The following is a 57,671-nucleotide window of genomic DNA, read 5'->3' as shown; positions in this document are numbered from 1 at the left end:
CGTGGTGCGACAACTGCGAGGCCGAAGCAGCGTCCGTGGAGCAGGCCTACGCGGCGTTCAAGGACAAGGGTGTGCAGTTCGTCGGCATCGACACCCGTGACAACACCGCGCAGGCCCAGGCGTTCGTCAAGGCCAAGCAGATCGGCTATCCGAGCCTGGTCGACGACGGCAACGAGACCCTGCTGGCCAAGCTGGCCGGCATCACCTCGCTGCAGTTCATACCGTCGACCCTCATCATCGACAAGAACGGCGATCTGGCGTGGCGAGCGCTGCGCGGCGTGGACTACAACGACCTGTCCGCAGCGCTCGGCCCGGTCATCGCCGAGTAGCGAAGGCCCCGTCGAGCAGCGCCAGCAGCCGCTCCCAGTGCCGGGCCAGCCCGGCGGCGTCGAAGGCCGAGGTGTCGGACATCGTGAAGCCGTGGACCGTGCCCGGGTAGATCTCCGAGGTGTAGCGGACCCCTGAGGCGTCCAGCACCTGGTTCAGTTCGCTGACGGCCTCGGGCCGCATGTCGGTCTCGGCGTGGCCGATGTGCACGTCGGCGGTGATCGCCGGGACCACCGCGCGGTGCACGCTGTCGGGCCCGTCGCTGACCAGCTTGCCGGGGTGGAACGCGGCGACCGCCGCCACCTGGTCGGCATGGGCCGCGGCGGTACGCAGCGCCAGGCCGCCGCCCATGCAGTAGCCCATGGCCGCCACCGGCCCAGGGGCCACCTCGGGACGGCTGGTGAGGAACTCCAGGTAGGCGGCGGCATCACGCAGCACACGCTCCGGGGTCTGCGCCTGCACCAGCGGCATCAGCTGCGCGACCGCCTCCTGGCGCACCTCCCGGGTCACGAACTCGGGAAGCTCGACCAGCGGCGCCGCGCCGTCGCGGTAGAACACGTTCGGCACGAGGACGTAGTACCCGTGCTCAGCCAGCTCCCGCGCCTTGCGCTCCAGCTCCGGCCGGATACCGAAGATGTCCATGTAGAACAGCACGCCAGGATGCCGCTCGCCGTCGTCGGGGAACGCGGCGAAGGCGTCGGCCTGGCCGTCGGGGGTGGGGATCTGCAGTTTCGCGGTGGGCACGTTCTCTCCTGCGGTCGGTCGCCATTGCTCGCCGGATGCCGGATCTCACCGAGGCGAGCCTGCTCCATGCTGCCGGTCCGCCCCGAACTCCGCCACCACACCGAACACGGCCTTGAGCTCCCACCCGAGTTCCGCGTACTCCCCCCGCGCCACACCCGGTGGCAGAACCCTGACGATCCCGAAGCTCGCCGCGTCGAAGTCGCGCTCCGGCTCGCGGTCCCGGTCGCCGAGCGTCGGCAGGTCCCAGCGCGCGAAGGTGTAGACGAACGCCGCGTCGACGCCGGCCGCCTCGTAGATGCCGAGCATCTCGCCGACGTAGCCCGCCTGCTCGTGCTCGTCGCGGACGGTCCCCTCCGCGATCCGCACCGGCCGCGCGTCCTGGCCCCACTCGATGACCGCGTCGCCGCGCGAGGCCAGAGCGGCCGCGCCCCGGAAGGCCCCGCAGCCGAACTCGGTGACGGCGAACGGCTTACCCTGCGCGACCTGGGCCCGCAGCGCCTCGGGGAACATGGCGGCGTTGGTGGCGTCCCGGTATCCGCCGTCGGTGGCGATCAGGTCGAAGGGCGTCCAGTCCACGGCCTCGAACGGGACCGAGGCGTACCCGACGGTGCCGTGGAACCGGGCCCGCACCTCAGCCAGCACGCGTGCCAGGAACGCGTTGAGCTCGGCGCCGAGCTGCGGCAGCAGAGCCCGGAAGCGCGCGGGATCCCCCAAGACCGCCGCCCGCTCCTGGAACGTCGCCCCGGGCAGGAACCCGTCGGTGAACAGCGTGATCTCCGAACCGGTGAGGAAGACGACGCGCGCCCCGGCCTGCCGCAGCCGCTCGGCGCGCTCGGCCGCGTCGAGCAGGAACGCGAACAGCTCCGCCTGCGTCAGACCGTTGGTGAACGGGCAGTACCAGACCTCCAGCCCGGCCTCGGCCGCCGCCCGCGCGGCGATCTCCAGCCGGTCGGCGACCCCGCCGGTGATCCGGACAGTTCGACCCGCATCACCACGCGCCGCGGCGTCGGCCGCCCCACCTCGACGAACCCCGCGTCCTCGAACATCGCCCGGGTCCCGACGTGCGCCTCGCCCCACGGCACCGGCTCGCCGGGCTCGGTGACCATCGGGTACGCCTCCAGCGCCGTGGCGCCGCGCTCCCGGGCGAAGGGCACCGTGGCCCGGGCCAGCTCCCCCGCGATGCCCTGGTTGCGATGGCCGGGCCGGGTGTGGAAGCACGTCACGGCCCAGACCCCCGCGTCGTCCTTGTCCTCGGCGCGCCCCGGCCACACCACCGGGCTGCGGCGCAGCGCGCCGAAAGCGGTGCGCGGCTCGACCGCGACCCAGCCGACCGCCTCGCCGTCGCGGTAGGCGACCAGGCCGCTGGTGTCGCGGGCCTCCGGGTCGCCGCAGGAGGTCTGCGCGCGCAGCCGGAAGGCCCGTTCCTCGTCCGAGGCGTTCTTCCAATCGCTGCCGGGGCTCTTGAAGCGCTGGCAGTAGCACCGGCGACCGTGGCAGTTGGCGGACCCGAGCAGCCCTTGCAGGTCCGGCCATTCGGCCTGGTTCGCCGGGACGATCACGACGTCTTCGCCTCCAGGATCTGCGGGATCGCGTTCCGCAAATATAGACGCGCGCCCGGCTTGTAGTAGTGGACTCCGTCCCAGCGGTAGGAGCGGCTGGCGGCGATCGTCGGGTCCTGGCAGAACTGCGCGGGCGGGTACACGGCGCGGACGTGGTGCGACGGGTCCTGCGCGTAGGCCGCCAGCAGGGAGTTGACGTGCGCGACCCGCGAATCGTCCCCGCGCTCGGGCCACTGGCCGCCGGCGCTGCCGCCGGTGGTCACGGGGCGGTAGCAGGGCAGCAGCGCGAGGTCGAGCTGCGGCAAGCCGGTTGCCTCCAGGGTGCTGACAGCCGCGGCCAGCCGGCTGTCGAAGTACGCGTCCCAGCCGGCGCTCCCGAACGGCAGCGCGGTACCGTCCACCTGCTCGTCGAACAGGTCCCAGGCGCCGACCATCATCAGCGCGGCGTCGGCGTGGTCGCGCCGCACCCGGGAGGCCCACTTGGCCGCCGTGTCCCCGCACTCGGCGTCCAGGTCGCGGCGGTCGCCGGCGCTGCTGGTGATGCGGCCGCCGAGGAAGTCGCAGCCCTCGGTGGTGTCGTCCAGGAGCCGGAGGTACTCGGCGGTGTCCGGCGGCCGGTTGAGGTACAGGGTCATGCCCTGCGAGTCGCCGATCAGGGCCACGCGTGGCGGGTGCGCCGGAGGCGGCGGCATCACGGTCGGGTAGGAGGGGGCGTCGCCGACCACGGCCGTGTGCGGCTCGGGCTGCGGGGCCGCGCCCGGGTCGCCGTGCGTCCCGTCGAGGGCGGCGGCCGGGCGGTTGTCGACCGCGACGGCGCGGGCGTCGGCCGGGTGCGCGGCAGCGGTCGAGACCAGCGTGTCGGTGAGCATGGCCGCCGCCGCGAGCACGGCCAGCGCCGATCCGGCGGTGGCCAGCGGAAGGCCGAGTTCGCGGCGGTCGAAGGCCTCGCGGGCGCGGGTCGCGGCCCGGCCCAGGGCGCCGTGGCGGATCGGCGTCTCGATGTAGCGGTAGGTCAGGTCGGCGAAGACCACGGAGAGCAGCACCCGCACCAGCAGCACGGTCTGCGGCGGCCAGGCGACGTCGGCGCCGGGCCGGGTGACGTCGAAGATCGGCCAGTGCCACAGGTAGAGCGCGTAGGACCGCTCCCCGAGCCACACGAACAACCTGCCGGACAGCAGCCCGGACACCGCCGTACCGGCGACCAGGGTCCTGATGAGCACGGCGGACGCGACCGCCACCGCGATCAGCCCGACCGGATACAGCCCGGACTCGGTTGCCGGGACCGCGACGAAGGCCCACAGGATCCCGGCCAGCGCCAAAAAGGACGCGGACTCGATGGCGATGCGGCGCGCCTTCTGCTCCGTCGGACGCTCGCGCGGCTTCTCGCGGGCGATCTGCAGCAGCGCGGCCATGACGCCGATCAGCAATTCGAAGGCCCGGGTGTCTGTCCCGTAGTAGATACGGGAGGGATCCCGCCACGGCGAGTAGAGCAACACCGTCAGGCCGACCGAGCAAGCGGCCAGCAACGTGGCCCAGCCGACAGCACGCCCCAGGGCCCTGAGGCGCTCGACCCGCTCGCCGGGGCCCGACGACCGGCCGAGCGCGACCAGCAGGAACACCGGCCAGACGACGTAGAACTGCTCCTCCACGGCCAGCGACCACAGGTGCAGCAGCAAGCTCGGCCGGCCGGTGCCGCCGAAGTAGGACTGCCCCTTGGCGACGAACCACCAGTTGGTCACATAGAACACCGAGGCCGTGGCGTCGCTGCGCAGACCCGCCGCCTCCCCAGGGAGCCGCAGGACCACGTAGGCACAGACCCCGGCCAGCACGACGAACAACGCCGGCAGCAGGCGGCGCGCGCGGCGGTGGTAGAACCGGCGCAGGGCCACGGCGCCGGTCGCGAGGTATTCGCGGGCCAGCAGGCCGGTGATGAGGTAGCCGGACAGGACGAAGAAGACGTCCACGCCGAGGAAGCCGCCTCGGAAGCGGGACAGGCCGGCGTGGTACAGGAGCACTGCGGCGACGGCCAGAGTGCGCAGGCCGTCGAGGGCGGGGATGTGGGTGGAGCGCGCCGGTTCTGCTTCCCGTTCTGCTTCCGGTTCTACTTCCGGCTCTTGCTCCGTCGCCTGCTTCTCGATCCCGGCGATCGTCCTCAGCTCGGCGGCGACCTCATCGGGGCGCACCGGACCCCCGGCGCGCCTGGACGCGTTGCCGAACACCGGCAACTCGACGAAACGATGACGCGGAAGCGGCCGCGCCCCCTCATCAGGCTCCATAGGTCCCCTTATGCACCCGCTGGCCGGAGGCTTTAACGCGGCGCGGGGGGGCTGCGGAGCTGAATCACCCGTCCAGCGGAGGACGCGGCTTTAAGTGCACTTATCCGAGATTCACTTCTTCGTGGAACCTGCTCAACAGCGTTTGATAGCGCTGATCCGCGCCGGGGACCTCGGCGTAGTGCGCCGCGTGATGCGTCTCAGCCCACGTATACAGCGGGTGATCACGTTCCCCGGCCGCATGGACGGCGGCCAGGGTGCCGCGTCCACGGTGGATGACGTGGCCCTCGGCGGTGAAGGGGAACGCGGCCATCGGGACGCCCTGCCGCGCGGCCGAGGTCAGCAGGTCGAACGAGGGGTCGCCGCCGTCGACGAACGGCCCGACCGAGGCCTGCCAGACCACTGCCGGGTCGATGAGCAGGGAGAACAGACCGAAACGGCTGTCGGCGTGCCACTGGTCGTTCTGCGGCTCGCCGACCAGGGCAGCGCCGTGCTCGCGCGCCGTGGCGACGGCGGCGGACAGCGCGTCGGGGCGGGTGGCCACGACATCGGAGTCCAGCACCCAGACCCACTCCGGATGAGGCCCCGGCCGGGCGGCGAGGTGGGCGATGCCCTGGTTGAGGCCGGGACCGTGCTGGCGGTTGTCGTCGTTGGCGAGCAGGGTGCACACCCCGGCGCGCGCCGCCTCGGCGAGGTACCGCGCCGATCCGTCGCGCGAGCCGTTGTCCACGACCACGATCTCCAGATCCGGCCAGGCCACGATGTTGCGCAGCGACCAGAGCAGGAAGGCGGTCAGTTCGCGGGTGTTGTACGAGACCGTCACGACCGCGACGCGGCCGGCGGCGACGTCCGGGTCCCGCGGCCACCACACCAGTTCATCCGTCACCCGCAGCAGCCTGGCACGCCGCCGGCGGCGCGTCAGCTCAATTCCCGGCGCAGCTGGCGCAGCGTCCAGCCCCGGCCGGCGGGGTCAAGGCTCTGCGTCGCGGCCGTGAACAGCTCCGCGGCACGCCGGTAGGACAGGCGTCCGCGGCCGGTCACGGCGCACCGGTCGCGCGCGGGGGTGTCCGCCGGCGCGCGCCGGTCGGTGAGGAACAGGGGTCCGGAGGGGCGGCCCGCGGCGAGGATCGCCAGCAGGCCTCCGGTCGCGGCCCGCCAGTGCAGGGGTTCGCCGGGCAGGCGGGGGTGGGTGCGGCGGCGGTTCGGGTCGAGGTCGTGGACGTCGAGGGCGAGGATGCGCTCGATGCCGCCGCCGCTGTCGTAGACCGCGTGCCACAGTGCCTGCTCGCGCAGCGGTACGGGCAGGCGCAGGACGGCGCGGGCCTGCTCGTCGGTCAGCGGCTCGACGCCCGGGGCGGTCGCGGCGCGCCGGCGGATCGCGGCCGTGGAGTCGCAGGCGACCCACTCGCGCGCCCGCCACCAGGACAGGGCGCTGCGCAGGATCGCCAGTTCGCGGTTCGCGGTGCGGGCCCCGACCGCCGCTTCGCGGGCTGCGAACCCGGCTTCCAGGCGCGCCGGCGCGGAGACGCTGTCGAGCAGCCCGAGCGGGACCACCGGCGCCGGCGCGCCGCGGCGGGCCGGGCCGACCGGCGATGCGCGGTCGACCAGCATCCAGGCCCAGGTGGTCAGCGCGATCCGGTACACGCGCTGGGAGGCCGCGCTCAGGCCCGCCGAGGCCAGGAAGCGCTCGACCGCGACCGCGTATTCAACCGGTGGTGCGAGTTCCGGAGTTACCGCAGTAAACATGTTCCTGCCCCCTCCCTCTGACCCCTTTCCAGGAAGTGTAATACGGCAGATGAACGACGGTGTTTACTGCGGTAGAAGTCCGCCCTTATAACCTTTAGGCAAAGAGACTCAACTTTGACGCAGAAAACTCTTGAGCCGCCGATCGCGGACCGGTCACGCTCCGCAGGTGTCTCGAATGTTCTCCGCGCTCGCGGACAAGGATTTCCGCTGGTTCTTCACCGGCTACCTGACCTCCAAGCTCGGCAGCGCCATGGCCCCGGTGGCCATCGCGTTCGCCGTGCTGCACACCGGCGTGGGGCCGGGCGGGCTGGGGTGGGTGATGGCCGCGCGCATCGTGCCGGTGGTGCTGCTCCTGCTGCTCGGCGGGGTGTTCGCCGACCGGCTCGGCGGGCGGCCGGTGATGATCGCCTCGGACCTGCTGCGCTGCGGGGCGCAGGCCGCGTTCGGCTTGCTGGTGCTCACCGGGCACGCCACGCTGACCGCGATGATCGCGGTGTCGGTGCTGTCCGGCGTCGGCGAGGGCGTATTCAGCCCGTCGCTGCAGGCGCTGATCCCCCGGCTGATCCCGGCCGGCCGGCGCGGCGACGCCAACGCGCTGCTCAGCGTGGCGGTGTCCAGCGCGGGGGTGGCGGGTCCGGCGCTCGGCGGGATGATCGCGGCGGTCCTCGGCGGGGCCGCGGGGCCGGCGTCGGTGTTGTTCTTCGACAGCGCGAGCTACGCGGTGAGCATCGTGGTGCTGCTGCGGCTGGCGCACGTGCCGCAGCCCGAGCCCGGCGAGCGGTCCACGATCATCAGGGACCTGCGGGAGGGCTGGGACGAGTTCCGCTCCCGGACCTGGCTGTGGCTCACGACGGTGCAGTTCGGGTTCTTCAACGCGCTGGTGTGGGCGCCGTACCTGGTGCTGGGGCCGGTGGTGGCCGAGCACCGGCTGGCCGGGGCCGGGGCCTGGGGGCTGGTGCTGGCCGCGAACAGCGCCGGGTCGATCCTGGGCGGGCTGGCGCTGCTGGGACGCAGGCCAAGGCGGCCGTTCCTGATCTCGGTGGTCGCCACGTTCGGGTACGTGTTCACCCCGGCGCTGCTGGCCAGCAGCCTGTCGCTGCCGTTCGTGTGCGCCGCGGCGGCGGTCACCGGCGTCGGCGGCGCGGTCGGGTCGGCACTGGACACCACGGTGCTGCAACAGCGCGTGCCGGTCGAGGTGCTGGGGCGGATCACGGCGTACCAGACGCTGGGCGCGTTCGCGCTCGGGCCGCTCGGCCTGGTGATCGCAGGGCCCTTGGGGTCGGCGTTCGGGGTGGGGGCGTTCCTGGCGTTCGGGGCGGTGTTCCAGTTCACGACGGTCGCGCTGATGCTCGCTTTGCCCGCTGTGCGGCGTCTTGACATGGAAGATACGGACTTGTCGGAAGCCTCCGCTACGGTGATCGAAACAGTGATCGAACCTTCGCCCTCGAACTCGCCCTAGCCCCAGCCCTAGCCCTCACCCTCTCCCTCTCCCTCACCCTCACCGTCAGGAGGCTGACCATGACCGCCGCTGAAGCCGCCGCCGCCGCTCGCACCGCCGCCACCACCGCCGAAGGCTGGACCCGGCACCCCGACCAGGTCCGCCGCCGAGCCGGCCGTGCGATCTGGGACGCGGCCGAGACCGAACCGGACCCGCTGGCCGCCATCGACACCGCACGCCACCTGGCCGCCGACCTCGTGGACCGCCTGGCGCGCACCGCCCCCGAAGGCGACCATCTGGCCACCTGCCTGGCCCACGCCCGAGGCCCCGACCCGGGCCTGGCGGCGGACCTGGCCCTGGCCCGCCACGGCCGCCGCTGCCTGACCGACCGCGAAGGCGCCGGCACCACCTTCGGCGGCCTGCTGGTCCTCGGCGCCCTCACCGGGGCCCCGATCGCCCTGCTGCTGCGCAGCTGCCGCGATCCCTGCCACGCCGCCCCCGGCCACGAGTCGACCTTGCGCGGCTGGGTCCTGCGCGAGCGCCGCGCGCACCCTCTGAGCCGAGGCGCGGTCCGGACCATCGCGCACGGCGGCCGCCGACCGCATCCCGCGCTGCCGCAGCACCCGGAGGAGGGAACAAACTATGAAAAGGCGTACTCGCTCTATGCGTCGGGGGAAGAAGGCTGATGCGAGGAGGTGGCTTTGGTGGCGATGGCCGATCCGGACCCGGATGGGAACGGGAACGGGAACGAGGACGGGCAGGACGGCTACGCCCGCGCCGACGACGCGCGGGCCGCCGTCTTCCGCGACCGCCTCGCCGACCGCCTCGTGGCCGAGGGCGCCGTCACCACGCCCGAGGTCGCGGCCGCCGTGCGGGCCGTGCCGCGCCACGTCTTCACGCCGGGGCTGTCGCTGGAGCAGGCGTACGCGAACCAGGTCGTGTTCGTGAAGCGTGACCGGTCCGGAGTGCCGACAAGCTCGGTGAGCGCGCCGGACATCCAGGCGATCATGCTGGAGCAGGCCTCCATCCAGCCCGGGATGCGGCTGCTGGAGATCGGGTCGGGCGGGTACAACGCCGCGCTCATGGCCGAGCTGGCAGGGCCCGACGGCGAGGTGACCACCATCGACATCGATCCGGCGGTCACCGAGCGTGCTCGGCGCTGCCTGGACGAGGCCGGCTATGCCGACGTGCGCGTGGTGACCGCCGATGCGGAGGACGGGGTCGCCGCCGGTGCGCCGTACGACCGCATCGTGGTGACGGTCGAGGCCTGGGATCTGCCGTCGGCCTGGATCGGGCAGCTGACGCCGCGCGGGCGCGTCGTCGTGCCGCTGCTGCTGCACGGCATGACCCGCTCCATCGCCTTCGACCGCGAGGACGACCACCTGGTCAGCCGTTCCACGCAGCTGTGCGGGTTCGTGAAGATGCAGGGCACCGGCAGCCACGCCGAGGAAGGACTCGCGCTCAACGACGGCGACCTCGTCGTCGACGCCGACGACCTGCGCGCCATCCCCGACGCCGCGCGGATCGAGGCGCACCTGCGGACGCCGCGTGCCGAGCAGTGGTCCGGGATCCGGGTGTGGCGCTGGGAGCCGTGGGACACCTTGCCGCTGTGGCTGGCCACTGCCTTCCCGGGGTACTGCCAGCTCACCGTCGTGGTCCCCGGCGCCCCGGCCGTTCCCGGCCCGCCGGGCGCTCCGGGCACCGAGCCGCTCGAGCCGGCGCTGGCCGTCGCCACCCCGGCGGTCGCCACGGCCACCGGCTTCGCGCACCTCATCGCGCGCCCCAGCCCCGACGGCCGGATCGAACTCGGGGCGCACGCCTTCGGGCCGGACGCCGACGCGCTGGCCGCGGAGCTGGCGGCCGGCATCACCGCGTGGAACGACGACCAGCGGCTGGGCCCAGGCCCCGTGATCACCGCCTGGCCGATCGACGCCCCGGTGCCGCAGGCCGACCTGCTCGTCGCCAGGAAGCATGTCCGGCTGGCCGTGAACTGGCCGCCTGCATCGATGTGAGGCAAATCGGGTAAGGGCAAGACGTCGCTGCAGTGCACAGCACCGGCGGGGAGGAAGACCGTCCCATGCGACCCACGACCCGATCTCAGACCAGAGTCCGCGCCATCGCGTTGCTCTGCTGCGCCACGACCCTCAGCCTCGCGGCCACCGCATGCGGCACCAGCCACAAGAAGCCCGCGGCCTCGCCGACCGGCATGCAGCCTGTCTCCGCGCCAGACACCACCTCGCCCAGCACGGCCGGCGCCGTCTCGCCCCTCACCGGCCTGCCGGGAGCGGCCGGGAATATCCTGGCCGTCAAGATCGACAACATCGTCTACGCGCGCCCGCAGACCGGCCTGGCCTCCGCCGGCGTCGTCTACGCGATCGAGGTCGAGGGCGGCCTGTCCCGCTTCCTGGCCGTGTTCGACTCCAACCACCTCCCGGCCGGCGGCAAGATCGGGCCGGTGCGCAGCGCCCGCGAGAGCGACCTGCCGATCCTGGAGCAGTACGGCAAGGTCGACTTCGCCTACTCCGGCGCCCTCAGCGTGTTCCTGCCGGTGCTGGCCTCGGCGAACGTCTTCAACACCAGCCCCGACCAGGACGGCGCCGCCTACTCACGCGACAACTCCCGCATCGCGCCCTACAACGAGTACCTGAACCCGTCCAAGATCCTCGCCGACTTCCCGAACACCGCGACCGCCAAGGACATCGGATTCCACTTCGGCCCCGCCCCGGCCGGCGGCGTCCCGACGACAACGGCGACCGCCCGCATGCCCTCGGCATCCTTCACCTTCACCTGGAACGCGGCCAAGGGCGAGTACATGATCGCCATGGACGGCAAAGCCGCCTCCCCCACCGACGGCGGCCCCCTCGGCGCCCCCACCATCGTGCTGCAGAAGGTCGCCGAAACCACCTCGCCCCGCGGCTTCCACGACGTCCCCGACCAGCTCTCCCCCTACGCCCCGACCGTCGGCACGGGCCAAGCCGTGGTCCTGCGCGACGGCGACTCCTACACCGGCACCTGGTCACGCCCCACCGACGCCGACCCGACGAACTTCACGTTCGGCGGCCAACCGATGACCTTCCACCCCGGCCAGGTGTGGATCGTACTCACGCCGCAGTAGCCGGCGGCGGCAAGCGCGCTACAGCCCACGCACATAGGCGACGATCGCGTCGGCGTAGGCCGCCGGACGCCGGACGCCAGTACGGCGAGAAGTCGATGACCGCCGGCACGCGGCCTGGTGCGGTCAGCACGTTGCCGGTCAGCACGTTGCCGCTGAGATCGCCGTGGATCACCTGGTTGACCGCATGGACCGGTCTGAGCAGCGATTGCAGAGCATGAAAGAGGTCTGCGACGGGTGCGAGCGGTTCGACGCGCGCCTCGCCCCACGCCACCCGGTCACCGACCGCCCAGCGATGAGCCCGCCGATCAAGGAGCGATGGCCGCGGCACCCGGAAGCCCTCACCCTCGACACGGTCGAGCACCCGCGCGCACCATGCTGCCGTCTCGACGTCGTCGACCGGCTTCAGCACCGCATCGCCGACCAGGACGCTGCGCCCCTCGCCGCCCGGCAGCACGACCGGAGTGCCCGTCAGCCCGAACGCCTCCAGCACGGCGCCATCCGGTACGCCGTCCGCAGCAGCAAGTCCGTCACACCGGCATGCTGCACGTCCGGCACCGGTCCCGGCACCCCGTTTTCCTCTGCGGCCTCAGTCCACGAACCCCGACTTCCGCCACCGCTTCAGCGTCGGACCGCCCATCAGCCCGAGCTCCTCGAAGAACGGCACCACCTTCGCCGCCGCCCGCCGCTTCACCTCCAGGTGGTGCGGGTTCCGCTTGGCCATCAGCCGCGCGGCCTCCGGATCGGCGATGCCGACCCGCCGGTAGACGGCCGGGTTCACCATGAACTCGCCGACCACCACCGCGCTCTCCGCGGCGACCAGCCGCGCGTGCTCGCGCTCCAGCCGCCCGGCCCGCGGCAGCCGCCGGGCCAGCGCCTCGCGGGCGTAGCTGACGTGCCGCGTCTCCTCGATCACATGGATCTTCGACACCTGCCGCACCAGCGGCTGCACGCGCTCGTCCCGGATCATCTCGCGCTGCATCACATCGACGATCTCCTCGCCCATGAGCGTGCCGACCCACATCGGCGCCCCCTGCAACAGCACCGGGACATAGCGCCCCAGCGTGTTGAGATACCCGGGCCGGCCGTACGGCCGCGCGCCGACCGTCTCGATCATCCGGATGAACATCAGCGAGTGCCGACACTCGTCCCCGACCTCGGTGTACGCATACTGCACGTGCCGGGACTCGGGCCGGTGCCGCTCATAGGCCATCTTCAGCAGCATGCGCATGAGGATGGTCTCGAACCAGATCCCCATCGACATGATGTTGACGATCTCCTGCTTGCTCAGCTCGATCCGCTGCTCGGGCGTCATCCGCTCCCACAACGGCGTGCCGTACAACGAGACGTGCTCAGGCACCGCATAGAACAAGTCGGAAGGCTGCGGCTGCTCCCAGTCGACCTCGTGCACCGGGTCGAAGGAGTGCTTGGCGGACGCGTCCAGCAGCCTGGCCGCCACCTGCTCACGGTCGAGCGTCCCGCGCGCCATGGCCATCCCCCCTCGCCTGTCGTGTTACCGGCGGTAACCTCAAGGCAAGGATGCCCCCTATTGGACTGCACGTCAAGAGTGGGCATCGGGCGGCGGCGGACCTGCGACAGTGCCTCTGAGCTGCGAATTCCGCGCACTCGGCTCAGAGGCACGAACGCACCGGATCACCGGCGGCCGGCGACCAGACTGACGAGGAACTGGCCGCCGCCCGCGTCGATGCCGACGGTCACCGGCAGCCCCGGCACCAGACGGGAGAACCGGTCCACCAGCCAATCCGCCGCGTCCTGCGCGTCCTGCTTGGTCGGACAGCGGCCCACCACTTCGCGGCCTCCCTTGCGCACCAGCCTGTCGGCGACGGCGATCAGCGGTGCGGGCTCGACCACGTACAGGCTGTCCGGCCAGGGGATGACCACCTGGACCGCGCCCTTGCGGGTGTTGCATCCGCGGTGCGCGAGGCGCTCGGTGACCTTGGCCTTCCGGTCGGCGGTCCGGCTGTCGACGCTGGGTCCCCGCGGATCGTTCACCGACATGTCGGGGTCGACGGGCTCGTCGCACACCCAGCACCGCCAGCCGTCGCGTTCGGCCACGTCATCGAGGAGAGTCATCCGGGCAGACTAGCTTGCCCGGGCCGCCGCTCACTGCTCGCGCTGTGTACTGGCAAGCCGTGGTACTGGCAAGCCGTGGCACTGACAAGCCGTGCGAGGATCGGACACCATGGAATCGGACACCATGGAAATCGACCTGGACGCCGCGTTGTCCTTCGTCACCACCCATGCCCGGGTCATCGAGCGGCGGCGCCTGCACCACCTGCTCGACGGGGGCTCGTCGGCGGGCCTGCTGGCCGCCCTCGACGCGTATCGGAACCCTGACGGGGGCTACGGCTGGGGGCTCGAACCCGACCAGCGGTCGTCGACGAGCCAGCCGGTCGCCGCCATGCACGCGTTGGAAGTGCTTGCCGCGATCGGCGACGACAGCGACCGGGCGCCGGGGATCTGCGACTGGCTCGGGGAGCACTCCCTGCCCGATGGTGGAACGCCGTTCGGACTTCCGTACTCCGACACTTCGACCTACTCCCCCGCCGCCGCTCTGGCATGGCGGGGTTACGCGACCGTGCACGCGATCGCGACGCTTCGAGGCGCCACGCTGTGAGGCCTCGGCGGATCGCCGCGACTTCCCGAACTCCGCCCCGCGGCCGCGCCCGGCTGGCATGCTGGGCCGCTGAAGTGAGCCGCCCAACGAGGGAGTGATCGTGGTCCACCGACACGACGACAACGACGCGGTGATAGACCCGGCCTACACCAAGCGCCTCGGATGCGTGAACGTGCCGAAGAACAAGCTGCCCGACCAGGAGACGTCGCCCCAGGCCGTCTACCGCATGATCCATGACGAGCTGCTGCTGGACGGGAGCTCGCGGCTGAACATGGCCACGTTCGTGACCACGTGGATGGATCCCGAGGCCGAGAAGCTGATGGCCGAGACCTTCGACAAGAACATGATCGACAAGGACGAGTACCCGCAGACGGCCGAGATCGAGCGGCGGTGCGTCAACATCGTCGCGAACCTCTTCCACGCGCCCTCGGCCGGCGACGCGATCGGCGTGTCGACCATCGGGTCCTCCGAGGCGGTCATGCTCGGGGGCCTGGCGATGAAGTGGAAGTGGCGGCAGCGGCGGGCGGCGGCCGGGCTCGCCGCGGACCGGCCGAACCTGGTGATGGGCTCCAACGTGCAGGTCGTGTGGGAGAAGTTCTGCCGGTACTGGGACGTCGAGCCGCGCTACGTGCCGGTGGCGCACGACCGGTTCACCGTCGACGCCGACGAGACCATGACGTACGTGGACGAGAACACCATCGGCGTGGTGCCGATCCTGGGCACCACGCACACCGGCGAGTTCGAACCGATCAAGGACATCCACGACAAGGTCGTGGCCTACAACGCCGAGCACGGCACCGACATCGCGATCCACGTGGACGCCGCCTCGGGCGGATTCGTCGCGCCCTTCCTGCACCCGAACCTGCAGTGGGACTTCCGGCTGCCGCAGGTGAAGTCGATCAACGTCTCGGGCCACAAGTACGGCCTGACCTACCCCGGCATCGGCTTCGTGGTCTGGCGCTCGGCCGAGGACCTGCCGCAGGACCTGATCTTCCACGTCAACTACCTGGGCGGCGACATGCCGACCTTCACCCTGAACTTCTCCCGCCCGGGCAACCAGATCGTGGGCCAGTACTACAACTTCATCCGGCTCGGCCGCGAGGGCTACACCAAGGTCATGGAGGGCCTGCGGGACACCGCGCGCTTCCTGGCCGACGGCATCGCGCGCCTGGACGCCTTCGAGGTGATCAGCGACGGCACCGACATCCCGGTCCTGGCCTTCAAGCTCGCCGACCCCAGCCGCTTCACCGTCTTCCACGTCTCCGACGAGCTGCGCCGCGACGGCTGGCAGGTCCCGGCCTACACCATGCCGCCGAACGCCGAGGACGTCGCCGTCCTGCGCATCGTGGTGCGCGAGGGCTTCAGCCTGGACCTGGCCGAGTCGCTGCTGGCCGCGCTGGGCCGGGCCGTGACCCGCCTGACCACGACCACGCCCGCGCACGACGCCGGCTCGGGGTTCGCGCACACCTGATCGCAGAACGCTGCGCATGACGTGTTGGGGTCGGCCGGCCCCAACACGTCTTGTAGCCACGACTTGAAGCCACGACTTGAAGCTACGACGCCGGAGCCTGCCCCAGCGTCGGGTCCAGGGCCCCGAGCAGCGACCCCACCGCGCCCTCGCCCCACCTGTTCATGATCGCGCCGGCCTGCTTGCCGTGCGCCGAGAGCCGCACGACGTTCCCCGCCGGAGACCTTCGCCGGGTCCTGGGCGGAGACCGCACCACTTGATCGATCACCCCGCCGCTATCCCCGACCGCAGCACCTCCTCCAGCGGCGTCGCCTTGAGTCCGAACTCCGTCTCGATGCGACTGGAGTCCACGACGAAGGTGTGGTGCGACATGTGTGCCGTCTCCTCGAACTCGGCCCACAGCGGTGAGGTCAGCGAGAGCAGCGCGATGTCGCGGTCGGTCAGCGTCTCCAGGCGCGGCGCGGGCGCGTCGGCCACCTCGGCCAGGACCGTGGCCACCTCGCGCGCTGTGGCGTTGGTGACCGGGGCGTGCCAGGGGCGGCCGAAGGCGCGCTCGTCTCCGGCCAGCGTGACCAGGGCGCGCGCCGCGTCCTCGATGGCGGTGAAGCCGGTCCGCGTGTCCAGTGCGGCCGGTGTCAGGGCGAGCTGGCCGGCGAGGACCCGGGGCTGGATGGTGAAGGTGAACGAGGAGAACGCGCCGGCGCCGAGGAACTGCCCCGCGCGTACCTCGGTCACCCGTACGCGGCCGGCGGTGTGCGACTCCAGGGCGTCCTGCCACATCTGAGCCCTGGTAAGGCCTTTCGGGCCTGTGGCGAGCAACGGCAGGTCCTCGGTGACCGGGCCGTCCACGGGTCCGTAGCCGTAGAGGTTGCCCAGCATCACGTAGTCCGCGCCGCTGCGCTCGGCGGCGGCGAGGATCGCCCCGAACAGCGGCGGAAGTGCCTGCGGCCAGGTGTGATAGGCGGCCATCGCGCAGTTGAACACGGTCTCGGCGCCTTGGCAGAGCTCTGCGAGCGCCTCGGCGTCGGTCGCGTCGAGGGCGACCGGCTCGACCAGTTCGTGCCCGGCGCCGGTGCCGCGGCGGCTGACCAGCCGTACGCGGTCGCCCTTCTCGGCGAGCAGTTTGGCGGTGGCCAGTGCGGTGGCGCCGGCGCCGACAATGACGTGGAAGGGCATGGCTGTACTCCGGGAAGTCGTGATGGATGTCGCCCGCGGGAACACGCGGATGCGTGCGGGGCGCTGCATTCACTGTGCGCGCCGGGCATCAGGGCGCGGCAGTGCCACGGCGGCCACGTACCCGGAGGATCCGGCCATGAGCAACACCTTGCAGCCCGCACAGCCCCCGCACCGCGTCGTGTTCGTCGTGGTGCCGCCGGTCATGGCTCATGACCTGTCGGTGGCCCAGGCGGTGCTGGGCGATGTCCGAACAGCCGGGGCAGCCGGGGCGGCCGGGCAGGGCGCCTACGACCTGCGAGTGACCACGCCCGATCCGGGCCTGGTCGAGACCGTCGCGGGGCCGGAGCTCGTGATCCGCGACGGGCTTGAGCACGTGGAGGCGGCCGACACGGTCTTCGTCATCGGCGGCGGTGCCCGGCCGGACGTCGACGACCGTACGACCTCCGTGCTGCGGACGGCCGCGACGGCGGGCAAGCGCATCGTCGGCTGCTGCACCGGCGTATTCGTCCTGGCTCGCGCCGGCCTGCTCGACGGACGGCGCGCCACCACGCACTGGCACGTGCTCGACCAACTAGCGCGCGACTACCCGCGGGTCACGGTCGAGCGCAAGGCCCTGTACGTCGAGGACGGCGCGGTACTCACCTCCGCCGGAGCCGCCGCCGTCATCGAGGTGTGCCTGCACCTGATCCGCTCCGACCACGGCGCCGCGGCCGCCGCCGCGGCGGGCGATCTGGCCGTCGCGGGCCCGGCGCGATCGGCCGATCACCCGCAGCCGGCTGCTGCCGCCTTGACCGCCTCGACCACCTCGGCCGCCTCGCGCTCGAAGCCGCGCACGGACCGAACCCTGGCCGCCACCAGAGCCTGGGCCCACGAGCGTCTGAGCGTGCCGATGGCTCTGGCAGACCTGGCCGCACACGCCAAAGTCAGCGAACGCACGCTGACCCGCCGCTTCCACACCGAGACCGGTCTCAGCCCTCTGCAATGGCTGCTGCGCCAGCGCATCGACCGGGCCCGGCAGCTGTTGGAGACCACGGACCTGACCATGGACCGCGTCGCCGAGCACAGCGGGCTGGGGAGCCCGGACTCACTGCGGCATCACTTCGTGGCACACGTCGGTGAGACTCCAAGCTCGTATCGGACGCGATGGCGCGCGCCGGCCGGGCTCTGAGCAGATACTTCCGCGCAGACTACTTCCGCTTGGCGCGAACGCCCTCCTCGATCCGCCGCCCGATCTCGGCGTCCACGTTCCGCCAATACTCATAGGCGCGCTCGAGAACCGGATCGCTGACGCCGTCCAACAGATGCCCGACGGTGTTGTCGACCAGGCGGTCGCGCGCGGCGTCGTCCAGGACCTCGCGGACCATTGTTCCGGCCTGGCCCCAGTCGTCGTCCTCGGCGTGCAGCGTGTAGGCGGCGCGCACCATCTCGCCGTCCACGGGCCAGCCCGCGGGTTCCGGTGAGCGGGCGGGGTCGGCCTGCGGGCCGCCCTTGGAGTTCGGCGCGTACACCGGGTCGGTGGCGTAGTGGTAGCGCATGCGGCCGGCCGTGTTGTAGTTGTGCGGCGGGGTGAGGGGGGCGTTGACCGGCAGCTGGCTGTAGTTGACGCCGATGCGGGCGCGGTGGGCGTCGGCGTAGGAGAACATGCGGGCCAGCAGCATCTTGTCCGGGCTCGGCCCGATGCCGGGGATCAGGTTGTTGGGCTGGACCGCCAGCTGCTCGATCTGCGAGTGGTAGTCGACGGGGTTGCGGTCCAGGGTCATCCGGCCGACCTCGATGAGCGGGAAGTCGCTGTGCGGCCACACCTTCGTCAGGTCGAAGGGGTTGAAGCGGTAGCCGGGGGCCTCGGTGTATGGCATGACCTGGACCTTCAGCGTCCACGACGGGTTCTCGCCGTGCTCGATGGCGGTCCACAGGTCGCGCACGTGGTAGTCGCTGTCCGAACCGGCCAGCGCGTCGGCGTCGGCCTGGGTCAGGAACTCCACGCCCTGGTCGGTGAGGAAGTGGTACTTGACCCAGGACTTCTCGCCGGAGGCGCTGATCCACATGTAGGTGTGGCTCGAATACCCGTTCATGTGCCGCCAGGAGCGCGGGATGCCGCGGTCCCCCATCAGCCAGGTGACCTGGTGCGCCGACTCCGGGGACAGGGTCCAGAAGTCCCACTGCATGTCGTGGTCGCGCAGGTTGTTGTCGGCGCGGCGCTTCTGGGAGCGGATGAAGTGCTGGAACTTCAACGGGTCGCGCATGAAGAAGACCGGGGTGTTGTTCCCGACCATGTCGTAGATGCCGTCGGCGGTGTAGAACTTCAGCGCGAAGCCTCGCGGGTCACGCCAGGTGTCCGGGCTGCCGTGCTCGCCGGCGACGGTGGAGAACCGGGCCACCATGTCGGTGGTGGTGCCCGGCTGGAACACCACGGCCTTGGTGTAGGCGCTGACGTCGCCGGTGACCACGAAGTGGCCGAAGGCGCCGCCGCCCTTGGCGTGCGGCTGGCGCTCGGGGACCCGTTCCCGGTTGAAGTTGGCCATCTGCTCGATCAGGTAGTTGTCGTGCAGCAGGATGGGGCCGTCCGGGCCGGCGGTGAGCGAGTGCTCGTCACTGGCGACCGGGGTCCCCGAATCGGTGGTCGTCGGGTTGGGCTGCGCGCCTGTCATCGTCGTCCTCTCCTCGCGAACCGGGCCGAGTCCCACCCTTATGTACGCGATGACATCCGGCAAACGGAGTGAAAAGGAGAATTCACCGGCCCCAGGGCTCGACCTCGGTCTGCACCTGCTCCCCGGTCGCCGACGCCCGGTCGATGGCCAGGGAGAGCAGATGGTCCTGACACGCCTCGGCCAGCGGATAGGGCGCCGGACCCTCGCCGCGCACCCAGGACGCGGTCGCGGTCAGCAGCGTCGCGATCGCGATCTCCTCGTCCATCAGCCGCAGCCCGGCGAACGGGTTGTGCCACACCACCTCCCCGTCGAAGGACAGGTGCTCGGTGTCGTGGCCGTCCAGGTTGAGGTCGTGCCCGAGCTGCGAGCGCACCAGCGACGAGCGCAGGACGGTGCGCGGTCCGCCCCAGCGCACGACCGTGTCGTCGGCGATCTCCCCGAGGCTGCCGCGGATCAGGATCCGGCGCAGGCGCAGGCGGTTGTGCCACTGGTTGTCAGTGAAGTCGTACAGACCCGACCGGCCGTCGCCGAAGTCGAGCGTGGCCAGGGTGGTCGTGGCCTCCTTCGGCGTCTCGTCGTCGGTCCAGCCCGCGCGCGTCAGCGGATCGACGAGCGGCGCGGCGAAGGCCGAGGCCCGGACCCGCACCGGCCCGAACCCGGCGTCCAGCAGGCCCCTGATCATCGAGACGGCGTGATAGCCGTGCGTGGAGGAGACCTGGACGGAGCTCGCCCGGCCGATCACACCCCGCCGCACCAGCTCACGCCGCGCCGCATGCCCGGGCAGCAGCAGGTACTGCTCGGCCACCTGCACCAACTGCCGGCCCCCGACCTCGGCCCACAGCGCCCGCAGCCCCTCGGCGTCCGGCGCGGGCGGCGTCTCGGCCAGGACCGGGACCCCGGCGCCCACGACGGCGGCGGTGACCTCCGGCGTCGCCGGCCACGGCACGGAGACGACGACGAAGTCAGGGTGCTGCTTCGCGATGAGCTCGGCCGGCGAGAGATACACGGGCACACCCCACCGCCGCGCGACCTCCTGCGCACTGCCGGCCCGCCGCACCGCCGCGCCGACCAGCACAAGCCGCTCGGGCAGGAGCGCGGCCAGGCGCGCGAAGAAGTCCGCGCGCCAGCCCGCTCCGATGATGCCGATGGTGACCGGGGTGGCAGGGGTGGTCGGGCTGCCCGCCGCGACCGAGCCGCCCGAGCCGCCCGGAGCGCTCACGCCGCGTCCAGCCGAGCGAACTCCTCCGCCGAGAGCACCAGGTCCGCCGCCTCGACCGAGTCGCGGATGGTCTCCGGCCGCGAGGAGCCCGGGATCGGGATCACCACCGGCGCCTTGGCCAGCATCCAGGCCAGGCACGCCTGCTGGGGGCTCACCCCGTGCGCCGCGCCGACCTCGGCGAACACGCCGAAGCGCGAGCCGAGCTCCCCGGCGTGCGAGATGCCGCCGAGCGGGCTCCAGGGCAGGAAGGCCAGGCCCAGCACGGCGCACAGCTCCAACTCCGGCTCGCTGCTGCGGAAGCGCGGCGAGAACTGGTTCTGCACGCTCACCAAGCGGCCGTCCAGGATCTCGTTGGCCTGGTGGATCTGCTGGGTGCCGGCGTTGGAGATGCCCGCCTGCTGGATCTTGCCCTCGTCCAGCAGGTCGCGGATGGCGCCGATGGAGTCCGCGTAGGGGACCTTCGGGTCGGGGCGGTGGAACTGGTACAGGCCGACGGCCTCGACGCCGAGCCGCTTCAGCGAGGCCTCACAGGCCTGCTTCAGGTGCTCCGGCGAGCCGTCGACGGTCCAGGTGCCGTCGCCCGGGCGCAGGTGGCCGCCCTTGGTCGCCACCAGGACGCCGGAGGTGTCGCCGCCGTAGGAGGCCAGGGCGCGGGCGATGAGGCTCTCGTTGTGCCCGACCTCGTCGGCGAAGGTGTGGTAGGCGTCCGCGGTGTCGATGAGGGTGACGCCGGCTTCCAGGGCGGCGTGGATGGTGGCGATGGAACGCTGCTCGTCCGGGCGGCCCTCGATGGACATCGGCATGCCGCCGAGCCCGATGGCGCCCACGGTCGTCTCGCCGATGCGTCGCGTCTGCATGGGTGTTCCTCTCCGCGTCGTGCAATCTGCTTCCACTTAAGCCTCCCCACTGGGAATTCACGCTGTCCAACACGAGTTCCCGATGTCATTGAGCACCGCCGCTGATGAATGGGGCCGGACGTGGAACTGCGCCAACTCGAGCACTTCGTGGCGGTCGCCGAGGACTGTCACTTCACCCGCGCCGCCAAGCGGCTGCACATCGCGCAGTCCGGCCTGTCGGCGTCGATCCGGTCGCTGGAGCGCGAACTCGGCGCGCCGCTGTTCCTGCGCAGTACACGCCAGGTACGACTGACGCCGGAGGGACAGGCGCTGCTGACGGAGGCCCGCAAGACGCTCTCGGCCAGCGACGCGGCCAAGGACGCGGTCGCCGCCGTGCGCGGCCTGCTGCGCGGCACGCTGGCGATCGGCTCGCTGCAGTGCCTGCACGCGATCCACGTCCCGGCGCTGCTGGCCGGCTTCCTGCGCTCCCACCCGGGGCTGGAGGTGAGCCTGCGCCACGGCGGCTCGGGCCACCTGACCGACCTGGTCCGCAGCGGCCACCTGGACATCGCCTTCGTCGGACGGCCCCGGCACGCGCCCGAAGAGGTCGTGCTGGTCGCCCTGGACGACGAGCCGCTGGTCCTGGCCTGCGCCCTGGACCACCGCTTCGCGTCCTGCGACGAGGTCAAGCCGCAGGACCTGGCCGAGGAGCGCTTCGTGGACTTCACCAGCGACTGGGGCACCCGCGACCTGGCCGACCAGGTCCTGGCCGAGGCCGGGGTGGAGCGCCGGGTCGCGCTGGAGGCCTCGGACGTGCACTCGCTGCTGGACCTGGTCTCCTACGGCCTCGGCGTGGCCCTGGTCCCGCAGTCCTTCACGGTGAAGACCGACCGCGTGCGCTTCCTGCCGCTGGCCGGCGACGTCCCGCGCTGGCAGACCGTGGCGGTGGCCGCCGACCCGGTCGGCGCGGCGGCCGCGGCGCTGCTGCGAGAGATTGCGGCGGTACGGCGGCCTACTCCGGCCAGCTGCTGTTCTTGATGATGCCGACGAAATCCGCGCGCACGAACGAGGGGTCGAAGTGCGCCAGGACGTCGTCGTTCATCGTTCCGAAGGTGGTGTCGGGGCGGTCGGCCATGCCGTCGTGGAACGCCCGCAGGATCCGGTTCTTGAAGTCCGGGCGCGGGTGGGCGGCGACCACGGCGTCCCGCTGCTCGTCGGTGATCTCCGCCAGGTCCAGGCCGAGTACGTCGGTCTCGACGCCGAGCGTCACCACCGCGACCTCGGGCTCCAGCTTGAGCGGCACCTCCGGCGTGGTGTGCAGGGCGATGGCCAGCCAGACGGCGCGCGCCTCGACCGCCGAACGGCCGTGGTCGAGAAGGAAGCCGCGCGCGGCGTCGGCGCCGTCGATCTCGAAGCGCTGGTCTTTGGTCGCGTAGGCCGCGGTCAGGCCGAGGTCGTGGAAGAGCCCGCCGACGTAGGCGAGTTCGGGGTCGACACGCAGGCCCCGCGCTGCGGCCTTCAGGGAGCCCCACAGGAAGACGCGGCGGGAGTGGTCGAACAGCGTGTCGTCGGCGGCTTCGCGGACCAGCTCGGTGGCCTCCTGGACGAGTCGGGTGTCGGGGATGGTGATCCCGGCGATGATCTCCGGCATGATTCCTCCTGGTAGCGGTTCTTTTCTCGACCGCTTCCAGTCTTGGTTCCGCACGACGGATCGGACCCCGCGCTGTGGGACAGCCATCCCACAAATCCGGACAGGGCGCCGGCCCCGGGTCAGCCGGTACTCCCGAACCGGTGGCGATAGCCGGCGGGACTGATCCCCAGCCGAGCCACGAAGGTGCGCCGCATCGTCTCCGCGCTCCCGAATCCGGCTTCGCGCGCACTCTGCTCCACACTGTGTCCGCCGTCCAGCAACGACTTGGCGTGGTCCAGGCGCACCTGTTCGACGAAGCGCGCCGGGGTGGTCCCGAGCTCGGCGGTGAACAGGCGTGTGAGCTGCCGCGTGCTGACTCCCACCCGCCCCGACAGCGCCGCCGCGCTGTGATCCAGCGCCGGTTCGGCCGCGATCAGGTCGACGAGCCCGCGCAGTGCGACCGTCCGCGGCGGCCGGACCCGCAGCGGCGCAGAGAACTGCGATTGCCCGCCGGTCCGCTGCATGTACACGACCAGATCGCGGGCCACGGCGCGGGCCAGATCCGCGCCATGGTCACGTTCCACCAGCGCCAGACTCAGGTCGATCCCGGCAGAGACCCCCGCCGAGGTGAACACCTGGCCGTCCTCGACGAACAAGGCGTCCGGCTCCACCCGGACCTTCGGATAGACGCGCGCCAGCAGGTCCGCGTGCTGCCAATGGGTCGTGGCGCGCCGGCCGTCGAGCAGCCCCGCCGCGGCCAGGACGAAGGAGCCGGTGCAGATCGACACCAGGCGGTTCGCACGCGGATGCAAGCCGCGCACCGCATCGATCAGATCGGCCGGGATCGGCTCGGTCACGAGGTCGTCGCCGCCGGCGACCACGACCGTGTCGGGCGCCGTGACCTCGGCGGCCTGGCCGTCGACGGGCAGGCGCATGCCGACCGATGTGCTGACCGCCTCGCCCGAGGGCGACACGTAGCGGATCGCGTAGCGGGCGCCGGCACGGTCGGCCGTGGCGAACACCTCGGCGGGGCCGGCGACGTCGAGCATCTTCACTCCGTCGAACACGACGATCACGACCTGCCGCCCGGGTGCGTCCATGGCCTCATTCTAGAAACGATCACCCCGGTCCCATACTCGACGGTAACAATCTGCCCCCACCCTCTTGCCACGGCGTGAGCGGTCTGCCATTTTCACGGAACGAGGGACGCGACGCGGCCGATCGGTCCCGGCAAGGAACAACCACCTGTCGGGTTCTTGAGAGGTCACAGCATGAGCAGGCTTCATCGGGCGCGTACTCGTCTTCGTGCCCTGATTATGGGCGCAATCCTGGTCCCGGTACTGGCCGCCACCACCACCGTGGTCGGCGCCGCCGGGGCGCACGCGGCCACGCCGGGCGGGTCGCCCTGGGTCGTCTCCGTCGGCGACAGCTACATCTCCGGCGAGGCCGGACGATGGGCCGGCAACACCGACAACGACAGCTCGGAGATCGACGCGCTCGGCCCGACGGCGTACTACGACAACGCCGGCCACACCGCCGAGACCATCGCGCGCTGCCACCGCTCGCAGTCCGCCGAGATCTACATCGGCGGCGGCGTGAACGGGCTGAACCTGGCGTGCAGCGGCGCGGAGACCGGGACGTACACCGACAGCGGGAACTTCAAGCCGGGGCTGGACTTCTACAACTCCGGCGGCAACCAGGGCCAGGCCCTGATGCTGCAGAACTTCGCGGCCACGCACAAGGTCACCATGGTCGCGGTCTCGATCGGCGGGAACGACTTCAACTTCTCCTCGATCGTCACCACCTGCGTCGAGGACTTCCTGACCACGCCCTCGTGGTGGCCCTCGTACTGCAGCCAGGACTCCTCGGTGACGGGCAACTTCTCGGCGTCCAACATCGCCACCGTCACCTCGCACATCGCCCAGGCGCTGCGCAACGTCCACCAGGCCATGGCCAACGACGGCTACGCCGACGGCGACTACTCGATCCTGGTGCAGAACTACCCCTCGCCGATCCCGACCTCCTCCGGCTTCCGCTACTCCCAGTCCGGCTACACCCGCCAGTCCACCGGCGGCTGCGGCTTCTGGAACACCGACGCCAACTGGGCCGACGGCACCGCCCTGCCGGCCATCTCCGGCGCGGTGTCCAGCGCGGTCGCGCAGAGCGGCCTGGGCAACATCAAGCAGCTCGACATCTCCTCGGCCTTCAACGGCCGCCGCCTGTGTGAGAACACTGTCGGCCTGTTGGAGGAAGAGGGCCTGAACTCCTGGACCAACTCCGGCGCCGTGGACAAAACCGAGTGGGTCAACCAGATCCGCACCGTCAGCACCATCGGCAGCAGCCCGTACTACATCCAGGAATCGCTGCACCCGAACTACTGGGGCGAGCTGGCGCTGCGCAGCTGCGTGCGCCAGGCGTACAACAGCGGCGCGGTGCGCGGCGGGAGCTGCACGATCGCCGGGACCGGGCTCGACGCCAACGGCGACCCGGTGATGGCGCTGCACTAGGAGACGCAGCGTCCTGACCCGGGCCGACGATAGTCCGGCCGACGATGTCGTGCTGCCGCGGCGGCACGACATTGTCGGCTTCGTTTGGGCACTCTGGATCGATGACCGATGTTCTGATCAGAGAAATCCGGACCGGCGACGGGGCGGCGGTTGCCATCGTCTGGCGCGAGATGGGCGAGTACTTCGCGGCCCTGAACCCGCACATGTTCCGAGTACCGTCCGAAGAGGGTCTGGCTGACTGGTTCGAAGACGGCCATGTCGAGTTCGGCGACCGCCAGGACATGCTGATACTGCTCGCAGAGGTCGACGGCGTCGTGGCCGGCGCCGTCTCGGCGACGCTGCTCGAACCGATCGAGACCGCTGAGCGGCAGGTGCAAAGCGACTTCTCCCGCCGGCGGCTGCACATCGACAGCCTCGGCGTCGTGGCAGCACACCGGCGCGACGGTGTCGGAACCGCGCTGATGCAGGCTGCGGAAGAGTGGGGGCGCGAGCGCGGTGCGGAAGTGGTGCTTCTGGAGACCGAGCTCAACAACCCTTTGTCTATGCCCTTTTACAAGGAGCGCATGGGCATGAGCCCTGAGTTCGTCACCTTCCGCAAGGAGATCGTTCCTCAGGGCTGAGCCCGACGACCGGGCTACCCGGGCTACCCCGGCTCCCCGATCCGCGCCAGATCCCGCAGCCACGCCTGGGCCGTGCCGTCCGACGGCGCGCGCCAGTCGCCGCGCGGCGACAGCGAGCCGCCGGCCAGCACCTTCGGGCCGTTCGGCATGGCCGAGCGCTTGAACTGCGCGAAGGCGAAGTAGCGGCGCAGGAAGTACTCCAGCCAGTGGCGGATCTGGTCCAGGTCGTAGGCCACGCGCTTGGCCGGCGGGAAGTTCGGGGGCCACACGCCGGCTTCGGCGTCGTGCCAGGCGTGCCAGGCCAGGAAGGCGATCTTGGAGGGGCGGAAGCCGTGGCGCAGGATGTGGAAGAGCGTGAAGTCGTGCAGCGCGTAGGGGCCGATCTTGTCCTCGGTGGACTGGAGCTCCTCGCCGGGGACCAGCTCCGGGCTGATCTCGGTGTCCAGGATCGCCAGCAACGTCTCGTCGGTCTGCTCGTCGAACTGGCCGCTGCCGACCACCCAGCGGATCAGGTGCTGGATCAGGGTCTTGGGGACGCCGGAGTTCACGTTGTAGTGGCTCATCTGGTCCCCGACGCCGTACGTGCACCAGCCCAGCGCCAGCTCCGACAGGTCGCCGGTGCCCAGCACGATGCCGCCGCGCTGGTTGGCCAGCCGGAACAGGTAGTCGGTGCGCAGGCCCGCCTGGACGTTCTCGAAGGTGACGTCGTACACCGGCTCGCCGTCGCCGAACGGGTGCCCCATCTCCTGCAGCATCAGCCGCGCGGTCGAGGTGATGTCCAGCTCGGCGGCGGTGACGCCCAGCGATGCCATCAGTTTGTGGGCGTTGCCCTTGGTGTGCTCGCCGGTGGCGAAGCCGGGCATCGTGTACGCCAGGATGTCGGTGCGCGGGCGGCCGGCGCGGTCCATGGCGCGGGCGGCGACGATCAGCGCGTGCGTGGAGTCCAGCCCGCCGGAGACGCCGATCACCACCTTCGGCCCGCCGATCGCGGCCAGGCGCTGCTGCAGGGCCGTGACCTGGATGTTGTAGGCCTCGTAGCAGTCCAGGGCGAGCCGGTCGGCGTCGGCGGGGACGAACGGGAACCGCTCGACCTTGCGGCGCAGCCCCAGGTCGGTGCCCGGCGGGTCGAGCAGGAAGTCGACCCGGCGGAAGTCCCCGGTGGTCCCGGCGTTGGCGCGCCGGTTGTCGTCGAAGGTCCCCATCCGGGCCCGCTCCTGCCGCAGCAGGTCCAGGTCCACGTCGGCCACGGCGAGGGAGTCCCCGAGCGGGAAGCGCTCGGTCTCGGCCAGCAGCGCGCCGTTCTCGTAGATCATGGTCTGCCCGTCCCACGACAGGTCGGTGCTCGACTCGCCGAGCCCGGCCGCGGCGTAGACGTAGGCGGCCAGGCAGCGCGCGGAGGCCGAGCGGCACAGCAGTTTGCGATCCTCGGCGCGGCCCACGGTGATCGGGCTGCCCGACAGGTTGACCAGCACCGTGGCCCCGGCCAGCGCGGCCTGCGCGCTCGGCGGGACCGGGACCCACATGTCCTCGCAGATCTCCGCGTGCAGCACCAGCCCCGGCACGTCCTCGGCCTCGAAGAGCAAATCCACGCCGAACGGCACGGCCTGGCCGGCCACCCGGATGCTCCCGCCGCGTTCGTCCTCGCCGGAGGCGATCTGCCGCCGCTCGTAGAACTCGCGGTAGTTCGGCGGGTAGGACTTCGGGACGACGCCGAGGATCCGGCCGCGGTGCACGACCACCGCGCAGTTGTAGATCCGGTGGCGATAGCGCAGCGGCGCGCCGAACACCAGCACCGGCAGCAGCTCGGCCGAGGCGGCCGCGATCTCGGCCACCGCCTGCTCGACCTCGTCGAGCACCGGGTCCTGCAACAGCAGGTCCTCGATCGAATAGCCGGTCAGGCACAGCTCCGGGAAGACCGCGACGGCGACCCCGTCCTCGGAGCATCGGCGCGCCAGACGCAGGACCGCCTGGGCGTTGGCCCGCGGGTCGGCGATGACCGTGTGGCCCGTGCAGGCGGCGACGCGCGCGAACCCGTGCTGGTAGATGGACCAGAAGTTCAATGGACGACATCCCTGAGTGCTGCGGACGGATCAAGAGAAGATTACGCGCACCTCAGTTGTGAGGGACGACTACGACCGGGCAATCGGCGTGCATCAGCAGCGTCTCGGCGATCGGGCCGACCCGCGTCCCGCGCCGGCCGCCCGCGCGCCGCCGGACTCCGACCACGATGAGGTCGGCGTAGGTCGTCGCGGCGGTGAGGAACGTCGCCGGCGAGCCCTCGACGAGCTCGTGGTCCGCCACGACGCCGGGATACCGGTCCGGCCAGGGCGCCAGCAGCTGCTCCAGCGCCTGCTCCGCACGGCCCGCCTGGCCGGCGTCGCGGGCGAACATCCGCGACCAGTGGTTCTCCATCGCGCTGACCGCCTTGAGCCGGGCGCCGCGGGCCGCGGCCTCGGCGAAGGCGACGTCGAGCAGTTCCTCGGCGTCGGCCCCGACGGTCACCGCCGCCAGCACCGTCCCCCGGGTCCGATGCTCCGGGCCGCGCACGACCATGGCCGGGCACGCGGCGCGGGCGACCGTGCGCAGCGCGGCGGAGCCGGGGCGCAGGCCGCCGCCGAACCCGGCGGGCCCACGGAACCCGCCGAACCTGCCGAGCCCGCCGAGGCCGCGTTGGCCCAGGACCAGCAGATCCGCCCCGGACGCCTCCTCGACCAGCGCGGCCGGGGCGGGACCGGCGATGCTGCGGGCCCGCACTCGCAGACCGGGGTGGCGGCGGCTGACCCGGCCGGCGCCTTCCTCGGCGACGTGGTGCGCGGTGTTCCGCGCATGGACGACGGTGAGCGGGACCTCGCGCCGAGCAGCCTCGGCGGCCGCCTCCTCGAGCACCCGCTCACCCGGCGAACTCTGGTCGTAGCCGACGACGACGCCGGATTCCATGGCTTGCGCCTCCCTACCTCGGGTCCGCACCGCCATACCCCGTTGATCGACGACTATGAGTCCGATCCGAGCCCGATCCGAGCCCGATCATCACGGCAAGACCGGAGAAATTGCCGGAACGCCCGGCACGGCGAAGGATGGGAAGTGCCTACGGGACGCGAGAGGAAGCCGGGCACGACGCCGCGCCACGGGAGGTGGCACCCAGGCTGCGGCGCGGGCATCGGCGATGCGCCGGGCGGCCACGTCTGGAGCGCGGGATCCTCGTCACCCGCCGAGGACTCGGCGGAGGGAGCGTTTCGTAGGTCTGTGTGGGGGGCTTTCCTCACCGCGCGGGCACGGACAGCAGCCGCGCGGGATTGGCGATCAGCATCTTGTCGACGGCCTCGGTGCTGACTCCGGCCTTGTGGAGCTGCTGGAGGAACACGCGTCCGAGGTAGCCGTAGCCGTACCGGCCGTGGGTCGCGGGATTGAGCCACATCTGGCCGCCGGTCAGGTCCATGGACAGCACGATCTGGTCGGCGTACCCCTCGGCGACGAGCATGGCCAGACGGTGGGCCCGGGTGGAGTCGGACTGCTTGATCGCGGTCTTGGAGAAGGGGCCGTCGGGCTGCTGGTCGGGCTGTTGGTCGGGCAGCGGCGGGCGCCGGACGTCCCAGTACTGCTTGCCGATGGAGTCGAAGCCGATGGTGACGCCGCGGTCCAGGACGCGGCGGACATAGTCCAGGTCGGGGTGGTTGTCCATGTGGCCGATGACCACGCGGTCCAGGGGGACCTCTTCCTCCTCCAGCAGGTCGATCTGCTCCAGGGCCATGGTGCCGTGGGTGGTATGCGTGCTGATCGCCAGGCCGGTCAGGTGGTGCGCACGGGCCGCCGCGCGCAGGCCGCGTTCCTCGTGTTCGGTGATGCGGCCCTCGCTGGTCGGCTGCTCGCCGAGGATGCCGGCGCGCACGCCGGTGCCGGCACTGGCGCCGCTGTCGATGTCGGTGCTGGTGCCGGTGCTGGTCCCGGTGCCGATGTCGGTGCCGATCCCGTTCGCGGCGTCGGCGACGAAGCGGCGGACGAGATCGTCGATGCCGGCCTGCTTGACCCAGTCGGGGCTGAATTCCTCGCGGTAGGTGGCCGTGCCCGAGACGATGTGCAGCCCGGTGGCCTCGGCGATGCGCGGCAGAAGCGCGGCGTTGGCGCCATATGCATCGCGGCCCGCGTCGCCGTAGGGGCTCAGGTCGACGACCGTGCCGAAGCCCAGCTCGCGCAGGCCGCTCAGGGCTTTGGCCGCGGCTTCGACCTGGGTGTCCTCGAACGCGACGTCGAACCCGGCGGCGCCCCCGTCCCGGCCGAGCGTCCCCGGTCCCACGAGCAGCGCGAGAAGGTGCTCGTGGGCGAGGACGCGGCCGAGCGCGCCGGGGTCGACGTCGCCTCGTACCGTGCGGCACACCGCCTGGCTCTGTTCCATGGCACCCAGGCTAGGAGCCGATCGTTTCGGCGGGCGCCGAAGCTTCCGTGTCGCTACCTCGCCGCCACCACGCTGATCCCGGCCCTCCCGGCAGCCGAAGCCGCCGGGAGGCGCTGATAGCCGCAAAGCCCTGAATCCTGAAAGCCGACCTCAGCCGCCCATCGCCTCCGCGCTGATCTGCTCGAACTGGGCGCCCATCGCCTCGGCGAGGGCCTGGGCGCCGGACAGGGGGCGGACCATGACCATGAAGTCGTCGATGCGGCCGTCCTCGTCGAAGTGCAGGAAGTCGCAGCCGTTGACCTGCTTGCCGTTCACGGTCGCGGTGAAGACCAGGGCGTGGTCGCGGCCGTCGGCGCCGGCGATCTCGCGCACGTACTGGAAGTCCTCGAAGACCCGCAGCACGCCGCGCAGGATCGCCGCGGTGATGGCCTTGCCCGGGTACGGCTTGAAGGCGACGGGGCTGGTGAACACGACGTTCTCGGCGAGCATCGCCTCGATCGCGGCCGTGTCGCGGGCCTCCACCGCTGCGCGGAACGGGTGCATCGGCGCTCCTGAGTGTGCGAGCTGAGCTACTGCTCAGTAGGGTTCGGTTGGGACCGACAATAGCCCAGCCCGCCCGCCTCAGTCCTGGATCAGGTCGAACGTCTCCCACCCCCCGATCGCCGTCCGGTTCGCGATCAGCGCCGAGGCGCCGGCGTTCTCCGCGGTGACGATGTCCCCGTCGGCATGGGCCCGCAGGCTGACCGTCCCGCCGACGTTGTCGATCAGGTCGAACGACTCCCACGGCCCGATCGCCGTCCGGTTGGCGATCAACGGCGCGGCGCCGGCGTTGTCGGCCGTCACGATGTCGCCGTTCGCATGCGCCCGCAGGCTCACGCTGCCGTCCGGATTGCTGATCAGGTCGAACGACTCCCACGGCCCCACCGCCGTCCGGTTGGCGATCAGCGGCGCGGCGCCCGCGTTGTCCGCCGTCACGATCATGCCGTTGGCATGCGCCCGGAAGCTGACGACCGGAGTCGCCGCCGGAGCACCGAACAGCGCCAGGTTCACCGCGTTCGCGATCGCCTGCAGCCCGGCCTCGTTCGGGTGCAGGTGGTCGCCGCTGTCGTACGCCGGGAGGTAGGTGCTCGGGTTCGCCGGGTCGTGCGCAGCGGCGTCCTGGTCGATCACCCCGTCGCAGCCGTTGCCCGAACTGCGCACCCAGGCGTTGAAAGCCTCCCGCGCCGTCTCCCCCTGCTGCGTCCAGTACGAAGCACCCTGATACGGCGTCAGCGTCGAGCACAGGAACTTCACCCCGTGCTGGTGCGCCAGCGAGGCCAGCTGCTGGGCACCGGCGATGAGCTGGCCGGACGTCGGCGGCGGACTGGTCGAGCCCAGATCGTTGATGGGATCGTCGGAGAAGATCACCCACTGCACCCCGGGCTGCGCCAGCACATCCCGCGCGAACCGGTTGAGCGCACTCTGCCCGGCCCCGTCGACCAGCAGCCGGTTGCCGCTGATCCCCTGGTTCAGCACCCCGATCTGGTGCCCGGTCTGGGCCAGACGCACCGCCAGGTCGTTCGGCCAGCGCCGGTTGGAGTCCGCCGAGGACGCGACCCCGTCGGTGATCGACGCCCCGAGCGTCACCACAGCACCCTGCGACGCCGGGTTCTGCACATCGAGGTTGGTCAGGAAGTAGTAGCTCCCGGTCGTCTGCGGACTGGCCAGGCCGCCGCTCCCGCTGACGTCACCGGCCGCGACGTAGGTGGTCGCCGTCCCCTGCTGGTGATACGTCGAGGGCCCGGTCCCGGCCGGCAGGTAGATGCTGACCGCGACATCCGACAACGCCGACACCGAGAACGCGATCGGATCACTGATCGCCACGGCACCGGCCGGGACGCTCATCGAGGCCTGACCCCCGAACGTGACCACCCGGTCGGTCCCGGCGACGATCGACGACCCGGACGAGCGCACCGCGATGTGCACATCGGCGATCGCCAACGCCTGCCCGCCGAACACATTCGAGATCTGCAACCGCGCCGACGTCCCGCCGATGCTGGTGTGCACGATCTGGCGCAGCGTCTGCTGGTTGAAGGAGGCGCCGCCGCTTTGCGGAGACACCGCCCACGTCCCGGTCCACGATCCGGTCAGGACCGGAGCCGGCGATGCACTCGCAGCGGGCATCAGGGATGTCACCAATGCGGTGAGTAGTGCGACGACGGCCGAGGCGACTCGAGTTCTCATGAATCCCCCTCAGTCATGAATGAGATCGAAGGATTCCCAAGGCCCGACCGCCGTCCGATTGGCGATCAGCGGCGAGGCCCCGGCGTTGTCGGCGGTCACTATGTCGCCGTTGGCATGAGCCCGCAGGCTGACACTGCCGTCGGAGTTGTTGATGAGATCGAACTCCTCCCAGGGCCCGATCGCCGTGCGATTGGCGATCAGAGCCGAAGCTCCCGCGTTGTCGGCGGTCACGATGTCGCCATTCGCATGCGCCCGCAGGCTCACGCTGCCGTCGGAATTGCTGATCAGATCGAACGTCTCCCACGTCCCCACCGACGTTCGATTGGCGATCAGCGCCGACGCTCCCGCGTTGTCAGCGGTCACGATGTCGCCATTGGCATGAGCCCGCAGGCTGATAGCCGAACCACCACTTGCGGCACCGGACGTCGCCAGCCCGAACACGTGGATCGCCGGCGTCCCGGACGTCAACGGCCCGCCGCCCGGCAGCGTGACCGAGGCGACCGACTTGCCGGCCGTCAGCGCCACCGGCACGGAGAAGATGTTGCCGGACCCGCTGTACGTCGTGTTCCCCTGCCGGTTCTGGTACGCCGAACTCACCGCCAGCGCTCCCCCGCTCGGCGGGGTCGTGGAGAACCAGTCCGGCGCCGTCAGGCTGTAACTCTGGGTACTGCCATCGGTGTAGGTGACGGTCCCCGAACCGGTGGCCGGGCCGTAGCTGGCCGACACCAGGAACCCGAGCGTGCCGGACCCGGACAGGCTGATCGTCTGCCCCTCGGCCACCGTGTTGTCGTTGCTGCCCGCGGCCGCGTTCGGGAAGGTGAACGTCACGCCCGAGGACGCGACCGAGGCGCCGGGAGCGGCGTGCGCGGTGGTCAGCGCGGTCTCGGAGAAGCTGGCGCCGCCGCCGTCGAAGCTGCCCGGCGCGGTGTCGGTGTCGGCGGTGATGCCGACGTTGTTGAACGAGGCGGCCAGGTTCGGGAAGGACACCGCCGGGTCGAGCCCGATCTGCACCTTGCCCAGATGCTTGGCGGCGGTCGCCTTGGAACCGGTGACCTGCGCGTACGGCAGCGAGGTGGTCGGCGCCGAGGGCTGCTCGACCAGGTAGGTCGAGCCGGCCGACACCGGCACGCTCAGCGTCCCGTTGGTGGTCGCGGCCACGACCACGGCGCCGGTCGAGCCGTTGACCACCTCGGCCTGCTTGCCGGGCCAGGGGTTGCGCACGGTCAGGGTCTGCGTGCTGCCGGCCTGGATCGCCGCGGTGGCCAGGGTGCCGCCCTCGACCTGCACGTCGACCTTGCTGCCGCCCTGGATCGCGACCGTGCCGGAGCCGTCCCAGCCCGAAGGCCAGGCCGGGGCGAAGCGCAGCGTCCCGTCGTAGTCCTGCACCAGTGCCTCGTCCACGGCGGTCGCGACCGTCGAGGACTGCTCGATGTAGGGCTCGTCGCCGGTGTTGCCGTTGAACAGGTTCGCCAGGCCGCTGATATAGGCCTGGTAGTTCTGCGTGACGGTGTTCAGGTCGGCGGCGACCTCGCTGCCCAGACCCAGACGCGCGGCCTGGACCGCGTCGAAGTTCCAGTCCGGATTGGTCTTGTTGACCCGGTCGGTGTAGGTGCGCTGGGCCAGCGCGGTCAGGTTGTCGCCGTTGACGACCGTGTTGTCGCCGATCAGGCCGTAGGGCCAGACCGGTTCCAGACCGATGTTCTCGCCGTTCTGCGGCTTGGCCGAGGGCTGGTAGGAGTCGGCGATGATGTCAGCGCCCTGAGCGTCGACGTTCGCCGCGGCGGAGGCCGAGGTCGGCTGCGGGTTCAGCAGCTGGGTCTTGCCCGAGTCGGTCCGCGCGTACGGCTCGATCTGCCCGAGCGCCGTGTTCAGCTGCGAGACCAGGGACGGGTCGGAGTTCAGCTGCGTCGCGGCCTTCACGGTCGCGCCGAACAGCGCCTGATCGGCGGCCAGGTCGGTGGTCGGATCGGTGACCGCCCACTGCGTCTCGTGGGCGTTCGCCGTGGCGTGCAGGAAGTTGTCCGAGCCGGCACTCTGGTAGGCCAGCAGGAACGTCGCAGTCTGCTTCAGGATCGGGTAGTACTTCTGCAGGAAGCTGACATTGCCGGTGTCCTGGTACTGCTGCCACACCCACAGCGCGATCTCCGCGCCGCTGGTCAGCGTCAGCGCGTTGTAGCTCGGGCTGGAGGCCTGCGCGCAGGAGGCGTTCTGCGTGTTGTTGCCGCCGTTGTAGAAGCCGTTGCCGTTGAAACGCATGGTCTCCGGCACGCAGGCACCGGGCTTGCCGCCCATCTGCGCGCTCGTCCACGACTCGATGTTCGGCAGATCATTGAGATACATGTCGAAGATCGGCGTGTTCAGCGCGAAGTTGCCGGAACTGATGTTCGCCGCGAGCTGTCCGCGCAGGTTCCACAGCCAGTACCCGGCCGGGTACCAGTCCTGCTTGTCCTGGCTGAAGTTGAACAGGTCCGCGACGCCGGCCTGGCTGCCGGGATATTGGCCGGCGTGCATGGTGGCGGCCTCGAAGTAGAGGTAGAGCGTGCGGAGGTTCTCCATGTACTGCGCGCTGCCGTCGGAGGAGTTCATCTCGATCAGGCCGCTGTTGTGCCAGTAGTTGTTCCACCACGAGGCCTGCGTGGCCAGCAGCGAGGACGAGCTCGCCGTGGCGTCACCGCCGATGACGCTGTTCGCGGTCGCCGTCGGGTCACCGCCGGTCCACTGCGGCGAGGCGACCACGACCCGGAACGATCCGTCGGTGTTGGGCTTGAAGCCCACCTGGACCTGCGTGGAGTTCACCACCGAGGCCGTGACGTTCTGCCCGGCGGCGGTGACAGCGGCCATCGCCCCGAAGGTCTGCCCGGAGTTGCCGGTCTGCGAGTTGTCCACCCACGTCTGCGCCAGGCTCGCGACCGCGCCGGAGGCGGCAGTGGACGGCGAGCGCCCGCTCCACAGGCTCAGCGTCGCAGTCTGCTGCGTCGCAGAGTTGGCCCCGGTCACGTCGACGACGAGTTCGTCCTTGCCCGCGGGCACCCACGCCTTGAGCGTCATCCCGCCGCCGGACTCGGTAAGCACCCCGTTGTACAGGTCGAGCGAGCCGGTGAAGTTGGAGGCGGAGGTCATCGCGGTGAGCCCGGGAATGGTCAGCTGTCCGGGCGAGAGCCGGTTCGGCATGGTGTCGCTGCGGTTGAGCTGCGCGGTGAAACCGTTGGCGGCCCATTCGGCCACGCCGAGCGAGCCGTTGCCCAGCGGCAGTGACTGGGTGTTCGCGGTGTTGGGCTGGCCGAGGACGACGTCGGAGCGCGAGACGACTCCGCCGGCGTCGAGTTGGAACGCGCCGTTCTGCCACGCGGTGGTGGCGGCGGCCGCGGCCGCCGGCGGGGCCAGGCCGCCGGCGAGGAAGGCCGGAGTGGCGACGAGGACGGCCGCCACGGCGACGGACAGACGGGGTCGGAGGTTTCGGCGGGGATACATCTTGAGACTGCACACGGGTGCTCCCTGGATGCGGCGTGTGAGGGCGCCGTCACGGCGAAGACATCGGAGGTGTTGTAGCGCACGATGACGCCGACGTCCAGGTGTCCGGGGAGTTGCGCAACTTTTTGCTACGTCAAGCTCATGTTTTTTCGAGAACTGATCAGATGGTTACGGAGCAGCTCCGGCAGCACGCACCGCGATTGGCACCGGTAACACCCACTAGATCCATACTTAGTCTTTACTCTTGAGGTCATTGCCATGAGAACCCTGATGTTGTTTTAGTGTTACGCATAAGTCAAGCGTCCCGCACAGGCGTTCCGCCGCCGATTGTCTGGTTGCCGGCGCCCGGGCCCAGTCATCGGATGTATCCACCATGAGAATCAGGGCAATGTCCTTCCTGGCAGCCTGCGCGCTGGCCGCGACCGCCTGGGCCGGCACCGCCTCGGCGGCCCCGGCAGCGACATCCACCCCCGCATCGACACCGGCCGCACAAGCCGCGGCGGCAGGTCCGATGTGGGCCACGCAGCTGCAGTTCGACAACAACGGGACCGCGTGGTCGCAGGCCAGTTTCGCGGCGCTGAAGGCGAAAGGCCTGACGACGGCCGAGATCGACATGCCGTGGGGCACGATCGAGCCGTCGCAGGGCAGCTTCAGCTTCACCGAGCTCGACCAGGAACTGGCCAACGCCTCCGCCGCCGGGATCAAGCTGATCCCGATCTTCTGGTACTCCGGCTGGGGCGGCAGCCCGGCGTCCTGGGTCACCGGCCGCGAGGTCGACAGCACCGGGGCGAGCAGTCCGGCGCCGGTCTGGTGGGATCCGGTGTATCAGCCCGCGTACTTCGACTACGTCACCAAGACCGTCGCGCACATAGCCGGGAACGCCGGTTACGGCGGCAGCATCCTGGACTACGGATTCCTCGACGCGCAGTGGGACATCAACGGCGGCGCCTCGGGGTGGGCGCAGGCCGATCTCAACGAGTTCCACACCACCTACCTGCCGAACACCTACGGCACCATCGCGGCGTTCAACAGCGAGTATCAGACCTCTTACGCGAACTTCGCCGCCGTGCCGGCCGCCGCCATCGGCCAGCCACTGTGGGGCGTCTACCAAGCTTTCCGGGCCTGGAGCGTGCAGGACACCTACGGCCGGCTCACCGCAGCGGTCCGTGCCGTCACCGCCTCGACGCCGCTGTACTACTACTTCGGCGGGCATTTCGGGAACGCGGTGAACTACGCCAACATCCCCGACATCTTCTTCAGCCTGGCCAAGCAGTACACGGCCACGGTGATCGTCGATGCCGCGCAGTCCCCCGGCCTGGCCCTGACCTTCGGCGCCCTGGCACGCGCCTACGGCGTTCCACTGGCGCAGGAGTGGACCGCACCGAGCGACAGCACGCAGCTGTCCGCGCAGGCGGTGCAGTGGCTGTCGAACTACGCCATGGGCCTGCCCGAAGGCGGCGGCGAGGACTTCTTCATCCACGACGGGACCCAGAAGGACGTCGTGGGCTGGCCGATCTACACCTCCTGGGTGCCGACGTTGCAGACCATCACCGGCTCCTATCCCCAACAGCCGGTGGCCGTCTACATGGACTTCTCCCAGGCCTACGGCAACACCTCCGGCGGCGCCGTGAACGCCATGGAGGACGCGATCAGCAGCCTGTGGGACGGCTACCAGGCCGGGTTCGCCGTCGTCACCAGCCAGGAGATCGCGAACGGGACGGTGAAGCTGTCGTCGTACAAGGCGGTGCTGCCGATGAACGGCACTGATGCGAACATCAGCGCCTACCAGGCGGCTGGCGGCACCGTACTGAGCAACGGATCCCAGCTCGCTTCCTACGCACCGGCCTACGCCACGCTGGCCAACAGCGGCGTGCTCCAGGTCGTTCCGGCCGTCGCCGCGAGCGGTACCAGCGCGACGGTGACGCTGGCGGATGTCACCTCCGGAACCGCCTACAACGCCGCGCTCACCTTCCACTTCGCCGGCCTCGGGATGACGGCCGGGAGCTACCACGTCGTCGACGCCGGCGGGAACCCGGTGCCGCAGGCGGCGGTCAGCGGCGGGATCTGCACGGCTCCGAACATCTCGGCCGCGCAGCTCGTGCAGTGGAACATCGTGGCCGGAGCCGCACCGGCGGGTACTCCGGTCCCGGCCGCATGCGGTGGCAGCAGCGGTACTCCGGTGATCAGCCTGCGGGCCCACGCCAACGGCGACATCGTCACGGCCGACAACGCCGGCGCCTCGCCGCTGATCGCCAACCGCACCGCGATCGGGACCTGGGAATCCTTCGACCTCCTCACCAACTCCGACGGCAGCGTGAGCTTCCGGGCTCATGCCAACGGCGACATCGTGACGGCCGACAACGCCGGCGCGTCGTCGCTGATCGCGAACCGCACCGCGATCGGACCGTGGGAGGAGTTCGACCTCATCCACAACTCCGACGGCAGTGTGAGCTTCCGAGCTCACGCCAACGGCGACATCGTGACGGCCGAGAACGCCGGGGCCGCCCCGTTGATCGCCAACCGCACCGCCATCGGTCCCTGGGAGGAGTTCGACCTGATCAACGACTAGCCGCAGAACCCTCCAGAACCCTCGCGCGTCTGTCCCCGCTCCATCCCCCGCCACCGAGCTCGGAGTCGAGTCGATGAGACGAACCACCCCCCACCGCCGCAAGCTGCTGGCCGCAGGATCGGCCGTCGTTCTGGCCTGCGGCTTTGCGGCCTCCGTGACCAGCGTCGCGGCCGCCCCTAGAAGTGTTGCCGCGACACCGGCGGCCAGCAGCACACCGATCTACCTGAACACCAGCTACCCGTTCCAGGCCCGCGCCGCGGACCTGGTCTCCCGTATGACGCTGGCGGAGAAGGCGGCGCAGCTGAACACCACCAGCGCACCGGCGATCCCGCGTCTGGGCGTGCAGCAGTACACGTATCAGGCCGAGGCCCAGCACGGCATCAACTATCTGGGCGCCGACCAGAACAGCGGCAGCGCCGCGGGCAACCCGCCGGTGGCGACCAGCTTCCCGACGAACTTCGCCTCCTCGATGTCCTGGGATCCGGCACTGGTCTACCAGGAGACGACGGCGATCTCCGACGAGGCGCGCGGCCTGGTGGACAAGTCGCTGTTCGGCACCGGCCAGAACAACCTCGGGCCCGCGGCGAGCGACTACGGCTCGCTGACGTTCTGGGCTCCGACGGTCAACCTGGACCGGGATCCGCGCTGGGGCCGCACGGACGAGGCGTTCGGTGAGGACCCGTACCTGGTCGGGCAGATGGCCGGGGCGTTCGTCAACGGCTTCCAGGGCAACTCGATGACCGGCCAGTCGCTGAACGGCTATCTCAAGGCCGGCGCGACCGCCAAGCACTACGCCCTGAACAACGTCGAGCAGGACCGGACCGGCATCTCCTCCAACGTCAGCGACACCGACCTGCGCGACTACTACACCAAGCAGTTCGCCTCGCTGATCGAGAACGCGCATGTGGCGGGTCTGATGACCTCCTACAACGCGATCAACGGCACGCCCTCGGTCGCCGACACCTACACGGCCAACCAGCTGGCGCAACGCACCTACGGCTTCAACGGCTACGTCACCTCCGACTGCGGCGCGGTCGGCACGACGTACCAGAACTTCCCCTCCGGGCACGCCTGGGCCCCGCCGGGCTGGAGCACCGACGGCGGCGGCTCGAACGCGATCTGGACCAACACCGCCTCCGGCGCGAAGATCTCCGGCGCGGCCGGCGGCGAGGCGTACTCGCTGCGCGCCGGCACCCAGGTCAACTGTGGCGGCGACGAGTTCTCGCTGCAGAACATCCAGGCCGCGATCAACGCCGGGATCCTGTCGGAGGGCGTCATCGACGCCGACCTGACCAAGCTGTTCACGATCCGCATGCAGACCGGCGAGTTCGACCCGGCTTCGCAGGTCCCTTACACCAGCATCACCAAGGCGCAGATCCAGAGCCCGGCGCACCAGGCGCTGGCCACGCAGGTCGCCGACAACTCGCTGGTGCTGCTGAAGAACGGCAACGTCTCCGGGACCGGCGCGCCGCTGCTGCCGGCGAACGCGAGCAAGCTGAACAACGTGGTGATCCTCGGCGACATGGCGAACACCGTGACGCTCGGCGACTACTCCGGGGCGCCCTCGCTCCAGGTGAACGCCGTGCAGGGCCTGACCACCGCGATCAAGGCGGCGAATCCGAACGCGAACATCTTGTTCGACGCAGCCAGCACGTCCAGCACCGCGACTTCGGCCGCGACGCTCAGCACCGCGACACAGACCGCCATCAAGAACGCCGACCTGGTCGTCATGTTCGTCGGCACCAACCAGAACAACGCCCAGGAGGGCAACGACCGGACCACGCTGAACATGCCGGGCAACTACGACTCGCTGATCACGCAGACCACGGCGCTGGGCAACCCGAAGACCGCGCTGGTCGTGCAGTCCGACGGCCCGGTGAAGATCAGCGACGTGGACGGCACCATCCCGGCGGTCGTGTTCAGCGGCTACAACGGGGAGAGCCAGGGCACTGCCTTGGCCGACGTGCTGCTGGGCAGGCAGAACCCGAGCGGGCACCTGAACTTCACCTGGTACGCCGACGACTCGCAGCTCCCTGCGATGAGCAACTACGGCCTGACCCCCGGCGACACCAGCGGTCTGGGCCGGACCTACCAGTACTTCACCGGCACCCCGACCTACCCGTTCGGCTACGGCCTGAGCTACTCGAACTTCTCCTATTCCGCCGCGACCGTCGACAACGCGAGCCCCAACGCCGACGGCACGGTCAACGTCAGCTTCACCGTCACCAACTCCGGCAGCACCGCCGGCGCGACCGTGGCCCAGTTGTACGCCGCGACCCAGTTCACGGTCTCCGGCGTGCAGCTGCCGAACAAGCGGCTGGTGGGCTTCCAGAAGACGGGTGTCCTGAACCCCGGCGCCGCACAGAAGATCACCATCCCGGTGAAGATCAGTGACCTGTCTTTCTGGGACGCCACGAACATGAAGTCCGTGGTCTATGACGGCACCTACGGTTTGCAGGTCGGCGCCAGCGCCTCCGACATCCGTTCGACGGTGAACGTGGCGGTGTCCGGCACCATCACGTCGAAGGTGCAGTACGTGACCGTGCAGCCGGAGAGCGTGGTCTACAACGCCGGCTCGACGATCGACCTCACCGGCAAGAACCAGTGGATCAAGGACGACACCACCGGCGTCGGCTCGGTGTCGCAGGGCCGGAACATGAGCGTCACCGCCGACAACGTCATCGAGGCCGTCGACAACGACCAGTCGTTCGTGAACCTGGCTGGCGCCTCGGTCGGCTACAGCAGCAGCGACCCGACGGTCGCCACGGTCAGCAGCACCGGTCAGGTGCACGCGGTCGGCGACGGGACGGCGCTGATCAGCGTCACGGTCAACGGCGTCACCGGCACCGCGCCGATCGTGGTGCGGCACACGCTGAGCCTGGCGGCGCCGGCGCTGATCACGGCCGGCGGCACCGGCACCGCGACCACGACGTTCGTCAACGGCGGCACCGCCGCGGAGACCAACGTCGCCGTCTCGCTGAGCCTGCCCTCCGGCTGGAGCGCGCAGGCCACCACGCCTTCGACGTTCGCCAGCGTCGCGGGCGGGCAGTCGGTACAGACCACGTGGAAGGTGAGCGCGCCCTCGGGCACGGCGCCGGGGCCCTACTCACTGTCCGCGCAAGCAACGGTCAACGGCACCGGCCCCTACAGCGACTCCGGCACGATGAACATCGCCTACGCCTCACTGAACGCCGCGTTCAACAACATCGGCATCACCGACGACAGCAGCACGGCGGCCGGGAACCTGGACGGCGGCGGGACGAGCTACTCCTCGCAGGCACTGTCCACGGCCGCGGGCATCACTCCCGGGGCGACGCTCACCCACGACGGCGCCACCATCCCTTGGCCGAACGTGGCCGCCGGAACGAACGACGACATCGTGGCCTCGGGACAAACCATCCCGGTATCAGGCTCCGGCACCACTTTGTCCATCATCGGGACGTCGACCTACGGGTCGTCCTCCGGCAGCGGGACCATCATCTACACCGATGGCAGTACCCAGAGTTACAGCCTGGGCTTCGCCGACTGGTGGTCGACCTCCGCCGCTCAGGGCACTGACTTCATCGCGAACCCGACCTACATCAACGGCGGAAGCGGCAAGATCACCCAGGCCGTGAACCTGTCCTACGCGGCCATCCCGTTGCAGGCCGGCAAGACGGTGCAGGACGTGGTGCTGCCCACCGTGAGTGCCGGCGCGGTCCGCAGCTCGGTCTCGATGCACATCTTCGACGTGTCGGTGTCGGGCTCATCCTCAAACTCCGTCATCAGCCTCCGTGCTCACGCCAACAGCGACATCGTCACCGCCGACAACGCCGGCGCCGCGCCACTCATCGCCAACCGCACCGCCATCGGCCCCTGGGAGCAGTTCGACCTCATCACCAACGCCGACGGCAGCGTCAGCTTCCGCGCTCACGCCAACGGCGACATCGTCACCGCCGACAACGCCGGCGCCGCACCGCTGATCGCCAACCGCACCGCCATCGGCCCCTGGGAGGAGTTCGACCTCATCCACAACTCCGACGGCAGCGTCAGCTTCCGGGCCCACGCCAACGGCGACATCGTCACCGCCGACAACGCCGGCGCCGCGCCACTGATCGCCAACCGCACCGCCATCGGCCCCTGGGAGGAGTTCGACCTGATCCACGACTGAGCCGGGGACTGATTCAAATCTCGGCGGCGCGGTGGCCGTAGCATGTGTGCCACCCAGAACTATCCGAGGAGTGCATCGTCGCCGCGCCGCCGAACCTGCGAGAAGAGGGCCGCCTGCGAGTCCTCCAGGTCCTGCTCGCCAGCAGCACCACCAGTCGCCCGGAACTGGTCCGGCTCACCGGGCTGTCCCGGGCGACGGTGTCCGTGCTGGTCTCCGATCTGATCGCGGCCGGGCTGGTCGTCGAGGAGATCGGAGCGAACGGCGCCCACGGCTCCGAGGCGGAGATCCGCTCGATGGGCCGCCCCGCACTGCCACTGGCACTCAACCGCTCGGTCGCCTACGCCATCGGCGCGGACATCGGACACGCACACGTGCGGGTCGCCCTGTGCGACGTGCACGGCACCCCGGTATGGGAGACCAGCGAGGCCAAGGAAGTCGACCGCGCCCCCCACGAAACCCTCGACCTCGCCGCAGACCTCGTACGCCGCGCCATGACCGAGAACGGCGTCCCCCGCGAACGCGTCCTGGGCCTCGGCGTCGGCATCGCAGCCCCCGTCGACGCCGACGGCGCCCTGTCCGCCGAGGGCATCATGCCCGGCTGGACCGGCATCCGCCCCGGCCCCGAACTGGAACACCGCACGGGCCTGCCCACCGAGATGACGAACGACGCCAACGCCGGCGCCCTGGCCGAGCACATGTACGGAGCCGGCCGCGACGTCGAGGACATGGTCTACATCCGCCTCTCAGCAGGAATCGGCGCAGGCGTCATCGCCGCCGGCGCCCTCCAACTCGGAGCCGGCGGCCTGGCCGGCGAAATCGGCCACCTCCCCGCCGTCCGCGACGGCCTGGTCTGCCGCTGCGGCAACCGAGGCTGCCTGGAGACCATAGCCAGCCCAGTCGCCCTGGCCAGACTGCTACAGGACAGCTGGGGCGAACCAGTGGCACCGTCGGACCTCCCGGCACTCCTCGCCGCCGGCACCCCGGGCATGGCGCGAGTCGTGGAGGACACCGGCGAAGCAGTCGGCCGAGCCCTGGCGGCATTGGTGACCCTGCTGAACCCGCGCCTGATCGTCGTCGGCGGCGACCTGGCAGCCATCGGCGAGCCCTTGTTCGAACCACTACGGCGCGGCATAGCACGCTCCGCACTACCGTCGGCCGCACGCCAAGTCGCGGTGGTGGCGGGCCGCCTCGGCTCCAGCGCCGAGGTACGCGGGGCGGCGGCGCGGGTGCTGGCGCGGGCGGCGCAGACGCTGGCGGTTATGAGCGGGGCGGAGACGGCGGAGGTGTGATGGTGCGGTTTGTCCGTGGTTTTAAAGGCTATTTTTACGGCTTCGCGTACGGTTTACGGGATCCGCAGGGGACGCAGTTCGGTGGTGTGCCGGGGGCTGCGCTGGCGGCCGGCGGTGATGGCTGGACACGACCGCGCACCGGTCCGAGTCACTGCGCATACGTTTGGTCTGGCGGGCGGCGGCCGCGTTTGGTGGGCGCCTGAAGTCAAAGGCAGGGGCCTCCGGCCGGGGCCTCGGCTCTGAGGGATCACCAGACCCCGCGCAGGTGGCGGTCCGAGTGTTGGTCGCCACTGTCTCGGTTCCCTCGTCGCTGTCGTCGCCGTAAACGGAACCATCCCGGCCTGGCGGTATCAAGTCGGATCATACGCTGCTGTGGTGCGGTTTCGTCCGACTTGACACCGTCAGTCCGGAATGGTTGGCAGAGCCCGCCGACAGCGACGAGGGAACCGAGACAACCCCACCTGTATGGGAAACAGGATCCACGTGTCACACCGTGCTCACGCAAGCAGGACAGTCGCGGCCGACCACCGTGTGACAGGTGGATCCCGCACACCATAGAGGGGTCTTTGTTCCGGGTCCCCCGCCGCGTCGGCGGGCGTAGCCAAGCTGGCCGGGCCGGTGGTGTCAAGTCGGACGAAAACGGACCACAGCAACGTGTGATCCGACTTGATACCACCGGACCGGCCTGCTTCCTTCAGGCGACGACGCGGCGGGGGACCCGGAACACTGGCGACCACAAGCAGCACCGCCACCGGACAACGCGGCGCGCCCACGCACGAAAAGCAAGGCGACCAGTCCCGGACCGGCGGCAAACGGCAGGCCCGCAGCCCCACCCCCCGCTGTAGAGGCCCGCCGGAGGCCCTGCCCTTGACCTTGACCTTGACCTTGACCTTGACTTCAGGCACCCACCAAACGCGGCCGCCGCCCGCCAGACCAAACGCGTGCGCAGTGACTCGGACCGGCGCGCGGTCGTGGACACGCCAACCGCCGGCCGCCAGCGCAACCCGCGACGCTCAACCGAACCGCGCCACCAGCGGATCCCGTAAACCGTGCGCGAAGCCGTAAAAAGCCTCTAAACCCACAAACCCCCCACACCAGCCCGCATAACCCCACCCCTAGATACGTGCGAGTGAACGGCCTGACGAACCCCACCCCCAACGAACGCCGACGAATAGCATCACCCGAACATCCCGCGCAAGAATCCGGTGTGAACGATTCCGCCCCACCCAGCGACCCGCGCGGCACCCCGACTCCCCCGGACGGTTCGCCCACCCCAGCAACTCCCACCCCCACCCCCACCCCCTGGGCCCCGATGCGCAACCGCATCTTCCGCATCCTCTGGCTGGCCCAGCTGGGCAGCAACGTCGGCTCCTGGATGCAGACCGTCGGCGCGCAGTGGCTGCTGGTCTCGCACCACTCCTCGACCACCCTCGTCGCGGCGGTACAAACCGCCAGCCTCCTCCCGGTCATGCTCCTCTCCCTCCCCGCCGGGGTCATGGCCGACGTGCTCGACCGTCGCCGTCTCCTGATCTACCTCCAGCTGGCGATGGCTCTGGTCGCCGGGGTGCTGGCGTGGCTGACCGCCGCCGACCTGACGACGCCCACGGTCCTGCTCGCGCTGACCTTCCTCCTCGGCTGCGGCCAGGCCTTCGTCGGCCCCGCCTGGCAGGCGATCCAGCCCGAACTGGTCCCCCGCGCGCAGATCCCGGCGGCCGCGACGCTCGGCAGCCTGACCGTCAACCTCGCCCGGGCCGTCGGACCGGCGGTCGCCGGGTTCCTGGTCGCGGCGTCCGGGGCGGCGCTCGTCTTCGCGATCAACGCGGTGTCGTTCCTGTTCGTGGTCGCGGCGGTGGCGGCGTGGCATCGCGCACCGCAGACCGGCAGCGGCCACCCCGAGCGGGCGCTGGCCGCCCTGCGCGCCGGGAACCGATACATGCGCAACGCGCCCTCGCCGCGCCGGATCTTGCTGCGTGCGGCTTTGTTCGTCATCCCCGGCAGCGCGCTGTGGGCGCTGCTGCCGGTCGTGGCCAGCTCCCGGCTCGCCCTCGGGGCCGGCGGGTACGGCGTGCTGCTGGCGGCGTTGGGCGTCGGGGCCGTGATCGGAGCGTTCACGCTGTCCTGGCTGAACTCGCACCTGTCGCCGAACCGGCTGCTGGCGGCGTCCGCGTTGGTGTTCGCGATCGGCACGCTCGTGCTCGGCGTGACCACGAACAAGCCGACAGTGGTCATCGTCATGGTCCCCACCGGCGTCGCCTGGCTGGCCTCACTCTCGACGCTCAACTCGGCCCTGCAACTGTCGCTCCCGGCGTGGGTACGAGCCCGTGCACTGGCCGTCTACCTGCTGGTGTTCATGGGCGGCCAGGCGATCGGCTCGCTCCTCTGGGGCGCCCTGGCCTCACCGCTGGGCATCACCACGACCCTGGTCATCGCGGCGGCGCTACTCGCGGGGACGGCGCTGAGCGTGCGCCAACTCCCGCTGCGGGCCCTGACCGGCAAGCTCGACCGCACCACCGACGCCCACTGGCCGGACCCGCACCTGGTGTTCGAACCCGACCTCGACAGCGGCCCCATCGTGGTGGTGAAGCGCTACCACGTCGCCCCGGCCGACACTGCCGAGTTCCTGCAGGCGATCGACCGGGTCGGCCTGTCCCGGCGGCGCACCGGAGCGTCGCGGTGGGGCATCTTCCGCGACGGAGACGAGGCCCAGACCTTCGTCGAGCTCTTCGAGGTGCCCTCGTGGCAGGAGCACCAGGACCAGCGGTCGATCCGGCTGACCGGCGCCGACTCGGAGTTCGAGGAGCGGGCGAACCGGCTGTCGGAGCCAGCGCCGACGGTGCAACACTTGTTGCCCGCACAGGATGGGGGCGCGTAGCCCAGGGGAGGCAATCGTGGCCGGCTGGATCGTGGTCGTGAGGTATGAGAGCTGGGGGCTCTTGCATCACCGGTTCGCGGTGGTCATCGACGGCAAGCGAGTGGCCAGGCTCCGTCGTGACGCGACTCAGGACTTCATGGTCGAGGCCGGCGTGCACCAGTTGCGTGTGAGGCAGATCGGATACCCGTCGAAGACGCTTGAGGTGAGCGTGGCCGACGGCGAGGCCGTGGTCGTGCGGACTCGCATGCGCTTCTGGGCGACCTACGTGACCAGCCTGTTCGCCTCCTTCACAGGCGGCATCGGCTTCTGGCTGTTCGCCCAGGGGCCGACACTCCCGAACGTAGTCGGGTTCAGCGTCGGCCTGGTGGGGCTCGTGACCCTCTTGGCGGCGCGAGTGGCGATCAGTCTGCGCCCGGACCCGGCACCGATCCCGTACGCTCAGTGGGTACGGCCTTGGCCCCCTCGAGCAGATCACGAGCTCGACCGGGCCGGGTAGCGTCGCCCCTGGCCGATGTGAATCCGGGCACTGATCCGCGTCAGGCGAACAACACCGGGTTCAGCGCCGAGTCCGGCACCTGCCCGATCACCGTGCCCGGCATCCAGGCGCGGTCGTTCACCTGGTTCTCGTTGGTGGGCTCGGCCAGACGGATGTCGGCGTCCATGTAGATCACCGTCATCACGCGCCGCGGGACGCTGCCGCGGTTGGGGCCGGCGTGATGGAAGGTCCAGCCCCGGTGGAAGCTGGCGTCGCCCAGGGCGTAGGGCTCGACGACGTCCTCGAAGCGCTGCTCGGCCACGGCCTGCTTCAGGCGCCGCTCGGACTCGTCGGAGATGGGCAGGTCGCGGCCGTAGGACAAGTTGTGGCTGCCGCGGGCGAAGGCAAGGGGGCCCATGTCCACGGGCGTCTCCTGGAGCGGGAGCCAGATGGTCGCGCAGCGGTCGGAGGACAGCGGCCAGTAGTACTGGTCGGCGTGCCAGGGGGTGATGCCGCCGCCGGGTTCCTTGTACAGCGCCTGATCGTGATAGATGCGGACGGCGTGGACACCCAGCAGCGCCGCGGCGATGCCGGCCAGCCGGCGGGAGAAGACCAGCTGCTTGACCGTCTCGTTCTGCCGCCAGATGTTCGACACCTGAAGGAACGCCTTGCCGTACGTGTCGCGCTCGGACAACGGCTGGTGCTGGGTGTTCAGACGGATCACCTCGGCGGTGACCACCGGCTCGAAGCGCGCGATCGTCTCCGGGGACAGCACGCCCGACAGATGCGCGAAGCCGTCGCGGTTGAAGTCGGCGGCGGCGGTCGGAGCCAGGCCGCGGTACGGCGCGTCCAGTTCGGCGGTCGGCGGGTCGGTCTCGGTTTCGGTCGCGGATTCGGCAGCGGTCATGCGAGGCGCTCCCCACGTGTGTCAGGGCTGGAAGACAGGCTGGCGCGATCATCTCGACCGCGCCGGCCCGGTAGGTGATACCCGGTCGAGAGATGGCGACCAAGGCGATCCGGAGAAAAAGCCCCGGCCGCGCCCGAAAGCGGGACCGGGGCCCATCACCGGACCGACTGCCTACGTACTAGTTCCGGTAGCGGAAAACGATCCGCCCCCGGGTCAGGTCGTACGGCGTGAGCTCCACCAGGACCCGGTCCTCCAGGTTGATCCTGATGTAGTTCTTACGCACCTTGCCGCTGATGTGCGCCAGGACCCGGTGGCCGTTCTCGAGTTCCACCGTGAACATGGCGCTGCGCAGGCACTCGATGACCTTGCCCTCGACTTCGATGCCGTTCTTGTTCTTCGTCATCGCACCAGCTCCAGATTGCTGCTCACGGGCCGGGCGCCGACGCCTTCGAACAGCGCCGAGGCCGCCCGGTTGGTCTCCTGCACCTCGACCCAGGCCTCGGCGGCCCCGGACCGGTGCAACGTCTCCAGCGCATGGGCCAGCAGCGCCCGCCCGATGCCGCGCCGCTGCTCCGCGCCCCGGACCGCGAGCAGCCCGATGCGCGAGCGCCGCACCGTCACCACCCGGATCAGGCCCAGATAGCGGTCCGGCGCAGCGGCCACCGCGTACTTCGCGGGATCGACGATGGTGTCCCCCGCAGGCCGCACGATCACCTCCGCGGGCATCGACTGCCAGCCGGCGCCCGCCCCGACCTCGTCACGGATGGCACGGTCCACGTCCCGCAGCAGGCGCTCATCGGCCTGGCCGGCGGGCACGATCGTGACGCCCGAAGGCGGCAGCACATCTGCGAGCCCTGTGGCCTGCGGATCGGTCGGCACCACGTACTCCCACTCACGGCGCCGAACCGTGAATCCGACGCGCGCCCAGCGGGCACGCATCTCGACATCGGCTTCGTCGATCAGCGTGTGCACCGGCGTCGGCAGCTCAGCCAGCATCGCCTCGGCCAGCAGGTCGAACGCGGCCTCATGCCAGGCGTCGATGCTGATGAACCATCGGCTGTCGGGCCGGTGCACGGCATGCCCCCGGCCGACGACGAGGTCGTCGTCCAGCGCGTGCCACTGCCAGTCCGCGACGCGCGTGATGAGCAGAAAAGGCTTGGTATCCATCGGAGTCTCCTTCCAGGAGTGCCTCGCTATCAGGCGCTCCCGGCGACACCGAACGTCAGCCGCCGGACCGTGACGGATTGAGGGAGCACCCATGGGTGTATGCGGTCACGGGTATCACCTCCCTCATCAGGTTCACGGTCGAGGCGACGCTAACAGCCGGACGCCACCTGGCTCAAACACTTTTCCGACCTGCGACGACGCCACCGGGTACGCTCGGATCCCCCGAGACAGCAGGAGGCAGGTTCGCATGACCCGGCGACGGCCCGGACCCCCCGAGCCCGGCCCGGCCGCGGCGTCCCTGAAAAGCATCGCCGACGAGGTCGGGGTCTCGGTCTCCACGGTCTCGCGGGCCTTCACCCGCCCCGAGATGATCGGCGAGCGGACCCGGCACCGGATCCTGTCGGTCGCCGAGCGCGTGGGCTACCAGCCGAACCGCTCGGCCCGCGGCCTGGCCACCGGCCGCACCGCCGTCCTGGGCCTGCTGGTCCCCGACATCGCCAACCCCTTCTTCCCCCCGCTGGTCCGCGCGGCCGAGAACCGGGCCGACGAGGCCGGCTACGCCGTCCTGCTCGCCGACACCGACGAACACGCCGAGCGCGAACACCGCCTGATGCGCGAGACGCTCAGCCGGGCGGACGGTCTGGTGCTGTGCTCCCCGCGCTCGGCGACGGCGCCGATCAAGGAGATCGCCGCCCGGCGCCCGGTGGTCCTGGTCAACCGCACCATCCCCGGCGTGGCCTCGGTGGTCTGCAGCGTGGACACCGGTGTCGGGGCCCTGATGGAGCACCTGCACGCCCTGGGCCACCGCGACCTGGTGTACCTGGGAGGCCCGGCCTCGTCCTGGTCGGACAAGGAGAAGCGCGGCTGTGTGCGGCGCCACGCGGAACGGCTGGGCCTGACGGTCGAGGTGCTGGGCCCCTACCCGCCGAGCTTCGAAGGCGGCCTGGCCGCCGCCGAGGCGGTGGCGCGGCACGCCGCGACAGCGGCGCTGGCCTGCGACGACGTCGTGGCGCTGGGCACCATCCGCGGGCTGACCGAGCGCGGGCACGACGTGCCGGGCTCGGTGAGCGTCGCAGGGTGCGACGACGTGCTGTTCGCCGGCATGACCGCGCCGGCGCTGACCACGATCGCGATGCCGAACGAGCTCGCCGGACGGACGGCGGTGGATCTACTGCTGGACCAGGTGGCCGGTGCGGGACGGGCGCGGCAGGTGGTGCTGCCGAGTTCGTTCGTCGCGCGGGATTCGACCGGGCCGCGCAGAGCAGGGCGCTGATTTTTCGCGCTTCTGACCTGATCTTGGCCGAGACACTGGTTTCAGCCCGAGAAACCTACTTCGGCCCGAGGAACCTCCTTCGACCCGAGACCTGGCGCGGCGTGCTGCCGGCTGTCGTCCGACAGCACGCCGCGCGTGCCCGAGAACCGGCCTCCCTCACAAGGCCGGCCGCGAGCGGCCTACTCCAGCGCGAACTTCTGCGCCGCGGTGCCGTTGCAGGTGTAGATCTGCAGCTGCGTGCCGTTGGACGTGTTGCCGCTCGGGTCATCCAGGCAGAGCCCCGACTGCGGGTTCAGCAGGGAGCCGTTGCTCTGCTGCTGCCAGACCTGGCCGCCGACGCCGTTGCAGTCGTACAGCTCGACCTTGGTGCCGACGGCGGTGCCGTCGCCGTCGATGTCCAGGCAGCGGCCCAGGGTCTCCAGCGAGCCGTTCGAGTTGTGGTACCAGTGCTGGTCGGCCGCGTAGGGCTGGCAGTTCCACAGCTGGACCAGTGCCAGGTCCCCGCCGTTGTCGTCGCCGGTGACGTCCACGCACTTGCTGCCGGGAGCGTTGACCGTGCCGCCGCCGTTGACCGAGAACGCCTGCGCGGTGGTGCCGTTGCAGGTGTAGATCTGCAGCTGCGTACCGTTGGCGGTGTTGCCGCTCGGGTCATCGAGACAGAGCCCTGATTGCGGGTTCAGCAGCGAGCCGTTGCCCTGCTGGATCCACTTCTGGCCGCCGACGCCGTTGCAGTCCCACAGCTCGACCTTGGTGCCGACCGCGGTGCCGTCGCCGTCGATGTCCAGGCAGCGGCCCAGGGTCTCCAGCGAGCCGTCGGAGTTGTGCGTCCAGTGCTGGTCGATGGCGCCGGACTGGCAGCTCCACAGGTTCACGTGCGTCAGGTCGCCGCCGGAGTCGTCGCCGAGGACATCCACACACTGGCCGCCGGCCAGGGTGATGGTGCCGCCGGAGGACTGCGGGCTGCCGCCGCTGTTGCCGCTGTAGCCCTGCGCGACGATGTTCGCCTGCACGGCCGCGTCGGCGGAATCGCTCGGGACGCCGGCGGTCATCACGCCTTCGAAGAAGGTGCCGATCGAGCCGTTGCTGTTGTCACCGCCGGTGCCCAGCACGATGGCGCCCTCCAGCGACATCGGCGTGTAGCCGTTCGGTGGCAGCGATCCGTTGTACCAGGTCGTCAGACCCCCGGATTGGGAGTTGCCGCCTTCGATCTCGAAGGTGGTCTGGTTGTTGCTCTTGAGCATCGCCGTGACGAACTGGCTGTTGTTCCCGGTGTTCGACGGGTTCGAGCCGGCGCCCATGTACAGGCCGTTCTCCAGGTCGCCGGTGATCCACGGCCCGCTGCCGGTGCACGGCGAGGCCCAGCAGCTGGTGCCGAGGTTCACCGCCTCCATGTGGCCGTTCCCGTTGTCCCGGTTGTTGGTCTCGGCGTTGCCGTAGTCGAAGCAGCAGCCGCTGTTGACGTGCGTGCCGCTGGCGACCATGTACGCGCCCTGCGCCTGGCCGCCGGTCGGGATCGCGGAGGTGCTGTCGTCGCGGTAGCCGACGCCGGGGCCGACGTACACGCCGTAGGCCTTGTTGCCGTTGACCGTGATGTGCGCGGCGTTGGCGTTCGCGGCGACGTCGGCGTTCGGGTTCGCGCCGCCTCCGCCCTCGATCGTCAGGTTGTTGTGCTGCGGCGACTGGTCGTAGATGACGGTGATGGTGCAGGCCGTCTGCGCGCAGAACACGTCCTGCGCGTCAGAGTTCGCATAACCGCCGGCCGAGGTGAGGCCGATGTTGGTGGTGGCGCCGTCGGACGCCCGCCGCACCTGGTAGAGCGGCCCGTTGTAGGACGCGTAGAGCGCGCGGACCGTGCTGTGCGCCGCCACGCACGGTGTTCCCGCGGAGGCGTAGATGTCGCAGGGCTCTTGCGTTCCCGCGGCTCGGGCCGCGGGTCCGATGGTGAGGACGCCGAGCAGGAGGACCACGACCGCGCCGAGGGACATCGCGAGGCGATGCCACAGGCGGGACCGATGGTCCGCGCTCAGATCGGGCAGACGGGCAGGTGGAGATGAACGCATGGCGATGCTCCCTGGGGACGGGGATACACGTAGCCTTACAACCGCGCAGTCCGCCATCGGCGCGCGGGCTGGACACCCTGAGGGTGTGGGTCGGCGTCCGAACAGGCACGGTACGACCGACGTTGCTTTGCGTCAATAAACGCTCTGTTTTGTAGATCGATGTTCGATCTTTACGAATCCATGGGACACCAGGACGTTGACGGATGCGCGCCAGGTTTCCATACTCGGAGGCAACGAGTTTCGTAAACGTTTCCGGAACCGCCCCGCACCACCGCACCTCCCCCACGAATCGGTGCACCACCGCTGCGAGGAGCGCCTCTCATGATGAATCGCAGAAAGCTGCTGTCCTCCGCCGTCGCCCTCGGCGGCTCAGCGCTCGGCCTGGGTACCGGGGCACTAGCCTTCCGTGCCTCGGCGACCACCCCCACCCTGCAGATCGCCCTGCAGAACACCACGACCTCGAGCCAGGTCTACGCCTACGTCACCGGGCAGGCGATCGACAACAACAATGCCCTGATGCTGCTGGAGTCCGACGGGCACACGGTCTACTACCCGTCCTCCCCCGGATCGACCGGGGCGCCGCTGGGCGCGAACTGCGCGATCGCGCTGGGCGCACCGGGCAGCACCACCACGATCACCATCCCGCACATCGCCGGCGGCCGGATCTGGTTCTCCATCGGCGCCCCGCTGACCTTCCTGCTCAACCCGGGCCCCGGCCTGGTCGAGCCGTCCGTGAGCAACCAGTCCGATCCCAACATCCACCTCATGTGGGACTTCTGCGAGTTCACGTACAACGCCGCGCAGATGTTCGCGAACATCAGCTACGTCGACTTCGTCTCGATCCCGATCTCGCTGGCCCTGACGAACTCCTCCGGCGCCACGCAGACCGTCAGCGGCCTGCCGACCAACGGCCTGGACACCGTCTGCACGAACCTGAAGGCCCAGCACGCCGCCGACGGCGCCGGCTGGGACCAGCTGGTCGTCACCAACGGCGGCGCCAACCTGCGCGCGCTGAGCCCGAACAACGGCATCGTCATCAACAGCTCGCTGTTCTCCGGGTACTACCAGCCGTACGTGAACCAGGTGTGGTCCAAGTACTCCAGCCAGCCGCTTGCCGTGGACACCCAGGCCTCCTGGGGCACCGTGAATGGACAGGTCTCCGGCGGCCAGTTGACCTTCCCGGGCCTGGGAAGTTTCGCGCAGCCCTCGGCCGCGGACATCTTCAGCTGCAGCACCGGACCGTTCGCCAACACCGCCGGCGCCATGGGCCCGCTGACCGCGCGGATCAGCGCCGCGTTCAATCGCAGTACCCTGCTGATCGACGCCAGCCAGCCCGACGGCGAGAACCCCGCGAACTACTACCAGAACACGATCACGAACCACTACTCGCGGATCGCGCACGCGGCGAGCCTGGACCACCGCGGCTACGGCTTCCCCTACGACGACGTGGCCCCCAACGGCGGCGCCGACCAGTCCGGCGCCGTGTCCGACGGCAGCCCGACGCTGCTGACCGTGGCCGTCGGCGGCGGCACGGCCACCGGCCCGGGCGGCGGCGGACCGAGCCAGCCCTCCTCCAGCTCCAGCTCCTCGGCTCCCGGCGGCGGCAGCATCAGCGCCTACTCCACGATCCAGGCCGCGAGCTACAGCTCGCACAACGGCACGCAGAACGAGACCACCAGCGACACCGGCGGCGGCCAGGACGTCGGCTGGATCGCGAACGGCGACTGGCTGGGCTACACCGGCGTCGACTTCGGCAGCGCAGGCGCCACGCAGTTCAAGGCGCGGGTCGCCTCCGGGGCCGGAGCCGGTATCAGCGGCCTGGTCCAGGTGGCGCTGGACAGCCCGACGGCCGCGCCGATCGGCAGCTTCGCCCTCGGCAACACCGGCGGCTGGCAGACCTGGGAGACGGTACCGGCCAACATCAGCCGGGTCACCGGCGTGCACACGGTCTACCTGACGTTCTCCTCCGGGCAGCCCGCCGACTTCGTGAACGTGCACTGGTTCACCTTCGCTCAGTCCTGATATCCGCCCCGTCCGGGAGGTGCTTCGCCGTGCGCAGGACCCTGATTCTCCTTACCGCCCTGGTCACGGCGCTGGCACCGGTACTCGGTGTGTCGCCGCCGGTGGCATCGGCGGCGACCACCGTGTGCGCGCTGTACTGCGACACGCGTGATCCGTCACTGGCCCAGCAGGAGACGTTCCCGACTCCGAACGTCTATGTGAACAACCGCGTGGTCGAGCTGCACGTGGACGACGTCGACGGGATGGCCTGGGCCAGCATCGACAACGGGCAGCTCAACGACTCGGTGTGGATCGACCGGTCCTGGGACGCCGGCAGCACCTGGGACGGGCTGCTGGGCAAGGCGTCGATCCCGAGCACGTGGACCGGTACCCGGACCCTGATGTACAACATGTACGACCCGTCCAACCACCGGCGCGCGGTGGTGCGGGCGTGCGGCGACGCGAACGGCGTGGTCTGCACGAACTGGGTCCACCTGCCGGTGTGCGCCGCGCGCTGCGACGGCGTCTCCTCCGCCGGCTCGGTCGGCAACACCTCGCCGGTTCCCGACACCACCTTGAGCGGCCGCGACATCGCGCTGCACGTCGACTCCGGCGGCATGGCCTGGGCCTCGATCTCCGGCGGCGCGCCGGGCGACGAGATCTGGATGGACCGCTCCTGGGACGCCGGCGCGAGCTGGCCGGACGGCTCGAGCAAGGGGCGGGTGAGCGTGCCGTCCGGTGCGACCGGGACGCAGACTGCCGAGATCAACATCGACGATCCGCTGGGACGGCTGGCCGGCGGGGCCGTGCGCGCCTGCGGGCGTGCGGTGACCGGGCAGAACGGGAGCTGCACGGCGTGGGCGCGCGCCGACGCGGTCCCGACCAAAGCCGCCGCCGACGCGCTGATGTGGTCGTACGACCCGTACAACGCATGGTGGCCGTCGAGCTGGTGGAACTCGGCCGTGGCGCTGACCTCGATGATCGACTACATGCGCGGCTCCGGCGACACCTCGCAGGAGTGGATCGTCGACCGCACGTTCCAGGTGAACAAGGCCGCCTTCCCGGCCGGCGCGCGCAGCTCGGACCCGGTCCAGGGCGACTTCATCAGCCAGGCCACCGACGACACCGAGTGGTGGGCGATGGCCTGGGTCGACGCGTACGACCTGACGGGGAACCAGACGTACCTGAACGAGGCCGTCACGATCATGGACTACGTCAGCACCCTGTGGGACACGAGCAGCTGCGGCGGCGGCGTCTGGTGGAACACCCAGAAGACGTACAAGAACTCGGTGACCAACGCGCTCTACGTGGACCTGACCGCCGCGCTGCACAACCGCATCCCCGGCGACACGGCCTGGCTGGGCCGCGCGACCACCGCCTGGACCTGGTTCGGGAACAGCGGGCTGATCAACGGCTCGGGCCTGGTCAACGACGGCCTGACGAACACCTGCACGAACAACGGCCAGACGGTCTGGACGTACAACCAGGGCCTGGCCATCGGCGCCGCGCACGAGATGTACCGCGCGACCGGCAACGGCGGCGACCTGACCGAGGCCCGCTACCTGGCCGACTCGGCGGTGCACTCGCCGACACTGGTGACGAACGGACTGCTGACGGAGTCGTGCGACGCGCTGACCGCGACATGCGACGACAACCAGAAGCAGTTCAAGGGGATCTTCATGCGCTTCCTGGCGCAGCTGAACGACGACGGCGCGGTCGGCGGCGCGTACAGCGGATTCATCGGAACGCAGACAGGGTCGCTGTGGAGCACGGACCGCGATTCGCTGAACCGGATCGGGGAGCGCTGGTCGGGCCAGGGTTCGGGGACGAATCCGAACGTGAGTGATTGGCGGACGCAGGCCAGCGGGTTGGAGGCGCTGGACGCGGGGTCCTGAGCGCTGAGCATTTACGGTGCGGTCGGGAGTCACCCGACCGCACCGTGCGCGTTCGGGTCACCGGGCGTCGACTCCGCCACGCCGGTAGGTTGCGCTTGTGCAATCACCGAGCGAGCAGGCGCCGACCGCTCCGAATCTCGCCGCGTTGGACCGAGCCTTGTGCAACTGCCGGGCGTGTCCACGGTTGGTGGAGTGGCGGGAGGAGGTCGGGCGTGTCAAGCGCAGGTCGTTCGCCGATCAGAGCTACTGGGCGCGTCCTGTTCCCGGCTTCGGGCCGGCTGATGCGCGGCTGCTGATCGTCGGGCTGGCGCCCGCGGCACATGGCGGTAACCGGACCGGGCGGATGTTCACCGGCGACCGGTCCGGCGACATCCTGGTCGAGGCGCTGCACGCACTCGGGCTCGCCAACCAGCCGACCTCGGTCTCCGCGACCGACGGCCTGGAGCTGCTGGGCGTGCGCTTCACCGCTCCCGTGCACTGCGCGCCGCCGGACAACAAGCCGACGCCGGACGAGCGCGACACCTGCCGACCCTGGCTGGTGCGGGAACTGGAGCTGATGCGGCCGACGGTGCGGGCGATCGTGGTTCTGGGCGCGTTCGGCTGGCAAGCGCTGTTTCCGGCGATCGCCGCCGCGGGCTGCTGGAGCGTGCCGAAGCCGCGCCCCGCGTTCGGGCACGGCGCGCGCGTCGAGCTGCCCGCCACCGATGACGGCCCCACGCTGGCGATCCACGGCTGCTACCACGTCAGCCAGCAGAACACCTTCACCGGACGGCTGACGCCGGCGATGCTGCGCGACGTGATCGGGGCGGCCGCCACCGAGGCCGGCTTGCTCTAGATGACTGAGTCCAAGGGGTCGTTAGTGGTCGTAGGCGGTCAGTGAACGATGGACCGGTGCGCCGATCTTGTCGTTGTGCCAGATCACTGCGGTCAGCGCGAGGATTCGTTGCAGGACGCGGACGACGACGCCGTTGCAGGAGTGGCCGCCGTG

44 protein-coding genes and 2 pseudogenes (1 of these 46 running past the window's edge) are annotated in these 57,671 nt (G+C 70.4%); 20 read left to right on the top strand and 26 right to left on the bottom strand.

Translation table 11 applies throughout. The annotated features are described in order from the left end of the window. Nucleotides 1–329, top strand: the 3' portion of a protein-coding gene (locus ABIA35_RS38855) for a TlpA family protein disulfide reductase (RefSeq protein ID WP_370361256.1). The gene continues 250 nt to the left of window position 1, outside the view; only the last 329 of its 579 coding nucleotides appear in the window; its start codon lies beyond the left edge, outside the window; its stop codon occupies nucleotides 327–329. On the opposite strand, the gene ABIA35_RS38850 is transcribed toward ABIA35_RS38855, so the two are convergent. The 6 genes and pseudogenes from ABIA35_RS38850 to ABIA35_RS38825 form a co-directional block, all read right to left on the bottom strand. Beyond that, on the bottom strand, nucleotides 316–1,071 hold the full coding sequence (locus tag ABIA35_RS38850) for a dienelactone hydrolase family protein (RefSeq protein WP_370361255.1): 756 nt from the start codon (nucleotides 1,069–1,071) through the stop codon (nucleotides 316–318). The two genes, ABIA35_RS38855 and ABIA35_RS38850, sit on opposite strands and share 14 nt — an antisense overlap. Before the next feature lie 45 nt (nucleotides 1,072–1,116). Further along, complete coding sequence (locus ABIA35_RS38845; protein WP_370361254.1) at nucleotides 1,117–2,148, bottom strand: hypothetical protein; 1,032 nt, start codon at nucleotides 2,146–2,148, stop codon at nucleotides 1,117–1,119. Between the two features lie 47 nt (nucleotides 2,149–2,195). After that, nucleotides 2,196–2,630: pseudogene (locus ABIA35_RS38840) on the bottom strand (GNAT family N-acetyltransferase); the annotation flags it as partial. Next, nucleotides 2,627–4,906, bottom strand: a complete 2,280-nt coding sequence (locus ABIA35_RS38835) for an acyltransferase family protein (protein ID WP_370361253.1) — start codon at nucleotides 4,904–4,906, stop codon at nucleotides 2,627–2,629. The pseudogene ABIA35_RS38840 and the gene ABIA35_RS38835, both read right to left, overlap by 4 nt. A 100-nt stretch (nucleotides 4,907–5,006) precedes the next feature. Then, complete coding sequence (locus ABIA35_RS38830) at nucleotides 5,007–5,789, bottom strand: glycosyltransferase family 2 protein (protein ID WP_370361252.1); 783 nt, start codon at nucleotides 5,787–5,789, stop codon at nucleotides 5,007–5,009. Between the two features lie 32 nt (nucleotides 5,790–5,821). Beyond that, nucleotides 5,822–6,649 carry a hypothetical protein gene (locus ABIA35_RS38825; protein WP_370361251.1) on the bottom strand — a complete coding sequence of 276 codons (828 nt, stop codon included), beginning with the start codon at nucleotides 6,647–6,649 and terminating at the stop codon, nucleotides 5,822–5,824. Between the two features lie 175 nt (nucleotides 6,650–6,824). Here ABIA35_RS38825 and ABIA35_RS38820 point away from each other — a divergent pair, with 175 nt between their 5' ends. The 4 genes from ABIA35_RS38820 (at nucleotide 6,825) to ABIA35_RS38805 (ending at nucleotide 11,202) form a co-directional block, all read left to right on the top strand. Further along, the gene (locus ABIA35_RS38820) at nucleotides 6,825–8,108 is read left to right on the top strand and encodes an MFS transporter (protein WP_370361250.1); all 1,284 of its coding nucleotides are present in this window, start codon (nucleotides 6,825–6,827) and stop codon (nucleotides 8,106–8,108) included. Nucleotides 8,109–8,167: 59 nt separating this feature from the next. Continuing rightward, nucleotides 8,168–8,773: a hypothetical protein gene (locus ABIA35_RS38815; protein WP_370361249.1), complete on the top strand. Its 606-nt coding sequence runs from the start codon at nucleotides 8,168–8,170 to the stop codon at nucleotides 8,771–8,773. A 24-nt stretch (nucleotides 8,774–8,797) separates the two neighbouring features. Then, nucleotides 8,798–10,099: a methyltransferase, FxLD system gene (gene fxlM / locus ABIA35_RS38810; protein ID WP_370361283.1), complete on the top strand. Its 1,302-nt coding sequence runs from the start codon at nucleotides 8,798–8,800 to the stop codon at nucleotides 10,097–10,099. A gap of 65 nt (nucleotides 10,100–10,164) precedes the next feature. Continuing rightward, nucleotides 10,165–11,202, top strand: coding sequence for a DUF3048 domain-containing protein (locus ABIA35_RS38805; RefSeq protein WP_370361248.1), 1,038 nt, complete (start codon nucleotides 10,165–10,167; stop codon nucleotides 11,200–11,202). Here ABIA35_RS38805 and ABIA35_RS38800 read toward each other — a convergent pair. From ABIA35_RS38800 to ABIA35_RS38790, 3 genes are all read right to left on the bottom strand, one after another. Continuing rightward, complete coding sequence (locus ABIA35_RS38800) at nucleotides 11,189–11,692, bottom strand: phosphotransferase (protein WP_370361247.1); 504 nt, start codon at nucleotides 11,690–11,692, stop codon at nucleotides 11,189–11,191. The genes ABIA35_RS38805 and ABIA35_RS38800 overlap by 14 nt on opposite strands. A 96-nt stretch (nucleotides 11,693–11,788) precedes the next feature. Continuing rightward, complete coding sequence (locus ABIA35_RS38795; protein WP_370361246.1) at nucleotides 11,789–12,694, bottom strand: diiron oxygenase; 906 nt, start codon at nucleotides 12,692–12,694, stop codon at nucleotides 11,789–11,791. Nucleotides 12,695–12,852: 158 nt separating this feature from the next. Next, nucleotides 12,853–13,293, bottom strand: a complete 441-nt coding sequence (locus ABIA35_RS38790) for a hypothetical protein (RefSeq protein ID WP_370345112.1) — start codon at nucleotides 13,291–13,293, stop codon at nucleotides 12,853–12,855. A 109-nt stretch (nucleotides 13,294–13,402) separates the two neighbouring features. On the opposite strand from ABIA35_RS38790, the gene ABIA35_RS38785 reads away from it, so the two are divergent. Both ABIA35_RS38785 and ABIA35_RS38780 read left to right on the top strand, forming a co-directional pair. Then, on the top strand, nucleotides 13,403–13,837 hold the full coding sequence (locus tag ABIA35_RS38785) for a hypothetical protein (protein WP_370361245.1): 435 nt from the start codon (nucleotides 13,403–13,405) through the stop codon (nucleotides 13,835–13,837). Between the two features lie 97 nt (nucleotides 13,838–13,934). After that, on the top strand, nucleotides 13,935–15,308 hold the full coding sequence (locus ABIA35_RS38780) for a glutamate decarboxylase (RefSeq protein ID WP_370345166.1): 1,374 nt from the start codon (nucleotides 13,935–13,937) through the stop codon (nucleotides 15,306–15,308). A gap of 261 nt (nucleotides 15,309–15,569) precedes the next feature. Here ABIA35_RS38780 and ABIA35_RS38775 read toward each other — a convergent pair whose 3' ends face one another. Then, nucleotides 15,570–16,481, bottom strand: a complete 912-nt coding sequence (locus ABIA35_RS38775) for an NAD-dependent epimerase/dehydratase family protein (RefSeq protein ID WP_370361244.1) — start codon at nucleotides 16,479–16,481, stop codon at nucleotides 15,570–15,572. 136 nt (nucleotides 16,482–16,617) lie between these two features. Here ABIA35_RS38775 and ABIA35_RS38770 point away from each other — a divergent pair, with 136 nt between their 5' ends. Beyond that, nucleotides 16,618–17,649, top strand: coding sequence for a GlxA family transcriptional regulator (locus ABIA35_RS38770; RefSeq protein WP_370361243.1), 1,032 nt, complete (start codon nucleotides 16,618–16,620; stop codon nucleotides 17,647–17,649). A gap of 19 nt (nucleotides 17,650–17,668) precedes the next feature. Here ABIA35_RS38770 and ABIA35_RS38765 read toward each other — a convergent pair whose 3' ends face one another. The 3 genes from ABIA35_RS38765 to ABIA35_RS38755 form a co-directional block, all read right to left on the bottom strand. After that, a complete protein-coding gene (locus tag ABIA35_RS38765; RefSeq protein WP_370361242.1) occupies nucleotides 17,669–19,129 on the bottom strand; it encodes a catalase in 1,461 nt (486 codons plus the stop codon). An 82-nt stretch (nucleotides 19,130–19,211) separates the two neighbouring features. Beyond that, on the bottom strand, nucleotides 19,212–20,348 hold the full coding sequence (locus tag ABIA35_RS38760) for a Gfo/Idh/MocA family protein (protein ID WP_370361241.1): 1,137 nt from the start codon (nucleotides 20,346–20,348) through the stop codon (nucleotides 19,212–19,214). Further along, nucleotides 20,345–21,205 (bottom strand): aldo/keto reductase, encoded by an 861-nt coding sequence (locus tag ABIA35_RS38755; RefSeq protein ID WP_370345106.1) that lies wholly within the window; start codon nucleotides 21,203–21,205, stop codon nucleotides 20,345–20,347. The genes ABIA35_RS38760 and ABIA35_RS38755 overlap by 4 nt, the downstream gene beginning before the upstream one ends. A 120-nt stretch (nucleotides 21,206–21,325) precedes the next feature. On the opposite strand from ABIA35_RS38755, the gene ABIA35_RS38750 reads away from it, so the two are divergent. After that, nucleotides 21,326–22,222 carry a LysR family transcriptional regulator gene (locus tag ABIA35_RS38750; protein ID WP_370361240.1) on the top strand — a complete coding sequence of 299 codons (897 nt, stop codon included), beginning with the start codon at nucleotides 21,326–21,328 and terminating at the stop codon, nucleotides 22,220–22,222. On the opposite strand, the gene ABIA35_RS38745 is transcribed toward ABIA35_RS38750, so the two are convergent. Together ABIA35_RS38745 and ABIA35_RS38740 are read right to left on the bottom strand one after the other, a co-directional pair. After that, on the bottom strand, nucleotides 22,197–22,835 hold the full coding sequence (locus ABIA35_RS38745) for an HD domain-containing protein (RefSeq protein WP_370361239.1): 639 nt from the start codon (nucleotides 22,833–22,835) through the stop codon (nucleotides 22,197–22,199). The two genes, ABIA35_RS38750 and ABIA35_RS38745, sit on opposite strands and share 26 nt — an antisense overlap. A gap of 119 nt (nucleotides 22,836–22,954) precedes the next feature. Then, complete coding sequence (locus ABIA35_RS38740; protein WP_370361238.1) at nucleotides 22,955–23,914, bottom strand: GlxA family transcriptional regulator; 960 nt, start codon at nucleotides 23,912–23,914, stop codon at nucleotides 22,955–22,957. Nucleotides 23,915–24,130: 216 nt separating this feature from the next. Here ABIA35_RS38740 and ABIA35_RS38735 point away from each other — a divergent pair, with 216 nt between their 5' ends. Beyond that, a complete protein-coding gene (locus ABIA35_RS38735) occupies nucleotides 24,131–25,321 on the top strand; it encodes a hypothetical protein (RefSeq protein ID WP_370345102.1) in 1,191 nt (396 codons plus the stop codon). 101 nt (nucleotides 25,322–25,422) lie between these two features. After that, nucleotides 25,423–25,941, top strand: a complete 519-nt coding sequence (locus ABIA35_RS38730; RefSeq protein ID WP_370361237.1) for an N-acetyltransferase family protein — start codon at nucleotides 25,423–25,425, stop codon at nucleotides 25,939–25,941. Nucleotides 25,942–25,964: 23 nt separating this feature from the next. Here ABIA35_RS38730 and ABIA35_RS38725 read toward each other — a convergent pair whose 3' ends face one another. The 6 genes from ABIA35_RS38725 to ABIA35_RS38700 all read right to left on the bottom strand — a co-directional run bounded on the left by ABIA35_RS38725 (nucleotide 25,965) and on the right by ABIA35_RS38700 (nucleotide 36,025). Further along, nucleotides 25,965–28,001: an NAD(+) synthase gene (locus ABIA35_RS38725; RefSeq protein ID WP_370361236.1), complete on the bottom strand. Its 2,037-nt coding sequence runs from the start codon at nucleotides 27,999–28,001 to the stop codon at nucleotides 25,965–25,967. A 52-nt stretch (nucleotides 28,002–28,053) separates the two neighbouring features. Beyond that, nucleotides 28,054–28,878, bottom strand: coding sequence for a universal stress protein (locus ABIA35_RS38720; RefSeq protein ID WP_370345099.1), 825 nt, complete (start codon nucleotides 28,876–28,878; stop codon nucleotides 28,054–28,056). A 322-nt stretch (nucleotides 28,879–29,200) separates the two neighbouring features. Further along, entirely contained in the window at nucleotides 29,201–30,331 is a 1,131-nt protein-coding gene (locus tag ABIA35_RS38715) for a phosphotriesterase (RefSeq protein WP_370361235.1), read from the bottom strand. A gap of 150 nt (nucleotides 30,332–30,481) precedes the next feature. Continuing rightward, nucleotides 30,482–30,874 carry a nuclear transport factor 2 family protein gene (locus ABIA35_RS38710; protein WP_370345096.1) on the bottom strand — a complete coding sequence of 131 codons (393 nt, stop codon included), beginning with the start codon at nucleotides 30,872–30,874 and terminating at the stop codon, nucleotides 30,482–30,484. 78 nt (nucleotides 30,875–30,952) lie between these two features. Next, nucleotides 30,953–32,554 carry a GDSL-type esterase/lipase family protein gene (locus ABIA35_RS38705; protein WP_370361234.1) on the bottom strand — a complete coding sequence of 534 codons (1,602 nt, stop codon included), beginning with the start codon at nucleotides 32,552–32,554 and terminating at the stop codon, nucleotides 30,953–30,955. A gap of 9 nt (nucleotides 32,555–32,563) precedes the next feature. Then, on the bottom strand, nucleotides 32,564–36,025 hold the full coding sequence (locus ABIA35_RS38700) for a hypothetical protein (RefSeq protein WP_370361233.1): 3,462 nt from the start codon (nucleotides 36,023–36,025) through the stop codon (nucleotides 32,564–32,566). A gap of 388 nt (nucleotides 36,026–36,413) precedes the next feature. Between ABIA35_RS38700 and ABIA35_RS38695 the strand changes: the two genes are divergently transcribed. The 5 genes from ABIA35_RS38695 (at nucleotide 36,414) to ABIA35_RS38675 (ending at nucleotide 47,401) form a co-directional block, all read left to right on the top strand. Beyond that, nucleotides 36,414–38,594: a glycoside hydrolase family 42 gene (locus ABIA35_RS38695; RefSeq protein ID WP_370361232.1), complete on the top strand. Its 2,181-nt coding sequence runs from the start codon at nucleotides 36,414–36,416 to the stop codon at nucleotides 38,592–38,594. Between the two features lie 73 nt (nucleotides 38,595–38,667). After that, complete coding sequence (locus tag ABIA35_RS38690) at nucleotides 38,668–42,744, top strand: glycoside hydrolase family 3 C-terminal domain-containing protein (protein ID WP_370361231.1); 4,077 nt, start codon at nucleotides 38,668–38,670, stop codon at nucleotides 42,742–42,744. 44 nt (nucleotides 42,745–42,788) lie between these two features. Further along, on the top strand, nucleotides 42,789–44,033 hold the full coding sequence (locus ABIA35_RS38685; protein WP_370361230.1) for an ROK family protein: 1,245 nt from the start codon (nucleotides 42,789–42,791) through the stop codon (nucleotides 44,031–44,033). A 1,207-nt stretch (nucleotides 44,034–45,240) separates the two neighbouring features. After that, complete coding sequence (locus ABIA35_RS38680) at nucleotides 45,241–46,905, top strand: MFS transporter (protein ID WP_370361229.1); 1,665 nt, start codon at nucleotides 45,241–45,243, stop codon at nucleotides 46,903–46,905. 16 nt (nucleotides 46,906–46,921) lie between these two features. Beyond that, complete coding sequence (locus tag ABIA35_RS38675) at nucleotides 46,922–47,401, top strand: hypothetical protein (RefSeq protein WP_370361228.1); 480 nt, start codon at nucleotides 46,922–46,924, stop codon at nucleotides 47,399–47,401. Between the two features lie 40 nt (nucleotides 47,402–47,441). Here the strand turns inward: ABIA35_RS38675 and ABIA35_RS38670 are convergent, their stop codons facing one another. The 3 genes from ABIA35_RS38670 to ABIA35_RS38660 all read right to left on the bottom strand — a co-directional run bounded on the left by ABIA35_RS38670 (nucleotide 47,442) and on the right by ABIA35_RS38660 (nucleotide 49,454). Further along, nucleotides 47,442–48,287 carry a phytanoyl-CoA dioxygenase family protein gene (locus ABIA35_RS38670; RefSeq protein ID WP_370361227.1) on the bottom strand — a complete coding sequence of 282 codons (846 nt, stop codon included), beginning with the start codon at nucleotides 48,285–48,287 and terminating at the stop codon, nucleotides 47,442–47,444. Nucleotides 48,288–48,465: 178 nt separating this feature from the next. Next, a complete protein-coding gene (gene infA, locus ABIA35_RS38665; protein ID WP_370345088.1) occupies nucleotides 48,466–48,690 on the bottom strand; it encodes a translation initiation factor IF-1 in 225 nt (74 codons plus the stop codon). Beyond that, the gene (locus tag ABIA35_RS38660; RefSeq protein ID WP_370361226.1) at nucleotides 48,687–49,454 is read right to left on the bottom strand and encodes a GNAT family N-acetyltransferase; all 768 of its coding nucleotides are present in this window, start codon (nucleotides 49,452–49,454) and stop codon (nucleotides 48,687–48,689) included. Before ABIA35_RS38660 ends, infA begins: the two co-directional genes overlap by 4 nt. Before the next feature lie 247 nt (nucleotides 49,455–49,701). Here ABIA35_RS38660 and ABIA35_RS38655 point away from each other — a divergent pair, with 247 nt between their 5' ends. Beyond that, the gene (locus tag ABIA35_RS38655) at nucleotides 49,702–50,727 is read left to right on the top strand and encodes a LacI family DNA-binding transcriptional regulator (RefSeq protein ID WP_370361225.1); all 1,026 of its coding nucleotides are present in this window, start codon (nucleotides 49,702–49,704) and stop codon (nucleotides 50,725–50,727) included. A gap of 179 nt (nucleotides 50,728–50,906) precedes the next feature. On the opposite strand, the gene ABIA35_RS38650 is transcribed toward ABIA35_RS38655, so the two are convergent. Next, nucleotides 50,907–52,712: an arabinofuranosidase catalytic domain-containing protein gene (locus ABIA35_RS38650; protein WP_370361224.1), complete on the bottom strand. Its 1,806-nt coding sequence runs from the start codon at nucleotides 52,710–52,712 to the stop codon at nucleotides 50,907–50,909. A gap of 396 nt (nucleotides 52,713–53,108) precedes the next feature. Between ABIA35_RS38650 and ABIA35_RS38645 the strand changes: the two genes are divergently transcribed. From ABIA35_RS38645 to ABIA35_RS38635, 3 genes are all read left to right on the top strand, one after another. After that, nucleotides 53,109–54,809: a beta-1,3-glucanase family protein gene (locus ABIA35_RS38645; protein WP_370361223.1), complete on the top strand. Its 1,701-nt coding sequence runs from the start codon at nucleotides 53,109–53,111 to the stop codon at nucleotides 54,807–54,809. 29 nt (nucleotides 54,810–54,838) lie between these two features. Then, a complete protein-coding gene (locus ABIA35_RS38640; protein ID WP_370361222.1) occupies nucleotides 54,839–56,683 on the top strand; it encodes a glycoside hydrolase family 76 protein in 1,845 nt (614 codons plus the stop codon). 97 nt (nucleotides 56,684–56,780) lie between these two features. Next, the gene (locus tag ABIA35_RS38635; RefSeq protein ID WP_370345082.1) at nucleotides 56,781–57,518 is read left to right on the top strand and encodes a uracil-DNA glycosylase; all 738 of its coding nucleotides are present in this window, start codon (nucleotides 56,781–56,783) and stop codon (nucleotides 57,516–57,518) included. A gap of 21 nt (nucleotides 57,519–57,539) precedes the next feature. Here the strand turns inward: ABIA35_RS38635 and ABIA35_RS38630 are convergent. Continuing rightward, nucleotides 57,540–57,671 (bottom strand): annotated as a pseudogene (locus ABIA35_RS38630) (IS982 family transposase); the annotation flags it as partial.

Source organism: Catenulispora sp. MAP12-49, assembly GCF_041262705.1.
Taxonomy (GTDB): Bacteria; Actinomycetota; Actinomycetes; order Streptomycetales; family Catenulisporaceae; genus Catenulispora.
Note: the sequence above shows the minus strand (reverse complement) of the source record. Positions and strands in the feature narration are given on the sequence as shown.

Coding starts and splice junctions, on each gene's coding strand:
- ABIA35_RS38835 (WP_370361253.1), bottom strand. CDS start 4,906: ATGGAGCCTGATGAGGGGGCGCGGCCGCTTCCGCGTCATCGTTTCGTC.
- ABIA35_RS38825 (WP_370361251.1), bottom strand. CDS start 6,649: ATGTTTACTGCGGTAACTCCGGAACTCGCACCACCGGTTGAATACGCG.
- ABIA35_RS38820 (WP_370361250.1), top strand. CDS start 6,825: ATGTTCTCCGCGCTCGCGGACAAGGATTTCCGCTGGTTCTTCACCGGC.
- ABIA35_RS38815 (WP_370361249.1), top strand. CDS start 8,168: ATGACCGCCGCTGAAGCCGCCGCCGCCGCTCGCACCGCCGCCACCACC.
- fxlM (WP_370361283.1), top strand. CDS start 8,798: ATGGCCGATCCGGACCCGGATGGGAACGGGAACGGGAACGAGGACGGG.
- ABIA35_RS38805 (WP_370361248.1), top strand. CDS start 10,165: ATGCGACCCACGACCCGATCTCAGACCAGAGTCCGCGCCATCGCGTTG.
- ABIA35_RS38795 (WP_370361246.1), bottom strand. CDS start 12,694: ATGGCCATGGCGCGCGGGACGCTCGACCGTGAGCAGGTGGCGGCCAGG.
- ABIA35_RS38790 (WP_370345112.1), bottom strand. CDS start 13,293: ATGACTCTCCTCGATGACGTGGCCGAACGCGACGGCTGGCGGTGCTGG.
- ABIA35_RS38785 (WP_370361245.1), top strand. CDS start 13,403: ATGGAATCGGACACCATGGAAATCGACCTGGACGCCGCGTTGTCCTTC.
- ABIA35_RS38775 (WP_370361244.1), bottom strand. CDS start 16,481: ATGCCCTTCCACGTCATTGTCGGCGCCGGCGCCACCGCACTGGCCACC.
- ABIA35_RS38770 (WP_370361243.1), top strand. CDS start 16,618: ATGAGCAACACCTTGCAGCCCGCACAGCCCCCGCACCGCGTCGTGTTC.
- ABIA35_RS38765 (WP_370361242.1), bottom strand. CDS start 19,129: ATGACAGGCGCGCAGCCCAACCCGACGACCACCGATTCGGGGACCCCG.
- ABIA35_RS38755 (WP_370345106.1), bottom strand. CDS start 21,205: ATGCAGACGCGACGCATCGGCGAGACGACCGTGGGCGCCATCGGGCTC.
- ABIA35_RS38745 (WP_370361239.1), bottom strand. CDS start 22,835: ATGCCGGAGATCATCGCCGGGATCACCATCCCCGACACCCGACTCGTC.
- ABIA35_RS38740 (WP_370361238.1), bottom strand. CDS start 23,914: ATGGACGCACCCGGGCGGCAGGTCGTGATCGTCGTGTTCGACGGAGTG.
- ABIA35_RS38735 (WP_370345102.1), top strand. CDS start 24,131: ATGGGCGCAATCCTGGTCCCGGTACTGGCCGCCACCACCACCGTGGTC.
- ABIA35_RS38730 (WP_370361237.1), top strand. CDS start 25,423: ATGACCGATGTTCTGATCAGAGAAATCCGGACCGGCGACGGGGCGGCG.
- ABIA35_RS38720 (WP_370345099.1), bottom strand. CDS start 28,878: ATGGAATCCGGCGTCGTCGTCGGCTACGACCAGAGTTCGCCGGGTGAG.
- ABIA35_RS38715 (WP_370361235.1), bottom strand. CDS start 30,331: ATGGAACAGAGCCAGGCGGTGTGCCGCACGGTACGAGGCGACGTCGAC.
- ABIA35_RS38710 (WP_370345096.1), bottom strand. CDS start 30,874: ATGCACCCGTTCCGCGCAGCGGTGGAGGCCCGCGACACGGCCGCGATC.
- ABIA35_RS38705 (WP_370361234.1), bottom strand. CDS start 32,554: ATGAGAACTCGAGTCGCCTCGGCCGTCGTCGCACTACTCACCGCATTG.
- ABIA35_RS38700 (WP_370361233.1), bottom strand. CDS start 36,025: ATGTATCCCCGCCGAAACCTCCGACCCCGTCTGTCCGTCGCCGTGGCG.
- ABIA35_RS38695 (WP_370361232.1), top strand. CDS start 36,414: ATGTCCTTCCTGGCAGCCTGCGCGCTGGCCGCGACCGCCTGGGCCGGC.
- ABIA35_RS38690 (WP_370361231.1), top strand. CDS start 38,668: ATGAGACGAACCACCCCCCACCGCCGCAAGCTGCTGGCCGCAGGATCG.
- ABIA35_RS38670 (WP_370361227.1), bottom strand. CDS start 48,287: ATGACCGCTGCCGAATCCGCGACCGAAACCGAGACCGACCCGCCGACC.
- infA (WP_370345088.1), bottom strand. CDS start 48,690: ATGACGAAGAACAAGAACGGCATCGAAGTCGAGGGCAAGGTCATCGAG.
- ABIA35_RS38660 (WP_370361226.1), bottom strand. CDS start 49,454: ATGGATACCAAGCCTTTTCTGCTCATCACGCGCGTCGCGGACTGGCAG.
- ABIA35_RS38655 (WP_370361225.1), top strand. CDS start 49,702: ATGACCCGGCGACGGCCCGGACCCCCCGAGCCCGGCCCGGCCGCGGCG.
- ABIA35_RS38650 (WP_370361224.1), bottom strand. CDS start 52,712: ATGTCCCTCGGCGCGGTCGTGGTCCTCCTGCTCGGCGTCCTCACCATC.
- ABIA35_RS38645 (WP_370361223.1), top strand. CDS start 53,109: ATGATGAATCGCAGAAAGCTGCTGTCCTCCGCCGTCGCCCTCGGCGGC.